Source organism: Ruania suaedae (assembly GCF_021049265.1).
In the GTDB taxonomy this organism is placed as follows: domain Bacteria; phylum Actinomycetota; class Actinomycetes; order Actinomycetales; family Beutenbergiaceae; genus Ruania; species Ruania suaedae.
On the sequence record NZ_CP088018.1, the window covers coordinates 1,988,429 to 2,046,099 of the forward strand.

Annotated in this window: 49 protein-coding genes and 2 tRNA genes (2 of these 51 running past the window's edge); 12 read left to right on the forward strand and 39 right to left on the reverse strand. The window is 72.1% G+C overall.

Features of this window, described 5'->3' with window-relative positions; genetic code table 11:
* From LQF12_RS09215 to LQF12_RS09230, 4 genes are all read left to right on the forward strand, one after another.
* Positions 1 to 273 carry the 3' end of an ACP S-malonyltransferase gene (locus tag LQF12_RS09215; RefSeq protein ID WP_231052646.1) on the forward strand. 690 nt of this gene lie to the left of the window's left edge, so only the last 273 of its 963 coding nucleotides appear in the window; its start codon lies beyond the left edge, outside the window; the stop codon is at positions 271 to 273.
* Positions 273 to 1,331, forward strand: a complete 1,059-nt coding sequence (locus LQF12_RS09220) for a beta-ketoacyl-ACP synthase III (RefSeq protein WP_231052647.1) — start codon at positions 273 to 275, stop codon at positions 1,329 to 1,331. The genes LQF12_RS09215 and LQF12_RS09220 overlap by 1 nt, the downstream gene beginning before the upstream one ends.
* Positions 1,332 to 1,443: 112 nt before the next feature.
* Complete coding sequence (locus tag LQF12_RS09225) at positions 1,444 to 1,692, forward strand: acyl carrier protein (RefSeq protein WP_231052648.1); 249 nt, start codon at positions 1,444 to 1,446, stop codon at positions 1,690 to 1,692.
* A gap of 87 nt (positions 1,693 to 1,779) precedes the next feature.
* Positions 1,780 to 3,024 carry a beta-ketoacyl-[acyl-carrier-protein] synthase family protein gene (locus tag LQF12_RS09230; protein WP_231052649.1) on the forward strand — a complete coding sequence of 415 codons (1,245 nt, stop codon included), beginning with the start codon at positions 1,780 to 1,782 and terminating at the stop codon, positions 3,022 to 3,024.
* 69 nt (positions 3,025 to 3,093) lie between these two features.
* Here LQF12_RS09230 and LQF12_RS09235 read toward each other — a convergent pair whose 3' ends face one another.
* The 9 genes from LQF12_RS09235 to LQF12_RS09275 form a co-directional block, all read right to left on the reverse strand.
* Entirely contained in the window at positions 3,094 to 3,594 is a 501-nt protein-coding gene (locus tag LQF12_RS09235; protein ID WP_231052650.1) for a DUF3145 domain-containing protein, read from the reverse strand.
* 142 nt (positions 3,595 to 3,736) lie between these two features.
* Positions 3,737 to 4,222, reverse strand: a complete 486-nt coding sequence (gene def / locus LQF12_RS09240; protein WP_231052651.1) for a peptide deformylase — start codon at positions 4,220 to 4,222, stop codon at positions 3,737 to 3,739.
* Between the two features lie 43 nt (positions 4,223 to 4,265).
* Entirely contained in the window at positions 4,266 to 5,684 is a 1,419-nt protein-coding gene (locus LQF12_RS09245) for a signal peptidase I (protein WP_231055572.1), read from the reverse strand.
* On the reverse strand, positions 5,684 to 6,358 hold the full coding sequence (locus LQF12_RS09250; protein ID WP_231052652.1) for a SipW-dependent-type signal peptide-containing protein: 675 nt from the start codon (positions 6,356 to 6,358) through the stop codon (positions 5,684 to 5,686). The genes LQF12_RS09245 and LQF12_RS09250 overlap by 1 nt, the downstream gene beginning before the upstream one ends.
* Positions 6,355 to 7,032, reverse strand: a complete 678-nt coding sequence (locus LQF12_RS09255) for an LPXTG cell wall anchor domain-containing protein (protein ID WP_231052653.1) — start codon at positions 7,030 to 7,032, stop codon at positions 6,355 to 6,357. Before LQF12_RS09255 ends, LQF12_RS09250 begins: the two co-directional genes overlap by 4 nt.
* Complete coding sequence (locus LQF12_RS09260; RefSeq protein WP_231052654.1) at positions 7,029 to 7,649, reverse strand: signal peptidase I; 621 nt, start codon at positions 7,647 to 7,649, stop codon at positions 7,029 to 7,031. The genes LQF12_RS09255 and LQF12_RS09260 overlap by 4 nt, the downstream gene beginning before the upstream one ends.
* Positions 7,650 to 7,659: 10 nt before the next feature.
* Positions 7,660 to 8,187 carry an alternate-type signal peptide domain-containing protein gene (locus LQF12_RS09265; protein WP_231052655.1) on the reverse strand — a complete coding sequence of 176 codons (528 nt, stop codon included), beginning with the start codon at positions 8,185 to 8,187 and terminating at the stop codon, positions 7,660 to 7,662.
* 170 nt (positions 8,188 to 8,357) lie between these two features.
* Positions 8,358 to 9,662: a hypothetical protein gene (locus LQF12_RS09270; protein ID WP_231052656.1), complete on the reverse strand. Its 1,305-nt coding sequence runs from the start codon at positions 9,660 to 9,662 to the stop codon at positions 8,358 to 8,360.
* Positions 9,663 to 9,755: 93 nt separating this feature from the next.
* Positions 9,756 to 11,288, reverse strand: a complete 1,533-nt coding sequence (locus LQF12_RS09275) for an alpha-N-arabinofuranosidase (RefSeq protein WP_231052657.1) — start codon at positions 11,286 to 11,288, stop codon at positions 9,756 to 9,758.
* Positions 11,289 to 11,470: 182 nt separating this feature from the next.
* Here LQF12_RS09275 and LQF12_RS09280 point away from each other — a divergent pair, with 182 nt between their 5' ends.
* Positions 11,471 to 12,502, forward strand: coding sequence for a 6-phosphofructokinase (locus tag LQF12_RS09280; RefSeq protein WP_231052658.1), 1,032 nt, complete (start codon positions 11,471 to 11,473; stop codon positions 12,500 to 12,502).
* A gap of 54 nt (positions 12,503 to 12,556) precedes the next feature.
* Here the strand turns inward: LQF12_RS09280 and LQF12_RS09285 are convergent.
* Together LQF12_RS09285 and LQF12_RS09290 are read right to left on the reverse strand one after the other, a co-directional pair.
* Positions 12,557 to 12,629, reverse strand: a tRNA-Asn gene (locus tag LQF12_RS09285).
* Between the two features lie 55 nt (positions 12,630 to 12,684).
* On the reverse strand, positions 12,685 to 13,185 hold the full coding sequence (locus tag LQF12_RS09290) for a hypothetical protein (RefSeq protein ID WP_231052659.1): 501 nt from the start codon (positions 13,183 to 13,185) through the stop codon (positions 12,685 to 12,687).
* Between the two features lie 46 nt (positions 13,186 to 13,231).
* Here LQF12_RS09290 and LQF12_RS09295 point away from each other — a divergent pair.
* A tRNA-Ile gene (locus LQF12_RS09295) sits at positions 13,232 to 13,305 on the forward strand.
* On the opposite strand, the gene LQF12_RS09300 is transcribed toward LQF12_RS09295, so the two are convergent.
* The 7 genes from LQF12_RS09300 to LQF12_RS09330 are packed head-to-tail and all read right to left on the reverse strand — an operon-like array spanning position 13,287 to position 22,653.
* A complete protein-coding gene (locus LQF12_RS09300) occupies positions 13,287 to 14,510 on the reverse strand; it encodes a glycosyltransferase (protein WP_231052660.1) in 1,224 nt (407 codons plus the stop codon). The two genes, LQF12_RS09295 and LQF12_RS09300, sit on opposite strands and share 19 nt — an antisense overlap.
* 58 nt (positions 14,511 to 14,568) lie before the next feature.
* On the reverse strand, positions 14,569 to 15,477 hold the full coding sequence (locus LQF12_RS09305) for a DUF4352 domain-containing protein (protein WP_231052661.1): 909 nt from the start codon (positions 15,475 to 15,477) through the stop codon (positions 14,569 to 14,571).
* Between the two features lie 54 nt (positions 15,478 to 15,531).
* A complete protein-coding gene (gene dnaG / locus LQF12_RS09310) occupies positions 15,532 to 17,499 on the reverse strand; it encodes a DNA primase (RefSeq protein WP_231052662.1) in 1,968 nt (655 codons plus the stop codon).
* A 40-nt stretch (positions 17,500 to 17,539) separates the two neighbouring features.
* On the reverse strand, positions 17,540 to 18,829 hold the full coding sequence (locus LQF12_RS09315) for a deoxyguanosinetriphosphate triphosphohydrolase (protein WP_231052663.1): 1,290 nt from the start codon (positions 18,827 to 18,829) through the stop codon (positions 17,540 to 17,542).
* 32 nt (positions 18,830 to 18,861) lie between these two features.
* Positions 18,862 to 20,049 carry a tRNA dihydrouridine synthase DusB gene (dusB, locus tag LQF12_RS09320; RefSeq protein WP_290370676.1) on the reverse strand — a complete coding sequence of 396 codons (1,188 nt, stop codon included), beginning with the start codon at positions 20,047 to 20,049 and terminating at the stop codon, positions 18,862 to 18,864.
* A 12-nt stretch (positions 20,050 to 20,061) separates the two neighbouring features.
* Complete coding sequence (locus tag LQF12_RS09325) at positions 20,062 to 21,240, reverse strand: YibE/F family protein (protein ID WP_231052664.1); 1,179 nt, start codon at positions 21,238 to 21,240, stop codon at positions 20,062 to 20,064.
* A 24-nt stretch (positions 21,241 to 21,264) separates the two neighbouring features.
* Positions 21,265 to 22,653, reverse strand: coding sequence for a glycine--tRNA ligase (locus LQF12_RS09330; RefSeq protein WP_231052665.1), 1,389 nt, complete (start codon positions 22,651 to 22,653; stop codon positions 21,265 to 21,267).
* A gap of 186 nt (positions 22,654 to 22,839) precedes the next feature.
* On the opposite strand from LQF12_RS09330, the gene LQF12_RS09335 reads away from it, so the two are divergent.
* From LQF12_RS09335 to LQF12_RS09350, 4 genes are read left to right on the forward strand one after another with little or no spacing between them, the layout of a single operon-like run.
* Positions 22,840 to 23,622: a metal ABC transporter ATP-binding protein gene (locus LQF12_RS09335; RefSeq protein WP_435531178.1), complete on the forward strand. Its 783-nt coding sequence runs from the start codon at positions 22,840 to 22,842 to the stop codon at positions 23,620 to 23,622.
* Entirely contained in the window at positions 23,622 to 24,527 is a 906-nt protein-coding gene (locus tag LQF12_RS09340) for a metal ABC transporter permease (protein WP_231052666.1), read from the forward strand. The genes LQF12_RS09335 and LQF12_RS09340 overlap by 1 nt, the downstream gene beginning before the upstream one ends.
* 13 nt (positions 24,528 to 24,540) lie before the next feature.
* Positions 24,541 to 24,939 carry a Fur family transcriptional regulator gene (locus LQF12_RS09345; RefSeq protein WP_231052667.1) on the forward strand — a complete coding sequence of 133 codons (399 nt, stop codon included), beginning with the start codon at positions 24,541 to 24,543 and terminating at the stop codon, positions 24,937 to 24,939.
* A gap of 35 nt (positions 24,940 to 24,974) precedes the next feature.
* Positions 24,975 to 25,517, forward strand: coding sequence for a DedA family protein (locus LQF12_RS09350; protein ID WP_231052668.1), 543 nt, complete (start codon positions 24,975 to 24,977; stop codon positions 25,515 to 25,517).
* 10 nt (positions 25,518 to 25,527) lie between these two features.
* On the opposite strand, the gene LQF12_RS09355 is transcribed toward LQF12_RS09350, so the two are convergent.
* Both LQF12_RS09355 and recO read right to left on the reverse strand, forming a co-directional pair.
* Positions 25,528 to 26,319, reverse strand: a complete 792-nt coding sequence (locus tag LQF12_RS09355) for an isoprenyl transferase (protein ID WP_231052669.1) — start codon at positions 26,317 to 26,319, stop codon at positions 25,528 to 25,530.
* Positions 26,319 to 27,050 carry a DNA repair protein RecO gene (gene recO / locus LQF12_RS09360; RefSeq protein ID WP_231052670.1) on the reverse strand — a complete coding sequence of 244 codons (732 nt, stop codon included), beginning with the start codon at positions 27,048 to 27,050 and terminating at the stop codon, positions 26,319 to 26,321. The genes LQF12_RS09355 and recO overlap by 1 nt, the downstream gene beginning before the upstream one ends.
* 212 nt (positions 27,051 to 27,262) lie before the next feature.
* Here recO and LQF12_RS09365 point away from each other — a divergent pair, with 212 nt between their 5' ends.
* A complete protein-coding gene (locus LQF12_RS09365; RefSeq protein ID WP_231052671.1) occupies positions 27,263 to 28,672 on the forward strand; it encodes an HNH endonuclease signature motif containing protein in 1,410 nt (469 codons plus the stop codon).
* Here LQF12_RS09365 and leuA read toward each other — a convergent pair.
* The 18 genes from leuA to hrcA form a co-directional block, all read right to left on the reverse strand.
* Positions 28,664 to 30,391 carry a 2-isopropylmalate synthase gene (leuA, locus tag LQF12_RS09370; protein ID WP_231052672.1) on the reverse strand — a complete coding sequence of 576 codons (1,728 nt, stop codon included), beginning with the start codon at positions 30,389 to 30,391 and terminating at the stop codon, positions 28,664 to 28,666. The two genes, LQF12_RS09365 and leuA, sit on opposite strands and share 9 nt — an antisense overlap.
* Before the next feature lie 159 nt (positions 30,392 to 30,550).
* Positions 30,551 to 32,209 carry an FHA domain-containing protein gene (locus LQF12_RS09375; protein ID WP_231052673.1) on the reverse strand — a complete coding sequence of 553 codons (1,659 nt, stop codon included), beginning with the start codon at positions 32,207 to 32,209 and terminating at the stop codon, positions 30,551 to 30,553.
* A 10-nt stretch (positions 32,210 to 32,219) separates the two neighbouring features.
* Complete coding sequence (locus tag LQF12_RS09380) at positions 32,220 to 33,536, reverse strand: nickel-dependent putative hexonate epimerase (RefSeq protein ID WP_231052674.1); 1,317 nt, start codon at positions 33,534 to 33,536, stop codon at positions 32,220 to 32,222.
* A gap of 97 nt (positions 33,537 to 33,633) precedes the next feature.
* Positions 33,634 to 35,922: a transglutaminase domain-containing protein gene (locus tag LQF12_RS09385; RefSeq protein WP_231052675.1), complete on the reverse strand. Its 2,289-nt coding sequence runs from the start codon at positions 35,920 to 35,922 to the stop codon at positions 33,634 to 33,636.
* Positions 35,919 to 37,190: a DUF58 domain-containing protein gene (locus LQF12_RS09390; protein WP_231052676.1), complete on the reverse strand. Its 1,272-nt coding sequence runs from the start codon at positions 37,188 to 37,190 to the stop codon at positions 35,919 to 35,921. Before LQF12_RS09390 ends, LQF12_RS09385 begins: the two co-directional genes overlap by 4 nt.
* A complete protein-coding gene (locus LQF12_RS09395; RefSeq protein ID WP_231052677.1) occupies positions 37,187 to 38,188 on the reverse strand; it encodes an AAA family ATPase in 1,002 nt (333 codons plus the stop codon). Before LQF12_RS09395 ends, LQF12_RS09390 begins: the two co-directional genes overlap by 4 nt.
* Positions 38,189 to 38,213: 25 nt before the next feature.
* Complete coding sequence (locus tag LQF12_RS09400; RefSeq protein WP_231052678.1) at positions 38,214 to 44,252, reverse strand: Ig-like domain-containing protein; 6,039 nt, start codon at positions 44,250 to 44,252, stop codon at positions 38,214 to 38,216.
* A gap of 164 nt (positions 44,253 to 44,416) precedes the next feature.
* On the reverse strand, positions 44,417 to 45,154 hold the full coding sequence (locus LQF12_RS09405; RefSeq protein WP_231052679.1) for an FHA domain-containing protein: 738 nt from the start codon (positions 45,152 to 45,154) through the stop codon (positions 44,417 to 44,419).
* A 19-nt stretch (positions 45,155 to 45,173) separates the two neighbouring features.
* Positions 45,174 to 46,670, reverse strand: a complete 1,497-nt coding sequence (locus LQF12_RS09410) for a serine/threonine-protein kinase (RefSeq protein ID WP_231052680.1) — start codon at positions 46,668 to 46,670, stop codon at positions 45,174 to 45,176.
* Positions 46,667 to 48,040: an FHA domain-containing protein gene (locus LQF12_RS09415; RefSeq protein ID WP_231052681.1), complete on the reverse strand. Its 1,374-nt coding sequence runs from the start codon at positions 48,038 to 48,040 to the stop codon at positions 46,667 to 46,669. The genes LQF12_RS09410 and LQF12_RS09415 overlap by 4 nt, the downstream gene beginning before the upstream one ends.
* On the reverse strand, positions 48,037 to 48,840 hold the full coding sequence (locus LQF12_RS09420) for a PP2C family protein-serine/threonine phosphatase (RefSeq protein WP_231052682.1): 804 nt from the start codon (positions 48,838 to 48,840) through the stop codon (positions 48,037 to 48,039). Before LQF12_RS09420 ends, LQF12_RS09415 begins: the two co-directional genes overlap by 4 nt.
* Before the next feature lie 122 nt (positions 48,841 to 48,962).
* Positions 48,963 to 50,462 (reverse strand): alpha/beta hydrolase family protein, encoded by a 1,500-nt coding sequence (locus tag LQF12_RS09425; RefSeq protein WP_231052683.1) that lies wholly within the window; start codon positions 50,460 to 50,462, stop codon positions 48,963 to 48,965.
* A gap of 80 nt (positions 50,463 to 50,542) precedes the next feature.
* The gene (gene era / locus LQF12_RS09430; protein ID WP_231052684.1) at positions 50,543 to 51,487 is read right to left on the reverse strand and encodes a GTPase Era; all 945 of its coding nucleotides are present in this window, start codon (positions 51,485 to 51,487) and stop codon (positions 50,543 to 50,545) included.
* Complete coding sequence (ybeY, locus tag LQF12_RS09435) at positions 51,480 to 51,947, reverse strand: rRNA maturation RNase YbeY (RefSeq protein WP_231052685.1); 468 nt, start codon at positions 51,945 to 51,947, stop codon at positions 51,480 to 51,482. The genes era and ybeY overlap by 8 nt, the downstream gene beginning before the upstream one ends.
* Positions 51,944 to 53,014, reverse strand: a complete 1,071-nt coding sequence (locus LQF12_RS09440; protein WP_231052686.1) for a PhoH family protein — start codon at positions 53,012 to 53,014, stop codon at positions 51,944 to 51,946. Before LQF12_RS09440 ends, ybeY begins: the two co-directional genes overlap by 4 nt.
* A gap of 109 nt (positions 53,015 to 53,123) precedes the next feature.
* Positions 53,124 to 53,888 carry a 16S rRNA (uracil(1498)-N(3))-methyltransferase gene (locus LQF12_RS09445; protein ID WP_231052687.1) on the reverse strand — a complete coding sequence of 255 codons (765 nt, stop codon included), beginning with the start codon at positions 53,886 to 53,888 and terminating at the stop codon, positions 53,124 to 53,126.
* Positions 53,885 to 55,006 (reverse strand): molecular chaperone DnaJ, encoded by a 1,122-nt coding sequence (dnaJ, locus tag LQF12_RS09450; RefSeq protein ID WP_231052688.1) that lies wholly within the window; start codon positions 55,004 to 55,006, stop codon positions 53,885 to 53,887. Before dnaJ ends, LQF12_RS09445 begins: the two co-directional genes overlap by 4 nt.
* A 30-nt stretch (positions 55,007 to 55,036) precedes the next feature.
* Complete coding sequence (gene hrcA, locus LQF12_RS09455; RefSeq protein WP_231052689.1) at positions 55,037 to 56,095, reverse strand: heat-inducible transcriptional repressor HrcA; 1,059 nt, start codon at positions 56,093 to 56,095, stop codon at positions 55,037 to 55,039.
* Positions 56,096 to 56,231: 136 nt separating this feature from the next.
* Between hrcA and LQF12_RS09460 the strand changes: the two genes are divergently transcribed.
* Positions 56,232 to 57,083 carry a DUF3097 domain-containing protein gene (locus LQF12_RS09460; RefSeq protein WP_231055575.1) on the forward strand — a complete coding sequence of 284 codons (852 nt, stop codon included), beginning with the start codon at positions 56,232 to 56,234 and terminating at the stop codon, positions 57,081 to 57,083.
* 81 nt (positions 57,084 to 57,164) lie between these two features.
* Here the strand turns inward: LQF12_RS09460 and LQF12_RS09465 are convergent, their stop codons facing one another.
* Positions 57,165 to 57,671 carry the 3' portion of a hypothetical protein gene (locus LQF12_RS09465; protein WP_231052690.1) on the reverse strand. It continues 483 nt past the right edge of the window, so the window shows 507 of its 990 coding nt (coding positions 484-990); the start codon falls outside the window, past its right edge — the gene reads right to left on this strand; it ends in the stop codon at positions 57,165 to 57,167.

Consider the following 57,671-nt stretch of genomic DNA (forward strand, 5'->3'; position numbering starts at 1 on the left):
AGCAATGCCGGCGGCGAGGCCATCGGTTCCGGCGCCCAGGCGCTCGAGGCGATGGTCGCCCAGATCTCCTCCCCGGTGCGCTGGGACCTGTGCCAGGAGGCGATGCTGACGGCGCAGGTGAGCGCCGCCGTCGAGCTTGCACCCGCCGGCGTGCTGACGGGCCTGGCACGGCGCAGCATGCGCGGGGTCGAGACCGTCGCGCTGAAGTCCCCGGACGACCTCGCATCCGCGGTCGACCTCGTCCTGCGCACCCGTTCCCCGAGGGAGTCCTGATGTCCAAGCCCACGCTCGCCCTGCGTCCCCCCGTGGCCGGCAGCCGGCTGTTGTCCGTCGGCGGGCTGCGCGGGGAGAACCTCGTGCCCAACGACGACATCGTCGGCCCGATCAACTCCTCCGACGAATGGATCCGCCAGCGCACCGGGATCAGCACCCGCGCACGCGCCGACCGGACCACCTCGGTCAAGGACCTGGCCGTGGGTGCGGCCCAGGACGCGCTGGCCAAGGCGTCACTGACCGGCGCCGACCTGGGCGCGGTGCTCGTCTCCACCGTCACCCACTTCGAGCAGACCCCCTCCCTCGCCGCGCTGGTGGCCGACGCCATCGGGGCCACTCCGGCCGCGGCCTACGACATCTCCGCGGCGTGCGCCGGCTATTGCTACGGCATCGCCCAGGCCGATGCGATGGTTCGCTCCGGCACCGCTGAGCACGTGCTGGTGATCGGCGTCGAGAAGATGAGTGACTTCATCGACCCGACCGACCGGTCGATCTCCTTCCTGCTCGGCGACGGGGCCGGCGCCGCCGTGGTCGGGCCCTCGGACACCCCCGGGATCGCTCCCACCGTCTGGGGCAGCGACGGCGGCCAGGCCGGAGCGATCTACCAGACCCACTCCTGGCTGGACTACCGCCGGGCCGAGCTCGGCGAACCGGTACCCACCGACACCCCCGAGCTGGCCGAGGAGGTCAGCCAGATCACCTCCCCCACGCTGCGCCAGCAGGGGCCGACGGTGTTCAAGTGGGTCATCTCCTCGATGCCGGACATCGCCCGCCGCGCCGTCGAGGCTGCCGGCCTGCAGCTGCACGACATCGATGTGTTCATCCCGCACCAGGCGAACATGCGCATCACCGACCAGCTGCTGAAGCTGATCGACTTCCGCGAGGACGTCGTGGTCGGCCGCGACATCGCCGACACCGGTAACACCTCGGCCGCCTCGATCCCGCTGGCCACCGAACGGCTGCTGCGCGAGGGGCAGGCACGCAGCGGCGACATCGCCCTGCAGATCGGCTTCGGCGCGGGGCTGGTCTACGCCGCGCAGGTCGTGGTCCTGCCCTGACGGCGGGCCGGAGCGAACCGGACCCCAGAACCCCCGCGCGCCGGTTGGCGGTGCGGGCCACCCGTCGGGAACACTGGACCCGATTGTCGACCCCCACGAGAACGGAGCACCCATGGCGCACAGCAACGAGGAAATCCTCGCCGGTCTGGCAGAGATCGTGAACGAGGAGACCGGACTGGCCACGGACGCGGTCCAGCCCGAGAAGTCCTTCACCGACGACCTCGACATCGACTCGCTGTCGATGATGACGATCGTCACCCTCGCCGAGGAGAAGTTCGAGGTCCGGATCCCCGACGAAGAGGTCAAGAACCTCACCACCGTGGGCGACGCCGTCTCGTTCATCGCCCAGGCCCAGGCCTGAGCCGACCCACGGCCCACCCGGGCGCGGCACCGGCCGGTGCCGCGCCCGGGGCACCACCCTCACCCCAATCCCTGACGGAGATCAGCCATGACCGACCAGCCGAACGTCGTCGTCACCGGCCTCGGGACGACCAACCCCCTCGGTGGTGACGTCTCGAGCACGTGGGCCGGAGCCCTCGCCGGCCGGTCCGGAGTGCGCACCCTCCCGCACGACTGGGTCGCCGAGTTCGACCTGCCCGTCACCTTCGCCGGGCAGCTCGCCGTGCCCCCCGAGGACGTGCTCCCGCGCCCCCAGATGCGCCGGATGGACCCCAGCGCCCAGTTCGCGATGATCGCCGCCCGCGAGGCCTGGGCCGACGCAGGCACCCCCGAGCTCGACGGTGAGCGCATCGGTGCGGTCATCGCCTCCGGGATCGGCGGCGTCACCACCCTCGTCAATGCCTGGGACACCATCCGGGACAAGGGTGCGCGCCGCGTGCTGCCGCTGACGGTGCCGATGCTCATGCCCAACTCCCCCGCCGCCTACGTCTCCATCGAGATCGGCGCCAAGGCGGGCTCGCACACGCCGGTCTCCGCCTGCGCCTCCGGCGCCGAGGCCATCGCCTACGGGCTGGAGATGATCCGCACCGGTCGCGCCGACGTCGTCGTGGCCGGCGGCACCGAGGCGGCCACCCACCCGCTGCCGATCGCCTCGTTCGCGAAGATGCAGGCGCTCTCGACCCGCAACGACGACCCGGCCGGCGCCTCCCGTCCCTATGACGTGGACCGGGACGGCTTCGTCCTCGGTGAGGGGGCCGCCGTCGTGGTGCTGGAGAGCGAGGAGCACGCCCGGGCCCGCGGCGCACGCATCTACGCCCGGGTGGCCGGTGCCGGCATGAGCGCCGACGCCTACGACGTCGCCCCTCCCGACCCCTCCGGTGCCGGGCAGTCGCGCGCCCTGCGGCTGGCCCTCGAGAACGCCGGGATCACCGCCGCGGACCTGGTCCACATCAACGCCCACGCCACGTCGACTCCGGCCGGCGACGGCGTCGAGGCTGCGGCCATCCGCGCCAGCCTCGGTGAGCACGCCGACCACGTCGCGGTCTCGGCCACCAAGTCGATGACGGGGCACCTGCTCGGCGGCGCTGGGGCACTGGAGTCGCTGCTGACGATCCTGGCCGTGCGTGACCACCAGGCTCCCCCGACGATCAACGTCGCGAACCCGGAGCCGGGCCTGCCGATCGACCTGGTGCGCGACACCCCGCGCGACCTGCCGGCCGGGCAGATCGCGGCGCTGAACAACGCCTTCGGTTTCGGTGGTCACAACGTCGCGCTGGTCATCACCAGCGCCTGAACCACCCACGACGGCGGCCGGTCACCGAGGTGACCGGCCGCCGTCGTTCGTGTGTGTCAGTGGGCCGGCTCAGCCCACTCGGTGCAGCCAGCGGACCGGCACCCCGGCGCCGGCGTAGCGGAACGGCTCCAGCTCGTCGTCCCAGGCCTGCCCGAGGGCCAGCTCCAGCTCACGCGCCATCCGGACCGGATCGCTCGCATGCTCCATCGCGGCCCGCACGCGATCCTCGGGCACGACGTTGTTCCCGTAGGCGTCCACCTGGGAGTGGAAGATCCCGAGCTCGGGTGTGTGGCTCCAGCGGCCGCCGTCGACGCCCCGGCTGGGCTCCTCGGTGACCTCGTAGCGCAGATGGGTCCATCCGCGCAGCGCCGAGGCCAGGCGAGCACCGCTACCGGCCGGGCCCATCCACGACGCCTCCGCGCGGTACATCCCGGGTGCCGCCGGTTGAGCGGTCCAGTCGAAGGACATCCGGGCCTCGATGACCGAGCCTGCTGCCCACTCGACATGCGGGCAGAGCGCGCGCGGCGCTGAGTGCACGAAAAACACACCGCGGGTGATCACACCAGACATGTCGTTTCCCTCCTGTGTTCGGTCGAGATGCGTCTTCCCCAACGTCCTCGGCCGTGCACAGTCACGAGACGACTCGCGGCTACCTGCCCCATCATGCCCTATCGGAGCCGGTTCGCGCATCCCTCGGCGCGCGGGAACGGGTTCAGAACCGGTCCCGGACCACCCATAGGGCCTCCTTGCGCACGGCCGGCTCCAGCCGGGACAGGTACAGCCGCCCGTCCAGGTGGTCGCACTCGTGCTGCAGGCAGCGTGCCATCAGGCCCTCACCCTCCACGACGACGGACCCGCCATCGAGGTCGGTGCCCTCGACCCGGGCATAGCGCCCGCGCCGGGTCGGGTAGAACAGGCCGGGCACCGACAGGCATCCCTCGTCCCCCTCCTGCGCGTCCTCGGAGACCTCCACCAGCCGGGGGTTGAGCACATAGCCGAGATCGCCCTCGATGTTCCAGGCGAAGGCGCGCATGCTCACCCCGATCTGGTTCGCGGCCAGCCCCGCTCGCCCGTCGTGGTCGACGGTCTCGAGCAGGTCCGAGACCAGCGAGCGGACGCGGCCGTCGATGGCGGTGATCTCGTCGCAGGGTGTGCGCAGGACAGGGTCTCCGACCACGCGGATGTCACGGAAGGCCATGGTCACGATCCTGCCACGGGCGGCGCTCCGCCATGACCGCAGGCTAGCTCGGCCTGACCGAGTAGGTGATCGTCCTGACGATGGTGTAGTCCAGGTTGTCCTTCGCCTGGATCGTGAGCGTGTAGTCCATCGTGCTCAGGAACTGGTTGGCGTAGGGGCTGGTGGTGGCGGGCACCGACCACTGTCCGGTGGAGGCGTTGAACGTCGTGTCCCGATAGTTGCAGGAGCTGACCCAGCTGCTGCCACTCCAGCACTGTGTGCCCAGAAAGCCGGTGCGGCGCAGGATGTACTGGACCGGCGAGACGACGGTGCCGTTGCTGTCGGTGGCCGTGCCGCACGCGGCCTGGTTCGGACCGCACCGCGCCGCGACGTTGGCACGCGTCACCGCCCCGGTGTTGGAGGCCCCGTCCAGCGGTTCGGTGAAGGTGATGGTGGGGGGACTGGGCGCCTCACCGCAGGTGAGCACGTTCGCCTGCGAGCGCGAGAACGGGGTGTAGAGGTACACGGCGGATTCCCAGGTGGTGCCGGCCACCCGGGCGAAGACCCGCAGGTAGTAGGTGGTGCCCGCGGTCAGTGCCGGCGAGAACTCGCCCGGGGACACCGTGACCGTGCGATTGGCGCCCGATCCCGTCATCTGCTTGGCCGAGGAGACGGGCTCGCCCCCCGAGGCGGCGGTGTAGGCCCGTACCCAGTAGGTGTAACGGGGATCGGACGCGGGGGTGGTCACCGTCATCGACGGCGACGGCGAGGAGGAGCAGGTCCCGCCCGTCGGCTGGCCGACCCGGTGGGTCATGAACCCCGAGGTGTTGACGGTACCGGTGTCGCTGAAGGCGGCCGCGGTCGGCTCGGCCGGCTGCAGCGCGACCAGGGCGGGCAACGCCACCACCAGCAGACTCGCCACCACCCGGCCGGTACGACCGGCACTGTCGGCACTGTCGGAGCGGTCCTCGGCATCCGGGGTCTCGCCGGATCCGGCTCGAGGCCGCCCGCGGGAGCTGCGCACGGAGGTCCACACCCCGAACACGACGCCGGCCGCGAGGACGCCGGCACCGAACACCACGAACGGGTTCGCCAGCGACGACAGGACGCTGCCCACCCCGGGCACCGAGAAGATCAGGCGATCGGCCTCGGTCACCGGGTACGGCTCGGCGTCGGGAGCGCCGTTGGCGTCGCCCTGCAGCGTCAGCAGCGCCTCACCTGCGCTCTCCTCGACGGCCACGATCCGGTGCGTGACCCTGGTGCCCTCGGCCGACTCGACACTGACGACGTCGCCGACCGCGAGGTCGGCCGCCGGCACCGTGCGGGCCACGCCGAGAGAGCCGGCGGGGATCTCCGGAGACATGGAGCCGGAGGTGAAGACGAGCGGAACCAGACTCAGAGTTGCGACGAGCACGGCGGCGACCAGGCTCAGTGCCCCGAGCACCGCGCCCATCCACAGCAGCGCGTCGGCGATCCTGCGCATCACGGAGCCTGCACCTGCACCGCGCTCAGCCCGATCTGCAGCGTGGTCAACTGGGCCTGCAGCGCGTTGGGCGAATCGGTGTGGAGCAGGATCCGCGCGCAATAGACGCGCACCTCGCCGGGTTCGAGCACCTGGTCGGTGGGATGGATGTCGGCCGTGCTCGTGGTGCTGACGGCCTGGTTGCTCACTGCGGTCCCGGAGCACGTGCCGGAACGGTTGAACATCTCCTCGCTCCCGGTCTCGGTCGGCGTGCTGTCGGGGTGGATCTGCACCCGCAGGCCGCTGCCGGATGCCACGAGGTCGTTGTTCGTCGTCGTGATGGTGGCGTTGTAGGCGAACGGGACGGTGCCCGCGTTGCGCACGGCGAACGGGCGGGCGATGCTCTCGCCGGGCGTGAGGTCGGCGATGGTCAGCTCGGAGTACCGGTACTGCCCACCCTGGCCCGCCAGGTTGGTGCTGTTGTCTGCGGTGGTCCCCACCGTGAGGTCGAGAGTGCCCGATTCGATGGGGCCGGTCTCGATCGTCGCCGTGTCGGTGTAGTAGGCCATCGTCCCCACGCCTGCGGGGAAGGCGAACAGGCCCAGGCACAGCACCAGGCGGATGTGCACCGAACGCACCCGACGGCGGCGCACCCGTGGCCGCCCGTCGGAGGCTGTGCTGGAAGGCTGGCTCATCGGGTGACTCCGTCCAGGAGGTCGTCGTCGGAGGACCGCCGGGTGATCAGGAAGGTGCCGGCCGCACCCAGGGCGAGGCCCACGAGCAGGAGCTCGGGCCCGAGGGTGCTGCCGGTGTCGGGCAGGGACGGGCCGCCGCCGGGATCACCGGGGCTGCCGGCACCGTCGTCGCCCGTGCCGGCATCGGTGGGCACATCACCGACCAGGGTGACGCGCAGCACCACGGGCATCAGGCGATTCTGCGTGTCGTTGCCGGAGGCGGGGTCGAAGGCGGCCCGCACATCGACCGGGACGGCCCGATCGACCGCCACGCCGTCCAGCGTGACCTGCCCAGGATTCGCACCGACATCCAAGGGCCTCCACGCGCCGCCGTCGAGGCGCACGCTGAGGGAGACGTCGGCGGCAAGCACGGGATCGCCGCTGGGGCTCAGGGCCGCAACTGTCATGGCCGCCGCGGACGGACCCTCGTTGCGTACGTGGAAGGTGTGGGTCTCCTCATCGCCCGGCACCCAACGTCGATCGGCGTCGAACAGCGGGAGGCTCAGTTCGGGCCCCCAGGTGCGGCCGTCGTTGCTGAGGCCGATCTCGTCGGCAGCGGAGGCGGCGGAGGGCCAGAGCAGGGCGAACAGCACGGCAGGCACCACGACGGCGAGGCGTCGTCGTCGGGTTGTCATGTGTCCGGACCTCCTTGGTCTCGGCTGCTTCGGCGTTCGAGGGCTGCCAGGCGGAACTTCCACACCGCGTAGACGAGCAGGGCTGCTGCCGCCGCGCTGGTCACGACCTCCCTGGTGGGGCCGGAGACCCACGTGGTGACGTGGCCCAGGTGCGGCACCGCGTACCAGAGGCGGCCCCGGATCTGGACCTCGCGGACCGGTTCGGCATCGGCCACGTTGTTCGTGTCCCCCTGCGTCCGCAGCACCCGTTCCCCGGATCCACCCAGGCTCGAGCCGACGGAGACGACGCGGTGGGTGACCACCGCGGCCTCTCCTGACGCGAGCTGGTAGGTGATGACGTCACCGACCGCGATCTCCTCGATCGCGACGGGCTTGACCACCACGAGCGTCCCGGGTGGGTAGCTCGGCTGCATCGAGCCGGTGAGCACGGCGTAGGGGGTCCCGCCGGCCACGCGAGGGAGCAGGACGCCGGCGATCAGCACCAGGACCAGCACCATCAGGACCGCCCACACCAGCGCGCGCCACGCGAGACGCAGCGCGGACCGGTGTGGGCGCCCGGCGGTGGCGGACGAGCGGCGATGCCGCTGGCCCTGCACCGGGACTGACGACGCCCTCACCCGGCTGCGATCAGGGCGCCTCGTCGACGTTCGTCTGGACCGCCACGAGGCCGAGCGAATCGAGGTCGACGATGCCGTCCTGCCCGTCGTTGTTCGGCTCGTCGCCGTAGGGGTAATCCACGGTGACCTGGGCGGTCAGGGTGTACGTTCCGGCCCCTTCGACCTCGGAGATGACAGCACCGGTATCGTCGAGCAGCTCGACCTCCGCGGTCAGCTCGTCGGCGAGAGCGTTCTCACCCTCCGGCGGCAGCGTCAGCGGGTCGATGGTCAAGGTGGCGCCGATGTTGTCACCCTCGAGCACGAGCGTGGCCACGCAGTCGTTGGTCACGGTGTCACCGGGGACGATGAGGTCCGCCGGGGTCTCGTCGGTGTAGACGAAGCCCTCGCAGTCGGCTGCGGTGAGCGCGATCGAACCCGCCTCGATGGGCCCGGCGTCGACCTCGTCCTCGGCGGTCCAGTAGGCGAGCGTGCCGGCGCCGCCGAGCAGCAGCGTCGCTGCGGCTCCCACGGCCAGGGCGCCCTTGGTGGAGTTCTTCACGTGTCTTCTCCCTAGGTTCGTGCCGGCCGAGTCCCGACCAGTGCTCAGGGGACCCGAGCCCCCTGAGCACCCATTATTCGGGCATAAACTGTACACCTGTCAAGCCCGTGGACAGGACGGGGTACTCCATGTGGCTCGTTCGGTGCCGGTGCCCGTTCGGCGCCTCCCGGTCAGTAGTCGGCCAGGTCCCAGGCATAGGTGGGTACGGACCCGGTGAAGTCCAGCCACGGCTCCCACAGGATGCCGCCCGGTTCACGCGGAGCGTCCATGAGTGCCCAGCCCGTGTAGGTCTCCCCGGGCTGCATCTCCGAGGGCGCGGTCTGGGACTGGTCCAGGCAGAACAAGCCGTCGATACCGCTCACATCGGCGATCTTGTTGCCGCTCGTGTCGAGCAGACCGGTCTCGAACCCGACGAAGCTCCAGGTGCCCTCGGAGTAGTCGGCGAGCTCGGGGAGGGTCGTGAACTCGAACTGCATGGCCACGTACTCGCCCTCGGGGTCGGAGCACATCATGGAGCCGGCCTCCGGTTCCCAGTTCCGCTCGACCTCCAGCAGTCGCACCTCCACGATCGGGGTGCCGTCGCTGACCACCAGCGCGGGCTCGGACGGAGCCAGGAGCTCCACGTCGCCCTCGATCGTCGGCGTGTCGCCGCCGTCGTCCGTCGGTTCCTCGGTCGGGGCGTCGGTGGTGGGATCGTCGGTCGGAGCGTCGGTGGTGGGATCGTCCGTGGGTTCCTCGGTCGGTTCGGAGGTCGTGGTCGGGGACACCGGCGTAGCGGTGTCCTCGTCGTCACCGAAGATGAGGCTCAGGGCGAGCGCGATGCCGCCGACCACCACGATGACGCCGACGATCACGGCACCGATGACGAGGCCCGTCCGGTTCTTGCGTGGCTCACCCGGGCCCGAGCCGGACGCACCGGCCCAGCCCGGTCCCCCAGGCCCACCCGGCCCTCCCGGATACCCGGGCTGGTCGCCGCCTCCCCAGGTGCCACCGCTACCGGGCGGCGGCGCGCTCGCGTACGACCCCGCATAGCTCCCGGGGCCCTGCGGCGGGTGGTGTCCCGCCGCAGCGTCCTGACCGGGTGCGAACGGTCCGGGCGCTGCCCCGGGGAACTGCTGCGACTGCTGGGGCGGCGGGAACTGCTGCGTCGGCTGGGACTGCGGGAACTGGGCCGGCGGGAACTGCTCCGTCGGCTGGGCCTGCTCCGTCGGCTGGGACTGCTCGGGCTGCTGGGGCGGCTCAGGCTGGAACTGCTCGGTCGGATGCTGGGTCCCAGGCCCGGGCTCGGGTGCTACCTCACCCTCGGGCTGCGCCCGGTCTCCGCCCTGGGGCGCGGCCGCGGCGTCGTCGGGGAGCCAGAACTCCCAGCCGTGCGGGGCCGGGGGCCAGGTCGGGTCGGGCTGCCACCCCTGGGGTGGTTCCCATCCCGCCGGTGGCGTCGGCCACCCGGGCGGCGGGTTGAATCGGTATCCCATCACAACTCCCTGCTCAGAACCCTCGGACAGCGCTCATCGTAGAGAAGTTGCGACCCGGCCGCGCCCCCCGCCCATGGACAGCACTACCCGCCTTCAGTCCACGTCCACGCTGAGGGTCACGAACGAGTGCGCCGGCAGCTCCACCCGCAGACCGTCGCCGGACCTGGTGACGCCCTCGTGCGCGCGCGGTGCCACGGTGTCCGGGGCCTGCGGGGTGTTGTGCCCGGCGAGCTCGGGAGCGGTGAGCGCGCGAGCCCGGACGGATCCGACCTGGCAGCCGCGCAGGTCGAGGTCCACCACGGCCGGCTCACCGGCGTCCAGGTTCGACAACGAGACCAGCACCGTGCCGTCCTTCCTGCTGGCCGAGAGCGAGACGGTCGCCAGCGAGGTCTCCCCCACCTCACGCTCGGGCAGCCCGCCCGGCACGTCCACCCGCAGGCTGGCCGCGTCCTGGTGACCGGAGTTCATCTCGAACACGTGGTAGGTCGGGGTGAGCACGAGTGCACCGGAGTCGGGATCGGTGAGGATCATCGCCTGCAGCACGTTGACCGTCTGGGCGATGTTCGCCATCACCAGCCGGTCGGCGTGGCGGTGGAAGATGTCGAAGTGAGTGCTCGCCACGAGCGCGTCCCGCATCGTGTTCTGCTGGTACAGGAAGCCCGGGTTGGTGCCCGGCTCGACGTTCCACCAGGTGCCCCACTCGTCCAGCACCAGGCCGACCTTCTTGTCCGGGTCGTAGTTGTCCATCACCGTGGAGTGGCGCCGCAGCAGATCGTCGGCGAAGGCGGCCTTGGCCATCGTGGCGTAGTAGTCGTCCTCGGTGAACTCCAGGGCACTACCCTTGTCGTGCCAGGGGCCCACCACCGAGTAGTAGTGAACCGAGATCGCCTGGTAGATCCCCCGCGGGTCCCTGCCGCACCCGCCGAGCTCGTTGAGCGCCTTCATGAGCGTCTCGGTCCACACGTAGTCATCGGAGTTGGCGCCCGCCGCGATCCGGTAGAGCCGGTTGTCGCCGTGGTCGCGGCAGTATGTGGCGTAGCGGCGGGCCTCCTCGGCGTAGTGCTGGGCCGACATGTTGCCCCCGCACCCCCAGGCCTCGTTCCCGATGCCCCAGAACGGCACCGTCCACGGCTCCTCGCGCCCGTTCTGCTTACGCAGACGCACCATCGGCGAGTCACCGTCCCGGGTGAGGTACTCGACCCAGTCGGCCATCTCCCGCACCGTGCCGGAGCCGACGTTGCCGTTGATGTAGGGCTCGGCTCCCAGCATCTCGCACAGGTCCATGAACTCGTGGGTGCCGAAGTGGTTGTTCTCCTCCACATTGCCCCAGTGCGTGTTGACCATCGCGGGACGCTCGTCCTTGGGCCCGATCCCGTCCATCCAGTGGTACTCATCGGCGAAGCAACCACCCGGCCAGCGCAGGTTCGGGATCTTCAGCGCCCGCAGCGCCTCCACGACATCGCGCCGGATCCCGCGCTCGTTCGGGATCTCACTGTCCTCACCGACGTAGAAGCCGCCGTAGATGCAACGGCCCAGGTGCTCGGCGAAGTGGCCGTAGACGTGCCGGTTGATCACCGGTCCCGGGACGTCGGCGTTGATGATGGCCCGGGTGGCGGGTGCGCTCATGAGGAGGACTCCAGTGTCTGTCGGGACGACGCGTCGTTGTAACGTTAATCAGCCTAGTGCGCGGCTCCCCCGATCGCCAGAGGCCCTCGCGCGCGCCGCGCCATCTGCCCGACATGTCACCGACACCGCGGCGTCACCGCACTCCCCCTACGCTGGGCAGGACATCCAGCCGGGAGGTGGACATGAAGATCGGCATCCTGACCAGCGGCGGCGACTGTCCGGGGCTGAACGCGGTCATCCGAGGCGCCGTGCTGCATGGGGTGAAGAGCCATCAGGACACCTTCGTAGGGTTCCGGCACGGGTGGCGGGGCGTCCTCACCAACGACGCGATCACCCTGGACCGCACCGATGTGCGAGGGCTTGCCGGTGACGGCGGCACGATCCTGGGGTCCTCGCGCACCAACCCGATGGACGGCCCCGACGCCGGGGTCGCCACCGTGGCGGCCACGCTGCAGCGCCGTGAGCTCGACGCCCTGGTGGTGGTCGGCGGCGAGGGCAGCCTGGCGGGTGCCAAGCGGCTCGCCGAGGAAGGGCTGCCGATCGTCGGCGTTCCCAAGACCATCGACAACGACCTGCAGGGCACCGACTACACGTTCGGGTTCGACACCGCGGTCTCCATCGCGACCGACGCGATGGACCGGCTGCGCACCACCGGCGAGTCCCACCACCGCTGCATGGTCGCCGAGGTGATGGGCCGGCACGTGGGCTGGATCGCGCTGCACTCCGGCGTCGCTGTCGGAGCTCACGCCGTGCTCATCCCCGAGCAGAGCGTGGGGATGCCGGAGGTGTGCGCGTGGGTGCAGGACGTGCACGACCGTGGCCGTTCGCCCCTGGTCGTGGTCGCCGAGGGGTTCATCCCGGCCGAGCGTGAGGACGTGCTGGCCGAGAACGGTACCGATGCCGCCGGCCGGCCCCGGCTGGGAGGCGTCGGCGCACTGGTGACCTCCGAGATCGAGCGACGGACCGGGATCGAGACCCGCAACACGATCCTCGGCCACGTCCAGCGCGGCGGGAACCCCACCGGCTTCGACCGCGTGCTCGCCACCCGGTTCGGGATGGCTGCCGTGGACCTGGTCCATGACGGCGCGTGGGGGCAGATGGTCTCGATCCGCGGCACCGAGATCGAGCGGGTCGACCTCACCGAGGCGCTGGCGGGCCTGAAGACGGTGCCGCAGCACCGGTGGGACGAGGCGCGGGCGCTCTTCGGCCGGTGACGCCCGGACAGCGAAACGGCCCCGGACCGCAATGGTCCGGGGCCGTGCTCGGTGCTCCCTCAGTTGGACTCGAACCAACAACCGTCCGATTAACAGTCGGATGCTCTGCCAATTGAGCTATGAGGGATCGCGCAGACAATACTAACGCACCGGCGCGGGTGCTCCGACCGCTCGCAGCGCCCTCAGTCGAGGCCGACGGCGGCCCGGACCCGTTCCTCCAGCGCCGCCGCTCGCTCCTGCACGTCCGCCGGCGGGCGCCGCACCCCAGAGATCGTCACCTGCGAGAAGAGGGAGCCGTCGGCGTTGCGGCGCACCGCCCCGCGCAGGTGCCCGCCACCGGGCAGTGAGACCGTCTCGAGGACGACCAGGGAGTGGTCCACCCGCTCCTTGATCGTGTAGGCGAGCTCACGCACGCCCGTCCCTTCACCGACGTCGAGCGAGGTCGCCGGCGCACCGTCCACCCAGGTCACGATGATCGTGCCGGCCTCGCTGTCCCATCCGGCCGCGTCCACCTCCGACCACGGGCGGTCGACCTCGACACCCTCCTCGCCCCACGTGAGCAGGCCGACGGTCGTCACCACCACGCCGCCACCGCCGGCCAGGTCGGTCGATCCCAGCACCCGCGCACCGGCCTCCAGGCGCGAACGGACGGCGTCGGGCAGCTCGCTACGGCGTCTCCTCATAGCCCCGACCGTAACCCCTGCAGGCACCCATTAGGCTTGCTGCGCCGCCCCAGTAGCTCAGCCGGTCAGAGCAGCGGACTCATAATCCGTCGGTCGTGGGTTCAAGCCCCACCTGGGGCACCGCTGCGCGCGAGCAGGCGCTCGTACACCGCGAGCGTTCCCTCGGCCATCCTGGCCCAGGTGTGCCGCTCGGCGTGGGCGCGCCCGGCCCGCCCCATGCGTGCGCGGGCGGCCGGCTCCGCCAGCAGGCTCGCGACGGCGCCGGCCCAGACGCGGGGTTCGCGGGAGGTCAGCACGGTGCCGGTCTCGCCGTCGAGGACGGCTTCCACCAGGCCGCCGGAGGCGGCGGCCACCACCGGGACGCCGCTCGCGGCGGCCTCCAGCGCGGTGAGGCCGTAGGTCTCGGAGTGCGAGGGGGCGAGCACGAGGAGCGCACCAGCCATGAGGGCAGCGAGATCGTCACGCTCCTGCGGCTGCAGGAATCGCACCCGGTCCTGCAGACCGCGCGCGGCCACCAGCCGGTGCAATTCCTGGACGTACTCCTCCTCCCCTGCCGTCGCACCGCCGCAGATCACCAGGTCCGGTGCGGTGGCCGGCTCCAGCCCCGCCAGCGTCTCGATCGCCAGGTCCACCCCCTTGAGCGGTTCCAGCCGGGCGGCGACGAGCAGGTAGTCCCGCCCACGGCGGTCGCGCTCGACGGCGCGCGGCGGCGGGCCGGTGTGCGGGCGGAACCGCATCGTGTCCACACCGGGCGGGACCACGTGCACGCGGTCGGGCGCGGCACCCAGGCGCTCGACGATGGTGCGGGCCTCGGCGGTGCTGACGGCGAGCAGGGCGTCCGCCCGCCCGGCCAGGTCCGCCTCCGCCGGCAGCCGGCCCGGGGATTCGGGGCGCTCGCCCTCACCCAGCTCAGTGTGGGCGGGCGCGGCGATCGAGTGGAACGACTGCACGAGCGGCACCTGCCAGCGCTCGACCGCCGGCCCGGCGGCCAATCCCGAATACCAGTGGTGGGCGTGCACGAGGTCGTAACGCGGGCCGGCGAGCAGCTGCCGGCCGAACTCGGTGACCAGGGCCTCGTGCTCGCGCTTGGGCAGCACCCGGGGCGGGCCCGCCGTGATCGAGCGCAGCCGCACTCCCCCGTCGAGCTCGACCACGTCCGGCACGTCGGGATCGGCGCGGCGGGTGAGTATCTCGACGTCGCACCCGCTGGCATGCAGCTGCGCGGTCAATTCGCGGATGACGACGTTCATGCCACCGACGTCACCGGAACCCGGCCGTGCGCCCGGGGAGGTGTGCAGGCTGAGCATCGCGATCCGTGGAGACACCCGGGAAGCCTACTGAATTCCTCGGCTGCGCCCGGCCGCCGGCCGGGACCGGCCGGGGTCAGTTCGCGGCGTAGTACGCCACCTGGGTCGCATCGTCCGGCACGCCGATCGCGAACACGCCGTCCATCGCGTCACCGGTGGGCACCTCGAAGATGTAGGTGCCCGAGACCTGCTCCCCCGGCTCCACCGGATCGAGGAAGTAGGCGTCGTCGGGCGCGACCGCCCGCGAACCGTTGTACTGCTCGCGATCGGCGCCGAAGTAGGCCATCTGCAGCTCGTCGTAGACCTCCAGGGTCTCCTGGCTGTTGTTGGTCACCGTGGCGTAGACGTAGACGTACTGGGTGCCGGCAGGCGGCTCGTCACTGCCGTCGGCGACGATCTGATCGGTCTCGTCCCACTCCGGATCGTGCACGGAGACCGTCCAGTCCCCCACGGTCGCCTCGGTGCCCAGCTCCAGCACGTCCGCCGGGGTGGTGGGCTCGGGGTCGGCCGTCGGCTCCGGGGTGGTCGGCTCCACCGAGGTGGGCGCCGGGGCCGGCTCGGTCGTCGGATCGTCGCTGCCGCCGAGCACCTGCGTGACGCCGAAGGCTAGGGCGGCGAGGACAGCGAGGCCCACGAGCACGGCCACGACGACGATAACGGCCTTGTTCGACTTCTGCGGCGGCGGCCCGCCCGGACCGCCGTAGCCGGGCTGCCCATAGGGCCCGCCCGGCCCACCGGCCCCGCCGTATCCCGGCTGGGGTCCGTAGCCAGGCTGCGGCCCGTAGCCCGGAGTGGGCACAGCGGGCACGTGGCCGGGCCCGCTCGGCTGAGGGGGCTGCCCGGGCCCTGGTTGCTGCGGCTGCTGCGGGCCATACCCGCCATACCCGCCGGTCTGCGCCGGCGGCTGACCGAACGGCTCGCCCGCTCCGGGCCTCTGGCCCCCGGCGGGCTGGCCGTAGGGACCGGGCGGGTTCTGGTCGCTCATGTCGCCAGGCTATCGCTCCGCCGCACCGCCACGCACCCAGCTGCCCGCCCGCCGCTAGCCGGCGTCCTGCAGCCCCCGGCGCCGCTCCTCCACGGCGAGCAGCTCGGCGAAGGCCTCGGCATAGGCGGGATCGTTGGGGTCCATGCGCTGCAGGCGACCCTTGGCGTCGGCGATCTGCCGGGTCAGGCCCATCCGGAGCAGCGCCACCAGGACCCCCCGCGCGTAGTGACCCAGGGAATCCGGCCGGTCCTCGGGAAGCGGTGCCACGGCGAGCTCGGTCACGAGCGTCGCCACCGGCCCGCCGGCCGCCTCCCGGACCTCCTCGGCCCACAGCGCCGCGGCCCGGTCGCTGCCCTGGGCGCCCGCCCCGCCCGCGAGCAACCCGCCGGCGAGCTCGCCGAACCGGCGGGTGCCCCCGACGGACCGGATCGCATCGTGCACCGCACGGTGGGCCGGGGCCACGAAGGTGTCGGCGCCGAGGTCGTCGAAGCCGGCCTCCAGCGCATGCTGCGGCAGCTGGATCACCACCTCGAGCACCTGCCGCTCGAGTCTGGCCACCGGGTCGGAACGGTCGACGGCGGGGCGGGCTGCGCCGTCGGGGGCCTGCCCACGCCCGCCTGCGGCCGGGCGGGAGGGCCCCCCGCCCTGGGCGGGTGCCCGGCCGGCCTGCTGCACGGCCTGGCGCACGGTCCCCTCGTCGAGCCCGAGCCACCCCGCGAGCTCGCGGATGTAGCCGGCGCGCAGCACCCGGTCGCGGATCCGCGCGACCACGGGCGCTCCGATCCGCAGCCCGGTCGAGCGCCCCTCCACCGTCTCCAGGTCGACCTGCCGCAGCACCGACCGGATCGCGAACTCGAACAGCGGTTCGCGTGCCGAGACCAGCTCCCGCACGGCCTCGTCGCCTCGGTGCTGACGCAGCTCGCACGGGTCGACGCCGCTGGGCTCGACCGCGACGAAGGTCTGGGTGGCGAACTGCTGATCCTGGTCGAAGGCACGCAGGGCCGCCTTCTGCCCCGCCTCGTCGCCGTCGAAGGTGAAGACGACCTCGCCGCCCAGGGCAGCCCCGGAGGAGAGCATCAGGCCCGCCGTCGGGCCCGCGGTGTCCCCCAGCATCCGCCGTACGACCTTGATGTGCTCGGTCCCGAAGGACGTGCCGCAGGTGGCCACCGCGGTGGGCACGCCGGCCAGGTGCATCGCCATGACGTCGGTGTAGCCCTCGACCACGACGACCTGCTTGCGCTTGCCGATCTCGCGTTTGGCCAGGTCGATGCCGTAGAGCACCTGGGACTTCTTGTAGATCGACGTCTCGGGGGTGTTGAGGTACTTCGGGCCCTGGTCGTCCTCGTACAGCTTGCGTGCCCCGAAGCCGACGACGTCCCCGGCCAGGTCCCGGATCGGCCACACCAGCCGCCCCCGGAACCGGTCGTAGCTGCCGCGATTGCCCTGGGAGAGCAGCCCCGAGGCCGTCAGCTCCGGCTCGGTGAAGTGCTTGCCCCGCAGGTGCCGGGCCAGGTTGTCCCACCCCCGGGGGGCGTACCCGACACCGAAGTGCTCCGCCGCGGCACGGTCGAACCCACGCTCGGCGAGGAACTCCCGGCCGGTCTTGCCCTCCTCGGTCAGCAACTGGGCGGCGAAGTACTCCGCCGCCACCCGGTGGGCCTCGATGAGCCGCTGACGGCGCCCGGGCTCCTCCCGCGGCCGGCGGGGGCCGCCGTCGTCCTCATAGCGCAGCTGAATACCCGCGCGGCCGGCCAGGTGCTCCACCGCGTCGGTGAAGGGCAGGTGGTCAATCTTCTGCACGAACGAGATGACGTCCCCGCCCTCGTCGCACCCGAAGCAGTGCCACAGCCCGAGCTGGGGCCGCACGTGGAAGGAGGGCGTGCGCTCGTCGTGGAACGGGCACAGGCCCTTCATCGAGCCCACCCCGGCGCTGCGGAGCGTCACGTGCTGGCCGACGACGTCCTCGATCGTCGCACGCTCGCGCACGGCCGCGATGTCCTCGCGGCGGATCAGCCCAGCCATGGGCCGAGTGTAGGTGCTCCGCAGCGTTCTTCCGGCGCGCTCACAGCAGGGTGCCGACCTGCGGACCGCACATCCGCGCGTGCCACTCCAGCGCGGAGAGGTCGGTGAGCGAGGCCACCTGGTCCACCACCACCCGCAGCCGGATGTCGTCGTCGTCAGCGTCGGCGAAGTCCTCCGCGAACATCTCCGCCAGCGCGATCTCGGCCCGGTCGTAGAGCACGGCGACCAGGTCGGTCAGGATCAGCCGCTGGCGCTGGTAGAGGGTGTCCTCCTCCCGCGGGGCCATCACGTAGGTCGCCGCGATGCCCTTGAGGATGCTGATCTCGGCGAGCACCGCGTCCGGGACCACGAGGTCGGCGTCGTAGCGCACCAGCGGCCCGTCCCCGAACCGAGCCCGGGTGGCGCGCCCGGCGGCGTCGCAGAACCGGCCGATGAGCTGGCTGGTCATGTCCTTCAGGCGGGCCTGACCGCGGCGGGTGCCGTCGTAGCGGGTGACCCAGTAGTCCAGTCCGGAGAGGGTGTCGATGGCGGCGTCCAGCTCCGCGTCACCGACCGCCGGGTCGTACCACTGGCGCACCTGGGTCAGGACGCGGTCGCGCTCGCTCTCCTGGGTCAGGGTGCTCAGGTCCACCCGACCGGAGAAGACGGCATCCTCCACGTCGTGCACGGAGTAGGAGACGTCGTCGGCCAGGTCCATGACCTGGGCTTCGATGCAGCGCGCCAGCGGCGGCGCACCCTGGCGCAACCAGTCGAAGACGGGCTGGTCGTCGTCGTAGACCCCGAACTTGCGGGTGGTGCCCCCGTCCGGGCGGACGGGCCCCTGACCCGCGGCCCACGGATACTTGGTGGCGGCGTCCAGGCTGGCGCGGGTGAGATTGAGGCCCACGCCCGCGCCGTCGGGGGTGAAGGTCTTCGGCTCCAGCCGGGTCAGCAACCGCAAGGTCTGGGCGTTGCCCTCGAAGCCGCCGATCGCGGCGGCCACCTGGTCGAGGGCTGTCTCGCCGTTGTGCCCGAACGGCGGGTGCCCGAGGTCGTGGGCGAGGCAGGCGGTGTCGACCACGTCGGGGTCGCATCCCAGCGACTTGCCGAGCTCGCGACCCACCTGGGCCACCTCGAGGGAGTGCGTCAGACGGGTCCGGGCGAAATCGTCCGTCCCCGGGCCCAGCACCTGGGTCTTGGCCCCGAGCCGGCGCAGCGCCGAGGAGTGCACGATGCGTGCGCGGTCGCGCTCGAACGGGGTGCGGTGCGCCGATTTCGGTGGCTCGGCGTACCACCGTTCGACGTCACCCGGCCCGTACTCCCCGGGTGCGGCAGTGTTCTCGTGGCGCACGCGCTCCACCCTAGCCAGTCTGGCAGCCGCCCTCAGCCGCCGGAGACCGAGGACTCGGCCTGGGCGATCATCTCCCGCAGCGCGTCGTCCATGTCCCGGCTCCGCAGCCAGCCCTCGGGCACGTGCGGGGTCTTCGGCGTGCCCGCCCGCCCGCGCGGGCCCTCGGCTCCGGCGCCCGGGTAGGGCTGATCCAGATCGAGCGCCGCCAACCGCTCGTCCAGCTCGGCCAGGGTGCTGACCAGCCCGAGCGCGGCGCGCGCCTCACCCCCGACCACGTAGCCCTTGAGGTACCACGCCATGTGCTTGCGCAGCTCGCGCAGCGCCTTGAGCTCGTCCCCGAAGTGCTCGACCATCAGCTCGGCGTGGCGACGCAGCACGGCGGCCACCTCGGCCAGCCCTGGCCGCACCCGCACCGGCGAGCCCGAGAAGGCCGCCACCAGGTCGGTGAACAACCACGGCCGGCCCTGGCAGCCCCGCCCGACGACGACCCCGTCGCACCCGGTCTGCTCCACCATGGCCAGAGCGTCCTCGGCCGACCAGATGTCCCCGTTGCCGAGCACCGGGATGTCGGTGACCGTCTCCTTCAGCCGGGCGATCGCCTCCCAGTGCGCGGTCCCGGAGTAGTAGTCCGCGGCCGTGCGGGCGTGCAGCGCCACCGAGGCGGCGCCGGCCTCCTGCGCGCGCAAACCGGCGTCGAGGTAGGTGAGGTGGTCGGTGTCGATACCCATCCGCATCTTCACCGTGACCGGGATGCCGGACCCGTCCGCCTCCTGGCACGCCGCGGTGACGATCGCCGAGAACAGCTCGCTCTTCCAGGGAAGCACCGCTCCCCCGCCCTTGCGGGTGACCTTGGGCACCGGGCAGCCGAAGTTGAGGTCGATGTGGTCGGCGCGCCGCTCGGTGACCAGCATCCGCACGGCGAGGCGCACGGTCGCCGGATCCACGCCGTAGAGCTGGACGCTGTGCACACGCTCACCGGCATCGCGGGAGATGATCCGCATCGACTCCGGGGTGCGCTCGACCAGGGCGCGGGAGGTGACCATCTCCGCGACGTAGAGGCCTGCGGGGGCGGGGCCGGCCGCCGTCGGGAGGTCGGTGGGCAGGCCGGCGGCGCCGGCCTCCCGGCACAGTTGCCGGAAGGGGGCGTTCGTCACGCCCGCCATGGGGGCGAGCACCACGGGGGTCCCGACGGCGATCGGTCCGATCTGCAGCGCACTCACCTGGCCATTGTCTCAGGTGGGCAGCTCGGGCTGGGCGGGGGGCTCGGGCCGGGCCTGACCGGTGCGCACGTGGCGGGAGGGAGCCGTCCGCACCAGGGCGGCGGCGAGCGCCGTGGTCGCCGGGATCGCCAGCACCAGCCCGATCGAGGAGACCAGGGTGCGCACCAGCTCCTCGGCGATCTCGCCGGCCGTCAGAGTGCTGCCCAGGGGCCGGTCGTAGAGCATCACGATCAGCAGGGTGGGCAGGGCGGTGCCGACATAGGCGAACGCCAGGGTGTAGACGGTGGAGGCGATGTGGTCGCGGCCGATGCGCATGGCGCGGCGGAAGATCCGGAGGCGGGACGCCGTCGGGGAGGCCGCATGCAGCTCCCACACGGCTGAGGCCTGGGTGATGGTGACGTCGTTGAGCGCACCGAGGCCGGCGATGACGATGCCGCACAGCAGCAGGTCGCGCAGGCCGACCCCGGGCAGCATCGCGTTCAGCATGATCGAGGTCTCCGAGCCGACCCCGCTGAGCTCGGCGGCCGCCGTGGCCCAGCCGGCGAGCGCCGTGGTCACGGCCAGGCCCGCGAAGGTGCCCAGCAGCGCCGTCGTGGTCCGGATCGATATCCCGTGGGCGAGATAGACGGCCACGAACATCATCGCGCTCGCACCGACGAGCGTGATCAGCAGCGGCGGCCCGCCGGTCATCAGCGCCGGGACGAGGAAGACCACCACGACGGCCATCGACAGCAGCAGCCCGCCGATCGCCATCAGTCCGCGCACCCGGGCCACCGCCAGCACCAGCAGCGAGTAGACGACGGCGAGGATGATCAGCGGGGTGCCGCGGACGAAGTCGACGAAGACGTAGGGGCTGCCCGAGCCCATCGCGCTGGCGGTGAAGAAGACGCGGATCCGGTCCCCTTCATCGATGCCGGCGGCGAAGATCTCCGGTGCCACCTGCACCGGCACCACGTCGTCGCTGCCGTCGTGCAGCTCGGCCCGGATCTCCTCCCCGGCATCGCCGGTGACCTCCACCACGGTGGCGTCGGCGAAGTTGGGCCCGTCGACGGGGTTGGGCTGGGAGCCCACCGGGGTGTCGCCGCTGGGCCACAGCAGCACCAGCCCGGCCAGCGTGGCCACCAGCAGCGGCAACGTGATCGCGAGCAGGATCCGCCGCGCCCGCCGCGCCTCCTGGTGGTCCAGGGGCACCGGACCGTGATGGTGGCCCACGCCTCAGGCTCCGACGAGCCTCGCCGCCAGGTAGGACTCCACCTGGTCGAGGGAGACGCGCTCCTGGCTCATCGTGTCGCGCTCACGGACGGTGACGGCCTGGTCGTCGGCGGTGTCGAAGTCGACGGTGATGCACAGCGGGGTGCCGATCTCGTCGTGGCGACGGTACCGGCGCCCGATCGCACCGGCGTCGTCGAAGTCGATGTTCCAGTGCTTGCGCAGCTGCGCGGCCAGGTCGCGGGCCGTCGGGGAGAGCTGCTCGTTGCGCGAGAGCGGCAGCACCGCGGCCTTGACCGGCGCCAGCCGGTGGTCCAGGCGCAGCACGGTGCGCTTGTCCACCCCGCCCTTGGCGTTGGGCGCTTCGTCCTCGGTGTAGGCCTCCACCAGGAACGCCATCAGCGACCGGGTCAGCCCCGCCGCCGGTTCGATCACGTAGGGCGTGTAGCGCTCGTTCGTGGACGGGTCGAGGTAGCTGAGGTCCTTGCCGGAGTGCTCGCTGTGCGTGGACAGGTCGAAGTCGGTGCGGTTGGCGATCCCCTCGAGCTCACCCCACTCGCTGCCGGTGAAGCCGAAGCGGTACTCGATGTCGACCGTGCGCTTGGAGTAGTGCGAGAGCTTCTCCGCCGGGTGCTCGAAGTGGCGCAGGTTGGCGGGATCCACGCCCAGATCGGTGTACCACTGCGTGCGCGCGTCGATCCAGTACTGGTGCCATTCCTCGTCGCTGCCAGGCTGGACGAAGAACTCCATCTCCATCTGCTCGAACTCACGGGTGCGGAAGATGAAGTTGCCGGGCGTGATCTCATTCCGGAAGGACTTCCCGATCTGCCCGATGCCGAAGGGCACCTTCATCCGCGAGGTGCGCTGGACGTTGTCGAAGTTGACGAAGATGCCCTGCGCGGTCTCCGGGCGGAGGTAGTGCAGGCCGGACTCGTCCTCGGTGACGCCCAGGTAGGTCTTGAGCAGCCCGTTGAACATCTTCGGCTCGGTCCACTGCCCGCGGGTGCCGCAGCTGGCGCAGGCGATCTCGTCCAACCCGCCCTGGGGGGCACGCCCCTTCTTCTCCTCGAACTCCTCCAGCAGGTGGTCCTCGCGGTAGCGCTTGTGGCAGCTCAGGCACTCCACCAGCGGGTCCACGAACGCCTGGATGTGGCCCGAGGCCTGCCACACCTTCGAGGGCAGGATCACCGAGGAGTCCAGGCCGACGATGTCGTCGCGGCTGGAGACCATCGCCCGCCACCACTGGCGCTTGATGTTCTCCTTCAGCTCCACGCCGAGTGGCCCGTAGTCCCAGGCCGACCGCGTCCCGCCGTAGATCTCCCCCGAGGGGAAGACGAAGCCCCGGCGCTTGGCGAGGTTGACGACGGCATCGAGACGGGACGGCTCCTTGGCCACGGTTTCACTCCTGGGTCGGGGGACCTCACGCCGCGAGGGTGCCGGGCGTGACTCCCCGACAGGCTACCGGGCCCGGCCCCGGCCCCGCTGACCCCCGCCGGCCGCGCCGGGTACCGCCACTGTGGCGCTCGCCACGGAGCTTTGACACCCTCCCCTGCACAGAGTGAGAATCGTTTGCATGAATCGGTGCCAGGAGTGAGCACGCCGGTGATCGAGGCCGCCGGTCTCGATGTCGACTACGGCCGCGGCCGGGTGCTGCGCGGCGTCGACCTGCAGGTCGACGCCGGGGAGACGGTGGCGCTGCTGGGCGCCAACGGCTCGGGCAAGTCGACGCTGATGCGGGCGCTGCTCGGGATGGCACCGGTCACCGCGGGCAGCGCGGCACTGTTCGGCGCGCCGCTGCGCCGGGCTGCGGCCGTGCCCTGGCACCGCATCGGCTACGTCCCCCAGCACCGGCCCGCCCCCACCGGGCTGCCGGCCACGGCGCTCGAGGTGGTGCTCACGGGGCTGTTGCAACGCCGTCGGCTGTGGTTGCCGCGCGGGGCGCGCGGGCAGGCGCTGAAGGCGCTGGACGCCGTCGGACTGGCCGACCGGGGTGACCGTGCCATGCACGAGCTCTCCGGCGGACAGCAGCAACGCGTGAGCATCGCCCGCGCCCTGGTGCGCCGGCCCGACCTGCTCGTCCTGGACGAGCCGGTCGCCGGGGTGGACACCCCCACCCAACAGGCCTTCGCGCGCGTCCTGGAGGGCCTGCACGACGGCGGGACGACCGTGGTGGTGGTCCTGCACGAGATCGGTGAGCTGCGGGGACTGCTGCAGCGCGCGGTGGTGCTGCGCCACGGCCGCGTGGTGCACGACGGCGACCTGCCCGAGCCCGCCCCGGCACACGCCGGCCCCGGGCACGAGCACGTCCACCCCGACCACGGCGAGCCACCGGCCGACTCGAGCCTGCAACGGAGCCTGCCGTGATGGACTGGTTCACCCAGATCGCCGACGCCCTCACCAGCCCGCTGCTGCAGCGTGCGCTGATCGCCGCGCTGATCGTCGGCGCCACGGCACCGGTGGTGGGCACCTACCTCGTGCAGCGCCGGCTGTCCCTGCTGGGCGACGGTGTCGGGCACGTGGCCCTGACCGGGGTGGCCATGGGCTGGCTGGTGGGCAGCTGGACCCACGCCCAGCCGAACGACGCCTATGCGGTGATCGGCGCAGTGATCGCCGCCATCATCGGCGCTGTGCTGATCGAGATCGTGTCCGCCCGCGGCCGCACCAGCGGTGACGTGGCGCTGGCCCTGCTCTTCTACGGCGGGATCGCCGGCGGAGTGGTCATCATCAGCCTCGCGGGCGGGACGAACGCCAACCTGATGGCCTACCTGTTCGGCTCCCTCTCGACCGTCTCCACCGGTGACCTGGTGACCACGGCGGTGATGTCGGGGCTGATCCTGCTGGTCGGCATCGGGCTGCGGACCGCCCTCTTCGCCGTCAGCCACGATCAGGAGTTCGCACGCTCCTCCGGGCTGCCGGTGCGGCTGCTGACGATCCTGATCGCCGTGGTCGCGGCCTTGACGGTCACCGCCTCCATGCGCGTGGTCGGACTCCTGCTCGTCAGTGCGCTGATGATCGTGCCGGTGGCGATCGCGCAACAGCTGACGTCCTCCTTCCGGCGGACCATGACCGCCGCGATGGTGATCGGCGCCGTGGTCTGCGTGGGCGGGCTGCTGATCACCTTCACCGAGCCGCTGGCCCCGGGCGCGACGATCGTCGTGCTCGCGGTGACCGTCTACGCTGGGGTGGCCACGATCCGCGCGGTCGTCCGGCCGCGCCGGGAGCGTGGCGTCGATCCGCACCCGGACATGGCGGATGACGTCCACGTCTGACAGGAGGAGCCCGATGCAGCGCATGACACGCCAGCGTGCGGCGGTGAGCGATCTGCTCGCGGGCACCGACGACTTCCGCAGCGCCCAGCAGCTGCACGAGATGCTCCGCGACCGCGGCGAGGGCATCGGCCTGGCCACGGTCTACCGCACCGTGCAGGTGATGGCCGAGAACGGCGACCTCGACGTCCTGCGCAACGGTGACGGCGAGGCGCTCTACCGCCAGTGCGCCTCCCGCGGGCACCACCACCACCTGGTGTGCCGCCGCTGCGGCGCCACGGTCGAGCTCGACGCCGCCAGCGTGGAGCGGTGGGCGGCGACGGTGGGCGCCGAGCACGGGTTCAGCGCCGTCGAGCACACGGCCGAGCTGTTCGGCCTGTGCGCTCAGTGCACCGCCGTCCGGGAGGGCGCGTGAGCGCCTCGCGTCCGCCCCTGCGGCGGTGAGCGCGCGTGCCTGAGTTCCTCACGGGCCTGCCGTTCGTGCTCGTGCTGGCCACGCTCTCGGCCGGCGCCTGGCTGCGCGGCCAGCTGCTGTACTGGATCGGCCGGGTTCCCACCGACCAGGCGCTGCGCCGCACCCGACCCGATCAGGGCTGGCGCCGGCGCGCGCACGACTGGCTGGCCGGGGGTGGCGCCGACGCCGGGATCGTCGCGATCCGGCGCTGGGGGCTGGTGGCCGTGCCGCTGTGCTACGTCACGGTGGGGTTCCAATCCATGGTGCAGGCCGCCGCCGGGATCCTGCGGATCACCTGGTGGAAGTACGCGCTGGCACAGATCCCGGGCGCGCTGGCCTGGGGCACGATCTACTCCACCATCGGGTTCGCGGTGTGGGAGGCGGCGCTGGCCGCCGCGGCCGGCTCGCCGGTGGGGATTGCGGTGATCGCGGTACTGGTGGTGCTGGCCGCCGTCGGGGTGGTGGTGCTGCGCCGTCGTGCGCGTGGCGTGCGCACGTCCCGGGCCGCGGAGCTGAGCGGCGTCGACGGCCGGGACTGAGGCCTCGGCGTCAGCCCCCGGCCGGAGCCTCCGGGGCGTCGATCGCACCGCCGTAGCGGCGGTCACGGCTGGCATAGGTGCGCGCCGCCTCCCACAGGTCCCGCCGGTCGCATGCGGGCCACGGCTTGTCGATGAAGACCATCTCGGCGTAGGCCGACTGCCACAGCAGGAAGTTGGACGTGCGTTGCTCACCCGAGGTACGCATCAGCAGGTCCACGTCGGGCATGTCCGGCTCGTCGAGGAAGCGGGCGATGGTCCGCTCGGTGATCCGGTCCGGGTGCAGCCGCCCGGCCGCGACCTCGTGACCGATCGCGCGCGCCGCATCGGCGATCTCGGCCCGGCCGCCGTAGTTGACGCACATCGTCAGCGTGCAGGTGCTGTTGCCGGCGGTGAGACGTTCGGCCTCCTCCAGCTCGGAGATCACCGAACGCCACAGCCGTGGGCGCCGGCCGGCCCAGCGCACCCGGACGCCCCAGTCGTTCATCTGGTCCCGGCGCCGGCGCAGCACGTCCCGGTTGAAGCCCATCAGGAAGCGCACCTCCGAGGGTGAGCGCTTCCAGTTCTCGGTGGAGAAGGCGTAGGCGCTGATGTGCGTGATGCCCATCTCGATCGCCCCGGCCACGACGTCGAGCAGCACCGCCTCACCGGCGGCGTGCCCCTCGTTGCGGGTCAGGCCACGCGCGTTGGCCCAGCGGCCGTTGCCGTCCATCACGATCGCCACGTGCCGGGGGACGAGCTGGTCCGGAAGCTGCGGCGGGCGGGCTCCGGAGGGGTGCGGGGGCGGCGGCTGGGACGGCCGCATCAGGCGCGCTCCACGTGCCGCAGGGAGCGCAGCTGCCGCTCCAGGTGCCACTGGGTGTAGACGGCGACCAGCCCCGAGGCCTCGCGCCGGTGCTTGTCCTCGCTCGCCTCGGCGCCGGCCCACTCCCCCGCGAGCAGCGCACCGAGCAGCGCGACCGTCTCCGGCGCGGGGGCGGCAGCCCCGGGTGGGCGACAACCGGTGCAGACCGCTCCACCGACGGGCGCCGAGAACGCGCGGTGCGGGCCCGGGGCACTGCAGCGCGCACACTCGTCGAAGGACGGCGCCCAGCCCGCGACGGCGAGCGCGCGCAGCAGGTAGGAGTCCAGCACCAGCGTGGCTGGGTGGCGCCGTTCCGCGAGGGCGCGCAGCGCCCCCGCCAGCAACAGGTACTGCTGGGTGGCCGGCTCGCCAGGGACCTCGGTCAGCCGTTCCGCCGTCTCGGCCATGGCCGTGGCCGTGGTGTACAGCCCGTAGTCGGCCCACAGCGCGCGCCCGTGCGGGGCGAGGGTGTCCACCTGGGTGATGACATCGAGAGTGCGCCCGGCGTAGAGCTGGACGTCGACCACGGCGAACGGCTCGAGCCGGGCCCCGAACTTCGAGGAGGTCCGCCGCACCCCCTTGGCGACGGCGCGCACCTGACCGTGGTTGCGGGTGAGCAGCGTGACGATCCGATCGGCCTCACCCAGCTTGTGGGTGCGCAGCACGATCGCCTCGTCCCGATACAGCTTCACGCTGCCATTGTCCCCCACCAGGGCCCCGACGGCGCACTCCCGCGCCGGGCCGCACACCGCCCGTCATCCAGGCTCTGACCAGCGCCGATGTCGACTCGTCCACAACCCCTCAACCGTGGTTTTTCGTTGCAATACCGGGGAAAGGTCTTGACTCCATCGAACTGGTGTTCTACGCTGGAGGAACGATCAGCGGACGGGCACCGGGGGTGAGCATGAGCGTCATCGACCACACGGCGAGGGCTACCGGCGGCGCCCGGATGGCGAGGACACCCGAGGGGAACGCTCCCCGGGTGGAGGAGCTCGTCGAGACCATCGGTACACAGCTCGACCAGCTGCTCGCCCTCGACCTGCACCAGGTCGACTCCGCCCGGCTGCCCGGGCTCGTCACCCGCCTGGAGGGGGCGCACCGCCGCTTGGAGGCCGTCACCACCTCCGTCATGACCGCCGTCGAGGCCGACGGCGTCTGGGCGGTGCACGGGCACCGCTCGCCGGCGGCCTGGTGGGCCCAGACGACGGGTCGCCGCAAGGCGCCCACGGCCGCCAGACTGCGCACGGCCCAGCGGGTCCTGCGGCACCTGCCCCTGACCGCCGGCGCCGCCGCGGCAGGTGAGATCAGCCCGGACCACGTCAGCCTGCTGGCGCGGGAGACGACGAAGAGCCCGGTCCTGATCGAGCACCTGAGCGATCCCGCCACGGGCGAGGCGTTCCTGGTGCAGCAGGCCAGGCTCCTGCCTCCGGATGCGTTCTCGCGGGTGCTTGCTGCCTGGACCATCCGTGCCGACCCCGAGGGTGCCGACCGGAACTGGCGCGAGGAGAGCGCCGCCGAGCACGTGCACCTGTCCCCCACCCTGGACGGCTACCGGCTGGACGGGTGGCTGACGACCGAGAACGGCCAGGGTCTGGCCTGCGCGCTCGAGGCGATCATCGGCACTCCCGCCGAGGAGGACGAACGATCGCGGTCGCAGCATCGTGCGAACGCCATGGTGGCGATGGCCCGCCACGCGCTCGACTCGGGCGCGTTCCGGCCCCACGCGCGGGTGCGACCCACGCTGCTGGTGCACGTTCCCGCCGAGACGCTCCACCGCCTGGTCCAGACCCCGCCCGCCGTGCCCCACGACGCCGGCACGATCGAGGCGAGGCTCCCCATCGAGGCCCTGCGCGGCGCCGAGCCGGCAACGCTGCAGGACGGCACGCCCATCGGATTCGCCCAGCTGGCCACACTGACGTGCGACGGCGAGTTCACCGGGGTCGTGTTCGGCCCGGAGGGCCAGCCGCTGGACGTCGGGCGCGGCCGGCGGCTGCACACCCCCGCCCAGACCCGCGGGATCTGGGCCCGCGACCGGCACTGCCAGTACCCGGGGTGCGAGGCGCCGCCGGGGTGGGGCGAGATCCACCACAGCCGATGGTGGTCACGCGGTGGCCGCACCGACGTCGAGCACGGGATCCTGCTGTGCTGGTATCACCACGCCTACGTGCACCAACGCGACATCGCCATCACCCGCCACGCCGGCCACTGGCACTTCACCCGCCCGGGCGGGCACGCCGTGATCTCTCCCGGCGTGCCCGACTGCGAGCTCGCGGCGCCCGACTGCGAGTTCGCGCGGGCCGGGCCCTCAGCGTAGGGCGCGGTTGACCGCGGAGACGATGGCCTTGAGCGAGGCCGTGGTGATCGAGGGGTCGATACCGACGCCCCAGATCACCTGGTCGGCCACCTCGCACTCCACGTAGGCGACCGCTGAGGCGTCCCCGCCCTCGGAGAGCGCGTGCTCGGCATAGTCGAGCACCGAGACCTGAACACCGAGCGTGCCCAGCGCTGCCGTGAAGGCCGCGACCGGTCCGTTCCCGCGGGCCTCGACGCTGCGCTCCTGACCACCGTCATCGACGGTGACGGTCAGGACGTCGTCGCTACCGTCACCGGCCGAGGTGATCTGCGTCGAGCGCAGCGTGAACCGGCCCCAGGGCGTCAGGCCGCCGTGCTCACCAGCGGGCAGGTACTCGTCGGAGAAGATCTCCCACAGCCGCTGAGCGCTCATCTCGCCGCCGAAGGAGTCGGTGTGCTTCTGCACGCTCTGCGAGAACTCGATCTGCAGGCGCCGGGGCAGGTCCAGGTTGCGGGTGCTCTGCAGCAGGTAGGCGACCCCGCCCTTACCGGACTGGGAGTTGACGCGGATGACGGCCTCGTAGTTGCGGCCGACGTCCTCGGGGTCCACGGGCAGATACGGCACGTCCCAGGCGATCGCGGTGTCGTCCCCGGCGGCGGCCACCCGCTCGTTGCGGACGGTGAAGCCCTTCTTGATCGCGTCCTGGTGGGAGCCGGAGAAGGCGGTGTAGACCAGGTCACCGCCGTAGGGATGGCGTGGGTGGACGTCCATCTGCGTGCAGTACTCCACCGCCCGGCGGATCCCGTCGATGTCGGAGAAGTCGATGCCCGGGTCCACGCCCTGGCTGTACAGGTTCATCCCCAGCGTGACCAGGTCGACGTTGCCGGTGCGCTCGCCCTGACCGAACAGGCAGCCCTCGATCCGGTCCGCACCGGCCATGACCGCCAGCTCGGCGGCGGCAACGGCAGTGCCCCGGTCGTTGTGCGGGTGCACGGACAGGGCCACGTGCTCGCGGCGGCTCAGGTGGCGGCTCATCCACTCGATCTGGTCGGCGTAGACGTTCGGCGTCGCGCGCTCGACCGTGGCCGGCAGGTTGAGGATGATCTCCCGGCCCTGCTCGGGTGCCCAGACGTCCATCACGGCCTCGCAGACCTCCAGCGCGAAGTCCAGCTCGGTGTCGATGAAGATCTCCGGGGAGTACTCATAGCCCAGCTCGGTGTCCGGCCCGAGGATCTTCTCGCCGTAGTCGATCACATGCTGCGTGCCGGCGGTGGCCAGCTCCTTGGTGGCGGCGCGGTCGTTGCGGAAGACGATCTCGCGGAAGACCGGGGCGGTCGCGTTGTACATGTGGACCGTGGCCCGGTGCGCGCCCTCGAGGGACTGCACGGTGCGCTCGATCAACTCGCGCCGCGCCTGCGTCAGCACCGAGATGGTGACGTCCTCGGGGATCGCCTCGTCGGTGATGATGCTGCGGACGAAGTCGAAGTCGGTCTGCGAGGCGGACGGGAACCCGACCTCGATCTCCTTGTAGCCCATCGCCACCAGCAGGTCGAACATGCGGCGCTTGCGGGCGGCGTCCATCGGCTCGATCAACGCCTGGTTCCCGTCGCGCAGGTCGGTCGAGAGCCACCGGGGCGGAGCCGTGATCGTCCTGGTCGGCCAGGTCCGGTCCGGCAGCTCGACACCGACGAAGGGCTGGTACTTGCCCACCGGCATGCCGTGAGTGGTGCGCTGTGTCATCGAAAGATCATCCTCATCGCTGTGATTGATGGTGCTGTGGTTCGGGTGAGGCCGGGCACCACTGCACTCCGCGACGAGGATCCGGCCTAGTGGGCCTCGGCGCGGCAGCGAAGGAGGAGGCTGACGTCGATGCGCATGATCGGCACCGTACCACGCACCTCACCCGTCGCTGGTCTGGGTGCGGGCGCTGGGCGAACGGTCCTCGCGCGCATGCAGCACCGAGGATCCGATCCGCACGGACTCACCCGGCGCCACCGGCGTCTCCTCCCACGGGACCAGGGCGCGCTCGTCCCCGGCCGCGGACAGGAGCGTGGTGCCATTGGTCGAGGACCGGTCGATCACCCAGGCCCGCGGGCCCACGATCCTGATGCCGAGGTGCGTCTTGGAGACGGCCCCGTCGTCCAGCGTGACCAGGGCGGCGACGTCCTCCTGGGCGCGGGCGGCGGGCGAGCGCCCCACGAGGCTCAGTCCCTCGCTGCCCACCACCCGGCCGTCATCGGTGTGGAAGCGGATCCGGCCGGGCGTGCCCCGCGCGCCGGCCAGGCGGGTGTCCTCGTTGTCGAGCTCCTCCGGTGGCGGCGCCACGTCCAGCGGCGGGGCAGCGCCCGGACGTGCCGTGGTCTCCCAGGGCGCCCCGGCCGGTGCCGCCGGCTCACCGGCCATCGGCGCACCGGGCAGTGGCCCTGACGCGACGGGGGCCGCCTGCTCCGACGCCGGGTGGGAGTGCTCATCGGGGTGCTCGGTCCAGGTCCGGGTGTGCGGGTCGGGTTCGCCCGCCGCCGGCGGCGCCCACTGCCCGGCACTCGGCCCGCCGGGCGCCGTCCCGCGCTGCGGCGGGCCCAGCACGGTGGCCTCGTGGGCAGCGTCGGCTGGATCCATGGGGTCCGTGAGGCCGGCTGGTGTCCGAGGCTGTTCCGGCGCCGGCCGGCCGTGCGGCTCCGGCGGGGCCGGGACGGCCTCGTCGGGCGGCGGTGCCACTGGCCCGTCCCACGAGGCCCGTTCGCTGGGCGAGGCGCCGGGCTGCGCGTACGGGCTCCGGCCCGCGGCCGGAGCGCCGGCATGTGCGACGTCGGGCGGCCTCGGGGGCACGCCGGGGACCCCGGCCGGACCCAGCCCACCCTGTCCGCCCAGCCCACCCTGTCCGCTCTGGCCGGTCTGACCGCTCTGCCCGGTGGCGCCGGCCTGCGCCGGCGCCCCGGACCCCTCGGCGCGCACGGCGCGGCCCGCCAGCACGCCACCGAGCAGCACCAGCACCGTGGCCAGCGCACCGACCACCAGTAGGCCCCCGCGCGCGAGGGTCGCATCGCCCGCGGCGCCCGCTCCCCCGTCGCTGAGCAGCGGGACGTCCTCGATCACCTCGAGCACCACCAGCACCGCACCGGCGGTCACCGCGAGGGCCAGCACGAACCGGACCACGAAGGCGGCTGTCCAGACCTGGGCCACGCCCGGTCCGCCGTCCTGGGGGCGCAACCTCGACCAGGCCCGGATCGCCGAGACCAGGGCCCAGCCCGTGAGGGCGACGTAGGCGCACCCCACCAGCCCCGCCAGGGCGAGTACCCCGCCACCGGCCGTCATGGCCAGGCCGGCTGCGCCGTCGGCCGTCCCGCCCCGGCCGGCCAGCAGCAGACCCGCCGCCGTGACGACCACGGCGAGCACCCCCACCAGCGTCCGGCGCCAGCCGCCGTAGCTGCGGGTGAGACGGCCCAGTGCCTCGGACCGGGTCCGCCGCAGCGTCCAGGTATCGGGCCAGCGCGGACGGTCGGCCGGTGGGTCCATGAACCCGGCGGCGTCGGCGTTCAGCGGGAAGAGCCCAGGCACCGTTGGCCTCCTAGGGATGCAGTTCGTGGGTGGCGCGTGCGGCGAGCCGGTCAGCCGTGGACCACAGCCCGGCCGAGGGCGTGGAGATGAAGAACACGCGTTCGCCGTCGGCCAGGGTGTTCCACCCGTCCCGCATCACCTCCGGATCGTAGCGGCGCAGCGCCTCGTCCAGGTCGAGATAGCCGTAGCCGACCGACTCGACCTCCTCCTGCGTGAGGCCGCCGGGGGCGTAGGTGATCCTGAAGCGCCCCTCCGCGCTGCCGTGCACGAGGTGGGCGGTCGCGTGCGGGATCTCCTGCATATCGGCCTCGGTGGCGTACTTCTCCAGCACCTCGGCCTTGCTGAGATAGCCGTACTTGCGGATGAGCGCATCCACCTCCGGCTGCTCGCCGAAACGCGTCACACCGGGGGCGATGATCAGCAGCTCGCCGCCGTCGGCCATCGCCATCCGGGTGCGGTAGACCGCCTTGTTCGCCACCCAGGTGGCGTGGAACTCGTCCGCCTGCATGACGGCGACCACCTTGTGGATCGGCTCGTCGAAGGTGGTGATGTTCTGGGCCGTGCTGGCGCGGGCGGCGGCGTAGTAGGTCTCGAGGTCGTCACCGACGAAGACACCCGTGTGCACGAGGTGGCCGGCGTCGTCGTAGTCCATGACCACCTGCAGGTACACGTCCGGCAGATGCCCGAGGAACTCCTCCTCCGCCCAGTTGAAGCACGCCCGCACCGGCGTGAGCAGGTTCCCGAGGTTGTTCTCGATCCCGTACACCGCCGAGGCCATGTGCGCGGCCCCGAGGGTCCGCTTGCCGCCGAGGCCGATGAAGTAGTTCTTGTTGTGGTTGGCGAAGCCGAGCACCTCGTGCGGGACGACGTGGCCGATGTGGATGATCAGGTCCCACTCCTCGGTCACCGTCATGGTGTTGAGGTCGATCGGCATCTCCCAGTCCACGACGCCGCCGGTCTTCTCGGCGACCACCTCGGCCGGGACGGTGCCCACGTGCGTGACCCCGCCCTTCCAGTCGTGGGCGTGGATGCGCTCGTGCGGGATGGACCCGAACATCCACCGGTTCACCTCCTCGGTGTGCGGCACGTGCTGGCCGAGGGTGGGGATCACGTGCACCTCCACGCCCTGGGCATCCAGGCCGCGGTAGAGGTGCTCGGTCATCCAGCCCACGCCGGCGTGGGCACGGGTGATGTCCGGCGGGAGCAGCAGTACCCGCCGGTACGTGCCGATCCCGAGCCGCTGTGCCGCCTCGGTCACGAGCCGGTCGCACAGCCGCTCGATCGTGGGCCGGTCGATCGAGGAGTCCTCATGCTGGAACCACACCATGGGCCACAGGCTAGCCCGTGAACACCGGCGGGCCGGCGGCGATGCCGTCTGTTGCCGTGGCGTGATGTGCTGCGCTGTGCGGGCTCCCGGGTGCCGGCTATCCCCGACGGCGCAGTGACCGGGCCGAGAAGGCCGACCGCAGGCGTGCCTTCCACCCCGCGCCGCGACGCACCCGCTGGACGGTGTGGGTGACCTGGCCCCAGTAGTGCTGGACGTGCTCCTCCGGCGGGTCGACCGGCGCGAAGACCGCCTCGTCGGCGCGGTCGGCGAGCAGCAGCACACCGGACTCCGGGAACTGCCCGGACAGCGCCTGCGCGGACTCGCGCCTCGTGCGGCCGGGGGCCTGCACGACACCCAGGTCGAGCACCCGGTCCTGCAGCTCGTCCCAGCCGCCGGCGACCCGCTGGTGCGGGGTGCCCTTGCGCCGGCGCCGACGGCGGCGCAACCCCTTCAGGGCGGCGAGCAGCAGCAACGGGATGCCGAGCAGCAGGACCGGCACGGTGGAGGCGCCGACCACCCAGACCCACGGGTTGGGCACGCTCGACTTGGTGATGCCCTCGGAGTCGACGTCGGCGTCGTCGCGGTCCTGCGGGGGAACGTCGGGGCGGTCCTGCGGCGGCGGAGGCGGCTGCAGCACCTGTGGTTGCGGCTTGTCGACCGGGTCGGGCTCCTCCACCTGCGGGATCTGGTCCTCGGGGGGTGTGGGGTAGAAGGGAAGCCAGCCCACGCCGTCGAAGGGCACCTCCACCCAGGCGATCACGTCGTCGCCGGTGAGGGTCACGGTGCCCGCCTCCTCGACGTCGAAGCCGACCACCACCCGCGCCGGGTAGCCGAGCGAGCGCACCATCAGCGCCATCGCGGCGGCGTACTGCTCCTCGTCGCCGACGAGCTCCTCCGCCTCGAGCATCTGCGCCAGGCGGGCTGCCCCGTGGCCGGGCCGTGAGGGCACCTCACCCTCCAGCCCGTGCGAGAAGAATCCGCCGTTGCGCAGCGCCGCGGCCACGGCCTCCACCTGGGCATAGGGCGAGTCCGCGCCGTCGGAGTAGCGCCCGGCGAGGCTGCCGATGAGGTCGGGGACCCCGCGCGGCTCGGGCAGCTGCATCGGGGTGATGCGCAGCTCGGTGACCTCGGCCGGCTCCTGCTGGGCCGCCGGGTCGGCGACCACCTCGAAGGTGTCGCCCGCGCCGAGGCCCGCGGCGACCAGGCCGGTGTCGGTGGCGGTGTTGTAGTAGAAGCTGTCGGTGAGGTCCTCGCTTCCGGCGCCGGTGAAGGAGACGTCGGCGCTCCCGCCGGCATTGAGGACCCACACGTCCTGGTACTCGCCGACGCCGACGTCCAGCGTGTAGGCCTCGGGCGGGATCTCCACCTCGATCCGGTCCCCGATGCGGCGGAAGACCCCCGTGCCCGGGGTCGCGGCCCCGGTGACGTTCCAGACCGTGCCGTCGTAGGTGTCGAGCGCGGCCAGCCGCAGCTGTGCGCCGCCCTCGGGCAGCCCGGTGACGGTGAACAGCTCCTCCGAGCTCAGGTCATCGGCGTAGGTGCGAAAGCCCGCCAGCGGGCTGGGCAGGTCCTGCGGGTCCGGCGGCGGCTCGACGTAGTCGCGCAGCACCACCCGCGGGTTGTCCGGCACGGCGGCCAGCGAGGCGCCGGTGCCACCGAGCGCCGCGACGGCCAGGACGATCACGATCGCCAGCACCCGGTGCAGCTCGAGGCGCCCCGAGCGCCACGCCAGCCACGTCAGCGCCCCGACGGCGGCCACGACGCCGATCACGCCGGCGAGGACGGGCACGTGCGTACCGAACAGGATGGCGGCCGCCAGCACCAGGGCCGGCACGAGCAGGGTCAGCCATGGCCACCGCACCCGCAGCGAGAGGGTGACCGCGATCAGCGAACCGAGGAAGGCCAGCAGATACGGCAGCAGCAGCACCGCCCCGTAGCTGCCCAGCGGCGGGGTGACGGTCAGCACCTGCTTCCAGACGGTCACGATGCCCACGCCCATCAGCTGCCAGGTGGTGGGGGTGGGCAGGAAGCCGAGCAGCGCCGACCCGGGCGCGGCGAGTGCGCCGCAGGCGAAGAAGACCACGACGGCGACCGAGGTCACCGTCAGGATGCCGTGCCGGAAGATGGCACCGGCCACCGCCACCGCGGTGCCGAGCAGCAGGCCGGCGACGGCCGTCACCCAGAAGCCGGAGGTGAGGTAGACCGCGTCCAGCGGCAGCAGCGCCAGCAGGATCAGCACCACCGGGACGGCGATGTTCACCGCGCGCGAGGGGCTGGGCCAGGCGCGCAGCCGGCGGGAGATGCTGCCCGGGGCGGCGGTGCGTTGCTGCGGGCGGGCCGGCGTAGCAGTGCGCCGGCTGCGGCGGCCCTCGCTCGGGGCGCTCATCCGCGCAACCTCCGGAAGCCGCGCGGCAGGTCCTCCAGCTGCCCGAGCTCGAGCACCGTGACCGCGCCGAGCCGGTGCGCGGAGATCTCCGCGCCGGTCCGGCACTGCACTGCCAGCGCCCGCACGCCCACGGGAAGCACCGAGCCCGCGGCCCGGATCTGGTCCGGGCTCACCGCCGACCCGCACACCAGTACCGCCACCGTGGCGCCGGCGACCTCGCGGGTGACCAGGCGCCCCAGGTCCGACAGGCGCCCGGGCCGGCGGACCGTCTCCACCCGGGTGAGGGTGTCGAGCAGATCGCGTGCGCTGGTGTGGCCGATCGCGCCGAGCTGGGTCATCGAGCTGAGCTCGGACTCCGACCGGATGGTGTGCAGACCCAGGGACCCGACGACGCTCACCGCGAGCTCGAACTCGTCGGCGTCGGCGTAGTCGTGGCTGTGCACCGACAGCGCCGTGACCAGGTGGGTGCGCCGGGACTCCTCGAACTGGCGCACCATGAGCGTGCCGACCCGCGCCGAGGAGCGCCAGTGCACGTAGCGGCGGTCGTCCCCGGGCACGTACTCGCGCAGGGCGTGGAACTGCAGGTCCGAGCTGGTGATCTCGCGGGAGGCGTGGCCGTCCAGGTCGTGCAGCGCACCGGCCGACGCCGGGCCGAGCGGCACCGTCCGCGGGTGTACGTACAGCTCCTCCGGCTCGGTCCACTGGACCGAGCGCTTGATCAGGCCGAACGGGTCCCCGCGTACCGAGCGCACGGGGCCCACCACCAGCACCGCCCGCCGCTCGGTGGGGATGGCGAAGAGCTCGTCGTGCTCGCCCCCGGCCCGGAGCGCGGGCAGCGCGAAGCGGGCCAGGTTCGGTCCGACGGGTAGTTCCAGGCGGGCTGGCATGACGGGCGAGGACCCGGTGTTGCGCACCTCGATCCCGCCCATGGCGCGCTGCCCGGCGACCACGCGCCCCTCCCGGAGCCGCAGCGTGATGGCGTAGGGGTGGCGCCCGATCGCGAACACGGCGCACCCGAGGAAGGTGGCCACGAGGGCGGCGCCGAGCACCACCAGCTCCAGCCAGCCGAGCACCGCTCCCCCGGCCCAGGTCGCGGCGCCGAGCAGCAGGCAGATCCAGGCGGGGAGGGTGACCCAGGTGAGGATCGAGCTGGTGCGCCGCATGGAGCCCCGCAGGCTCTCCACCGCGCGGGTGATCGACCGGGTGCTCCAGCCGCGCCGGGCGCTCGGGGCCGCAGGACGGCTCCGGTCCGTGGCGGGCGAGGTCATGACGCTCCGGCTGCCCCTCGCTGGGTGGGCGGGGAGATCTCGGACACGATCCTGGCCACGATGGCGCCCGGGTCGGCACCTTCGAACTCGGCCTCGGCGTCGAGGATGATGCGGTGGGCGAGCACCGGCTCGGCGAGGGTCTTGATGTCATCGGGGATGACGTAGTGCCGCCCGTGAGCGGCCGCCCACACCTTGGAGCAGCGCACCAGGGCCAGGCCGCCGCGTACCGACGAGCCCAGGGCCACCTCCGGCGCATGCCGGGTGGCCTCGACCACGGCGGTCACGTAGGCCAGGATCGCCGGGTCCACGTGCACGGCAGAGGCCAGGTTCGCCATCTCGGTCACCGCCGCTGCCGCGATCACCGGGCTCAGGGCGCTCGCCCGGTCCCGGACGGCGGAGCCCGCGAGGATGCGGATCGTCGCGTCGGTGTCGGGGTAGCCGAGGGAGGTGCGCATGAGGAACCGGTCGAGCTGGGCCTCGGGGAGCTTGTACGTGCCGGCCTGCTCGACCGGGTTCTGGGTGGCGATCACCACGAACGGCTGCGGCACGCTGTGCGGCTCACCGTCCACGGTGACGCGCCCCTCCTCCATGACCTCCAGCAGGGCGGACTGGGTCTTCGGCGAGGCGCGGTTGATCTCGTCGGCGAGGACCACCGAGGCGAAGATCGGGCCCTGGTGGAAGGCGAACTGCTTGGTGTTCTGGTCGTAGATCGTCACGCCGGTGACGTCGGAGGGCAGCAGGTCCGGGGTGAACTGGATCCGGCTGTGGCTCGCCTGCACGGTGGCGGCGAGGGCCCGGGCCAGGGAGGTCTTCCCGGTGCCCGGGTAGTCCTCCAGCAGCATGTGCCCCCCGGAGAGGAGGCACGTGAACGTCAGCCGCACCACATGGGACTTGCCCAGCACGGCGGCCGAGACGTTGGCGACCAGGCGCTCGAACGTGTCCGAGAACCAGGCGGCCTGGTCGGCCGTCATGGGGCTGGCGGTGGCTGTGGCGGTCATTGTTGCCTTTCGAACGTGAGAGCGGTCACCAAGTCATCGAATCCTGGAGCGTGCCGCTGGGCCCCCGGATCACCACGCGGACTGTTTCGCCCGGGCGACCGCGATACGACGTCGCCTGGTACCGCCCGTCGCCGCTCAGGTTCGCGGTGTAGTTGCGCCACACCCCGCTGCCTGCGGCGGACGCGTAGAACTCGATCTGGTAGTTGCCACCGTCGAGGTTGTCGTAGTCGAACGCGAGGAAGGCACAGGAGGAATGGGTGCACCCGTCCTGTCCGACGGCACTGCTACCGGCACGCATCGTGACGGATGCGGACGGCGGCGGAGGTGGAGGCGTCGGGTCCGGCTCCGCGCGCTGGTTACGTGTCGCGCTCCCACTGGGCTGGCCGTGCTCGTTGCGCACCTGAACCTCGATGCGGTGCATCTCCTCCCAATTGCCACCGACGCTCGCCCGGTCGTTGCGGCTGCCCCACGAGGACCAGCCACCGCCATCGATGCGGTACCGGCTGGAAGCGATGGCGGCGCCATTGTTGTTCGCACTCGTGGTCCAGGTGAACGTGACGCGCTGCCCGTCCGCCGACGAGCTGAGTGAGATCGCTCCGGCGCCCGGCGGGCCGTACGTACTGAAGTTGCTCGAGGAATCGCTCCACGCGCCGCAGTAGGTATTACACGCACGAATCCGGATCTGGTAGTTCTGCCCGTCGCTCGGCACGGTGAACACGCCGTTGCTCGGCACCGCTTGCGCTGAGCCACCGCTCAGGGAGTACTCGTACCGGCTGATCTCCTGGCCGTTGTTGCTCGGCGCCGAGTAGCTCATCTCGGCCGTGTTGTCGGTGCCGGTCGGTCGCGCGCTCACGCCGGTGGTCTTGCCCGGTGCGCCGAAGGAACGCACGCTCTCCGACTGCGGCGAGACCTCCGAGCTGCCGGACCGGTTCGTGGCCACCAGCGTGAAGTGGTAATCGTGCGCGTTCTCCACCCGCACCTCGCGGGAGGTCTCGTTCGCACCCGGGGTGAACGTCTGGGCCAGCGCACCGTCCTGGTACATCCGCAGCTCGTAGGCGGAGATCGGATCACCGTTGGCATCCGGTGCGCGCCACGAGACCTGCAGGCGGCCACCGGCGGAGTCGTCGATCCGCGAGGCGCTCGGTGCCTGCGGCCGCAGCGGCGGACCGGAGGGGTGCTCGGCCACCGACCACTCGCTCCACAGGCCCGGCTCGGGGGCATCGTTGAGCGCACGCACCCGGAAGGTGTAGTTCTGGCCGTTCGTCAGCCCTGTCCAGACCATCTCGGTGCCGGTCACGGACTGCTGACCCGCGCCGCCGGAGGGAGAGATCTGCACGTCGTAGGAGGAGATCGGCGTGCCCTCGTTCGCCGGCTCCGACCAGTCCAGGCTGAGCTCGCCGTCGCCGAACTCGACCGTCGGCGCGCCGGGCGCCTCCGGTCGCACATCCGGGGTTGCCTCGGCGGAGGCGGCGCTCTCGGGCGAGTCACCGACCGCATTGGTGGCCAGCACGGTGAACGTGTACGTGGTCCCGTTGGTGAGGCCGGTGATGGTGCAGGTGGTGGTCGCGCACGCCTGCGAACCGCCGCCGTGGCTGACGGTGTAGCCGGTGATCGGGGCACCGTTGTCCTGCGGAGCCGTCCAGCTCAGCGTCACCTCGCGGTTGGCGACCTCCTCGACCAGCGGGATGCTCGGCGCTTCGGGGACCCCCAGCACGGCGGCGGTGATCTGCCCCTCCACGGCGCGGCTCGCCTCCCCCGTCACGTCCACCACCGTGTACGTCACGCTCAGGCGGCCCACGAAGTCCGCTCCCGGGGTGACCACCACCTGCTCGCCGCTGATCTCGGCATTGCCTTGCCCGCTGGTCACCACGGCGCCGAGGATCTCGCGCGGCTCACCCGGGAACGGGTTGGAGTCGTTGGCGAGGACGTCCGCAGTCACCGAGTCACCCTGGAAGACCTCCCCGAGGTCGTCCGGGTTGGTCGAGATCAGCGGCCGGTTGCTCGCCGTCGCCTCCAGCACGATGGTCGCCTGCACCGGGTCGGACTCGCCGTCGGTGACCTCGATCGTCAGATCCTGAGAGGACCCCGCCGGGGTGTCCTCATCGGCGGAGACGGTGAGGATGTAACCGTCCAGCGCGGCCTGGAAACCGGGAGCCTCCTCGGCGATCCGGTACTGCAGGTCCGTGGAGACACCATCGGGGTCCTCCGCGAGTCGTGCGATGTCCAGGTTGACGGCCTCCCCGCCCTGCTCCGCGGCGAGGGAGCCGTCCCGCATCCGGGGCGGCTGGTTCTCGGTGGAGACCACCATGATGTCGAGCGTGACCACGGAGGTGAGGATGTCGTCGTCGTTGATGTCGAGGGCGTCGGTCACCTCGAATGTGAGGGTCGCCGGCCCGGCGTAGGTGCCCTCGGAGGTGTACTGGACCGTATCGCCGTCCACCACCGGGCTGGAGCCGTCGGAGTTGGTCGCCCGCACCGAGCTGGTGTCGGCGAGCTGGACCGGCTGGCCGGAGAAGGCCACCACGTAGTCGTTGATCTCGATCGTCTCGGTGACCCCGGACTCGACCTCGATGACTCCCGTGTCCGGGCGCAGCACCGGCCCGGTGTCCTCGGTCCCGGGCACCTCGATGAACGCATAGGAGACCAGGTCGTCGCTGTCGGTGATCCGGTAGGTCACCACCTGCCGGGTCGGGGTGAGGGTGATCTGCACGCCCTTGCCGTCCGGGGAGGTGGCACTCTCCTGCCCGTCCGGGATGTCGACCGTCAGGGCCTCGACGCTGCCGTCCGGGTCGGAGTCGTTCTCGAGCACGTCGACCGTAATGACCTCACGGTCGAGGATGGCGGCAGGAGGGACCACGTCATCGACGGCGACCGGCGGCTGCAGCGGGCTGTCGGGGTCGACCGTGACCGTCAGCAGGCCGCTGGCCGTCCCGCCGTGCAGGTCGCTGACGTGATAGGTGATCAGGTGGTCGCCGGTCGACTCCGGCGAGATCAGTGCGACCTTGCCGTCGCGGACCTCCGGGTCGGTCCCGGGGTGCTCGGAGAAGGCCGGATCGTCGAAGGCGAGCTGGTCGCCGTCGGGATCGGTGTCGTTGGCGAGGACGTCCACCGAGATCGGACGCCCCGGGGGCACGGTGATCTCGTCGTCGACGACCACCGGCGGGCGGTTGACGCTCGGGGGCGGGATCACCCCGACCGTCACCTCGGCCGAGGCGATCGCACCGAGCCGGTCGCGCACCGAATAGGTGAACTCGTCCGTGCCGGCGGAGTCGGTGAAGGCCTGGTAGTCGATGTAGGTGGCGCCCACCTCGACCACGCGGCCCAGCGCCGGCGGGCTGTCGACGCCCAGCAGCTGCACCGAGTCGCCGTCCGGATCGATGCCGTAGGTCTCGATCGGGATCCGGATCCGCTCCCCGGAGAACGCCCTGGTCTCCACGTCCCGCGGCTCCGGGGCGCCGTTGGCACCGTCGGCGCGGGCCTGGACGTAGATCCGGATGGTGGCCGAATCCTCCCGGCCGTACTCATCGACGATCCGGTAGACCGCCGTCAGGGTGCCCGCCTCGTCCGGTGCCTGGAAGCGCACCACGTCCCCGGCGGTGAACATCACGCCACCGGCAGGCTCCTCGGCGATGGTGGGATCGAGGCTGAAGTCGAAGCCGTTCGGGTGGGAATCGTTGCTGAGCACGGGGATGGTGACGTGGTCACCGGCCCGCACGCGCACCTCGTCCGGGACGGCGATCGGGGCGCGGGTGCCCGTCTCCGCATCCAGCGGCAGCACCAGCACCTCGCCCTCCCCGGTCCGGGTGCCGTTGGAGACGGTGTAGTCGATCGTCACCGGCGTCTGCAGGGTGCGGTCGGAGGTGATCCGCAGCACCCGGTGCTCCAGGATGGACACCCGCAGGCCGTAGCCCTCGGGCACGTCGATCTGCTGCACCGCCAGCACGCCGCCGGCCGGGTCCTCGTCGTTGGCGAGCACGTCCACCAGCACGGTGCCGTCCGGGGGCAGGTAGGCGGTGTCGGTGGCGGCAACCGGGTCCAGGTTCTCCGGGGCGCGCACCGAGACGCGCACCAGTCCGGTGGCGGAGAGGCCGTCGTCATCGGCCACCACGTAGACGACGTAGTAGTCCCCCGGTGAGGACGCGGTGAAGCTGAAGGTGTTGGAACTGGTGCTCTGGCGGATCTCGGCGCCGTCGGCGCTCTGCACGTTCGCGAGCCGCAGCGGGCGGTCGTTGGGATCGAGATCGTTCGCGATCGGGTCGATCTCGATGGTCTCGTCCACGAAGGCGGTCGCGTAGTCGAAGACGGCCGTCGGCGGCTGGGCCGCGGCAGGAAGGATCTCGACGTCGATCAGCACCTCGGCCGTCGCGGCGCCGTCGCTGACCTCCAGGCGCACCTGGCGCTGACCGGTGGGCACGCCCGGGTCCACGATCGAGATGAGGCCGTTCGGATCGGACTGGACCTGCAGCCCGGCGTCCTCCAGGGTGCGGGTCACGTAGACCGCATCGCCGTCGGGGTCGAGGACGTCGTTGAGGACGTTGACCTCCGCCGACTGGCCCGAGGCGATCTCGGCGGTGATCTCGGTGAGCTGCTCGGGCGGGCTGTTCTGGCCCTCCGGGATCACCTCCAGATCCACGGTCGCGGTGTCGGTGCCCCCGCGGCCGTCATCGGCCACGTACTGGAAGCTGGTGATCCCGCTGGCACCGGGGGCGACGCGCACCTGCAGCGCCCGGCCGCCGAGCACCGTCTCCAGCTGCCCGAAGGACTCCGGGATCTGCCCCTCCGGTGCCGCGGTGAGCAGGTCGCCGTCGGCATCGGAGTCGTTGTGCAGCACCGGCAGCACGGCGATGCGGCCAGCGCGCACACCGAAGGAGTCCGGGACCGCGACCGGAGGGCGGTTCTCCGCCTCCCGGTCCAGCTCGACCTCGCGCTGCTCGAGATCCTGGGACTCCTCCTCCTCGGTCTCGTCCTCCTCCGTGGGCGGGATGGAGGTCTCCCAGTTGTCGACCAGGACGAGGGCGTCCTCGACCATCCAGGAGTTCCCGGTGGCCAGCTCATTGAGCACCACATAGGAGCGGTTGACCCGGAACACCAGCTCACCGCCGGTGGCCGAGGGCACCTCCAACGATTCCGCGGCCTGATCGCCGCACTGGCGCAGGTACCCCGCGGGCAGGGCGGCCCACGCGCTGTGCACGCAGCCGGCCACCTGCACCGGCTGCGCCGGCTGGCCCGCCGAGGGCGAGCGCGTCACCCGCGGCTCGCTGCCGTCCAGCGGCACGGTGATCAGCGCGTCGCTGGTGGCGATCGCCACCACGTTCCCGCCCCGGCTGGGGGCCTGCAGCCGCGCCGAGGCTCCGTCCACCTCGAGCCCGGTGAGATCGACCGGGTCCTGGTCCGGGCGCACCAGGGTCAGGTCCTCGGTCTCGGCGTCGAAGGCCAGGGCCACCGGCTCGGAGCCGACGACGCTCAGCTGGGTGGCGGCGCCGTCGAAGACGGAGGGATCGAGCTCGGTGGTGACCGGATCGGTGCGCTGACCCGGGCCGAACGTCAGCAGCTGCCCGGTGTCGGTGTCCAGCCCGTAGGCGGTGCCGTCGTCGGCGATCGCCTGTGCGGCATCCTCGCCGAGCACCGCCTGCGGCTCCTCGGTGGACTCGGTGAGCACGTCGAGCCCGTCCAGACCGAGCACCCGCCACTCGCCGGTCTCCTCCACCAGCACGCCCACGGTGTTGTCACCGAGCTGGACGTCGGAGCCGGTGGGCAGCGGCACGGCGCTGCCGCGGACGGCGACCGAGACGGGGTCCACCCGCTGCAGGGTCTGCCCAGCACGGTCACGGATGAAGACGACGTCCTCGCGCTGGAGCAGGTCGACGTCCTGGCTGAGCGCGGCGAGCGCCGCGTCGATCTCGCCGACGGGGAAGTTCAGCCTGCCGACCAGGATGGACTCGTTGTTGGAGACCCAGACGCCGCCGTCGTTGAGGTCGACATCCGCGGTCGCCACACCCTCGTAGTTCAGGCTCAGCGCGACGACGGTGCCGAGCACCAGCGAGAGGACGGTCGCACTGGCCACCGTGCGCCTCTTCGGGCGCGTCGCTGCCCTCCACCTCACGTGGCTGCCTGCCCCTCGCTCGTGATGACGCCGATCGTCATGTCCCTGCCAGCGGTCAGTCTAGAGTGCACCGCCGCCGTGCCGGTCCCGGTGGGACGGAGAGAACTCCCCATCGCCGCTGCCGCTCACTGAACGGCGGCCTCGCCGTCGGCTCGCTCGGCCCGTTCGGCTGCTGCACTCTCGGCATTGGCCTCCAGCAGCTCCAGGTCCGCCGCCACCACCAGGCGCGAGGCCACGGCGTGCTCGACCAGGCGGGCCCGGCGGTTCACCGCGAGCTGCCCGGGGGCCCCGCGCAGGCCGCGCACGCCGAACCGGGCCAGCTTCTCGCAGACGTTGTCGAGCTTGCGGTTGAACCGGGTGATGGCCCAGCCCAGCCGGGCGGCGGCCTGCGCCGACGTCGGGATCGAGGCGGTCGAGCCGCGTCCGCGCAGCACCGGCTCGGCCAGGGAGATGATGAGCAGCTTCTGGGAGTCGGTGAGGGTGACCGGGCCGATGGTGGTCTCGCCCACCTGCGTCGACCCCGGCGAGGTCGCCTCGAAGCTGGGCGAGTCGCCGACGATGCCGAGCTCGTAGGTGGTCGGGCCGGCGGTGAAGAGCACCGAGGTGTGCGCGAACACCAGCGGCAGCCTCGCGCCCGGTGCCAGCCATGCCTGCATGTTGCCGTCGGAGTCGGCAACGGTGGCCGAGATCCGGCTGCCGACGTTCTCCAGCCACCACAGGTCGTCATGGCGGGAGATCGTCAGGAAGCGCCGGTGCAGATAGGGGTTGTCGTCGATCTCCAGATCGCCCTCGCGCCCGATCTGGAACGTCTGCCCCTCGCTGACGTCGAACCACTCACCGCAGAACTCCACCTGGACGTTCATCGTTCGAGGATCCTCCCGCTCACGCACATTCCTCCGGATTGTCCGCCGCGGGCGAGACCGCCCTCGTCTCCGCGTCGATGCTGCTCACCGTCACGCACACCCGCTCGGCGTCGTCGGTGAGGGTGACCTCAGTAGCGCCCCCGACGGTACGGTACTCCCCTTCCAGCGAGCCCTCGGTCACCTCGTAGGCGAACTCGAGGTCACGTTCGTGCTCCGGAACGGCCCAGCTGACCTGGACCTGCTCGCCCTCGCGGACGAGGGACACGGCCTCGGGAGCCGGGGGCTCCTGCGCAACCGTCACCGTGGGCGGCACATAGGTGGGGCCGGAGGGGTCGTCCGGTCCGGGATCGTCGGCGTTGAGGGCTCCGTAGGTGACGACGGTGACGGCGCCGGCCACCACGAGCGCGGCCACCCCCGCCACGAGGGCGGTCCGGGCGCCCCGGCGGGTGGGGGCCTCCTCCCCCGGGTGCTCACCGGCCGGCTCCGGGTCCGCGAAGCCCGGCGGGCTCGCCTGGGCGGAGGTGACACCGCGCAGCCGGGTGGCGGCGTCGTCCCGGAGGCCGGCCGGCACCGAGCTGATCGAGCGCACGCGGGTGCGGTCGCCGTCGTCGGGTGCCGAGGGCGCCTCCATCCAGGAGGTGTCGGGGACGTCCAGGGAGGTCGGCGTCAGGTGCAGCTCCTGCTCGATCTGGTGGATCGCGCGGGCGAGCTCGGCGGCGCTGCCGAACCGGCGGGCCGGTTCTTTCGCCATCCCCCGCGCCAGCACGGCCTCCAGGGACGGGGGGACGTCGTCACGGCCGATCGGGGGCACCGGGTCCCGCTCGATGCGGGTGATCAGGTCCAGCGCCGTGTTCGGGCGGCCCGGCAGCTCGAACGGCGACCGCCCCGCCAGCAGGGTGTAGATGGTGGCCGCGAGGGCGTACACGTCCGCCGCGACGCCGCGCGGGGCGTCCTCGGCGAAGAACTCCGGCGCCGCCCACGGGATGGACATCCCCGCCTGCTCGCCGTCGGCGGCCGCGGGCGTGCCGGTGGCCACCGAGATCCCGAAGTCGGTCAGGGCCGGCCAGCCGTAGGCCGTGGTCAGCACGTTCGCCGGCTTGATGTCACGGTGCAGGATGCCGGCCCGGTGCGCGGTCTCCACCGCACCGGCGAGCCGGACGGCGATACGCAGGCACTCGGCCACCCCGAGCCGCTCGTTGCGGTATCGCACCGAGAGGTTGGGCCGAGGGCAGTACTCCATCACCAGATAGGGTCGCCCGTCGGCCGTGGTGTCGGCGTGGAAGATCGTCACGATCGAGGGGTGCGTGGACAGCTGGGCCATGAGGTTGGCCTCGGCCGTGAACTGCTCGCGGCCCTCGGGGGTGACGGCGCTGGCCAGCAGTGCCTTGACGGCCACCTCCCGGCGGGGCATGAGCTGGCGATAGAGGAAGACGTCGGCGAAACCCCCGCTGCCCAGCAGCCGTTCGTAGCTGTAGCCGGGGATGGCCGGGGGTTCGGAGGGTGGGCGTCTGGTCACGGCGGCGGCGCCGGGGCCTCGATGGTGCCCGTGACCCCGTCGCCGAGGTCGATCCGCGTGTCCGCCCGGACCGGGACGGCCTCGCCGGCGTGCAGGCGGCGCGGCGCGCTGCCCGGCAGGACGACGATCGTGCCGTTGGTCGAGTTCAGATCGGTGACGAGCAGGTGGTCACCCTCGCGGCGCAGCTCGACGTGGGTGCGCGAGATGTCCTGCTGCGGGCTGGGCACGGTCACCAGCCGGGGCTCGACGCCGGCGGCGAAGCGCTTGGACTCGGGGGCGCGGCCGATCAGCACGGGCCGATCGAGGGCCACCCGCAGGCCGGTGGAGAGCAGCAGCACCTCGACGGCCTCCGTGACGGCCTCCGTGGCCGGCTGGGTCGGCGGCGCCTGCCCGGCCTCCCCCGGGGCGGCCGCCGCGGCGCCACGCATCGCGGCCACCTCCGAGACCAGCATGGTCGATCCGTCGTGGTCGCCCTCCCAGGCGCCCGCCGGTCCCGCGCTCTGCCGCCCGCTCTGCTGGGCCGGGGGCGCATCGACGGCGGCATCCGGACCGGGATCGCGGCGGCGCGGTACCCGGATGGTGTGCTCATCGATGTCCTGCTCAGCCGGCACCTCGTCCGGGGCGGCGAACGAGGCCGGCGGAGCGGAGGGCTGGGAGGAGCGGACCGACCACGGCAACGAGTCGATGATGCTCGGGCCTGCCGGGGGTTCGGCGCCCGGGTGCATCGTCGCCTCGGAGGCGAGCACCGACCGCAGTGCCGACTCCGACGCCGCGTCGGGTGCCGAGGCAGGCTCGGGCTCGGGCTCGGGCTCGGGCTCCGGTGCCGGCTCGGCCTCGGGCTCGGGTGCTGACTCCGGCACGGACTCGGGCTCCTGCTCCGGTACGGACGCCGGCTCGGCTACGGGCTCGAGGCCTGCTCCGGCGGGCGGCGCTGCCGCCGCACACACCACCTCGGCCTGAACCACCCCGGCCACCAGCGGGATGCCGTCGGGGCCGGGAGCCGCGAGGCCGTCGCCCGAGGCGACCGTGACCACCTCACCCGAGGGCAGCGGAACCACTGCCTCCCGCCAGGTGCTCATGCCCTCGGCGCGCAGCACCTGCTCGCCCACGGTGACCACCGCGCCGCCACGCACCAGCACCCGCAGCCCGGTGTCGGTGCGCTGCGCCAGGGCGAAGTCCGCCAACCCGGTGATGCCGCCGCCGGCGAGGGCCTCCAGCCACTCCCCGATCGGGGCGCCGGCCGCCATCGCCTCCCACAGCACCAACACGTCCTCGACGGCGTAGCCGGGGTGCAGCAGCGCCGTTCCCGAGGGCGTCACCACGGCCGTCCACGCCCCCGTCCGGTACCGCGACCACTGTTCGCCGGTCATCGCCATGTGCTCACGTCCCTCCCGCCGGTGACACGTCCTCCACGAGGCACCGTATCGGCCACGTCATCGCCCGTGGACTCCACGCGTGGAGCGGTGGCACTCACGTCCGCGCCCGGGCCGTCGACCACGATCACCGAGACGTTGTCCCGCGCTCCCCCGTGCACGGCCGCCGCCAGTAGCCGGTCGGCGGCGTCCCGCGGCGAGGCCACCTCGCGCAGCACGGCACCGATCTGCTCCTCGTCGAGTTCGTCGGTGAGACCGTCGCTGCATATCAGCAGGCGATCGGAACCGGCGTGCAACCGCCAGAAGTCCACCTCGGCGTCCTGCCCGGTGTCCACGGCACGGGTGATGACGTTGCGCTGGGGATGGCGGCGCGCCGCTGCCCGGTCCAGCGCCCCCGACTCCACCAGCTCCTGGACCACCGAGTGATCCACGCTCACCTGCGTCAGCTCACCCTCGCTGAGCCGGTAGATACGCGAGTCCCCCACGTTGAGCACCAGCCAGAACGGCTCCGACTCGTGCACCGTGAGCACCGCGCCGGCCACCGTGCTGCCCGCCGTGATGGGCGAGCCGTCGGCGTCGCGCTCGTCCCGCAGGGCGTCCCGGATCGTGCGTTGCGCGGCATGGACGGCCTCCAGCACCTGCTCGGGCCGCACCTCCCGGTCGGGGTCGCACTCGCCGGCCAGCCGGTCGAATGCGGCGATGACGGCGCGTGAGGCGAGCTCACCGTGGATGTGCCCGCCCATGCCGTCGGCCACCACGAACACCGGCGGGTGGGCGAGGACCGCGTCCTCGTTCACCGCGCGCCGACCACCCGTGTCGGTCCTGACACCCCACGCGATCTGCACCCGAACGCCTCATCCCTGTCCCACCCGGGCGGAGGGCCCGGGCCGTGGAGTCGATCCTAGAGGTTCACCGGCGCTCAGAAGACGGTGGGGAAGACCCCCCAGTACGCCGAGATCAGCAACAGCAGCGCCGCACCGAGGTGGGCGGCCCACCAGATCAGCACCTGCCCGGGGGCGAACCGGCGCCCGCCCAGCGTGCGCCACGCGTTCACCGCTGCGTCCACCGACCGCACCCCGACGGCGACCGCGAGGATCCCGAGCGCGTGCAGCGCCACCCAGCCTCCGTTGACCACCAGATCCGCACTGCGGTAGTTCAGCGCCAGGTCCGCCACGTAGGCCACATAGGCGCAGAACACCACCAGCACCGCGAGCGCACCCAGTCCGGTCGCGGCGGTGTAGCGGGCCAGCGGCGGCGGCAGCGGCCGGCGGCTGCGCCGTCGGACCCGCGCCGAGACCAGCCCGAACGCCCACACCACCGGCCCGATCGCGAGCAGCACCAGGGCCGCGAACAGCGACCACACCAGCATGTCCCCGTCCGCATACCAGCGTGGATGGTCGACCGGAGCCGCCCGGAACTGCTGCTCGGGCTGGGCCCCGGCCACCTGGGGTGCGGCGTCCGCCGTCGCCGGCAGACCGGCCGTCCACCGGGCGAGCACATCCACGAAGCCCTCGGCCAGCTCGCCCTCGATGCGCAGCCCATGGTTCGCGCCCGCGAAGTAGCGGACCGTGAGGTCGTCGTTGCCGACCGCCTCGATCGCGTCACCCACGACCAGCGGCCCCTGCACGATCGGCATCGAGGGGTCGTCGGTGCCGTAGACCATGAGCACCGGCTGGTGCAGCTGGCGCAACCACGGTTCGGCGTCGAAGTCGGCGTACTCGAAGCCGCCGCCGGGCGGCTGGGCACCCACCCCCCGGGGGATCGCGCGCAGCAACGCCTCCGGCACGCCGACGTTGCGCAGGTACTGGTCGGCGGCGAACGCCACCTGGGCCCGGGGCGGTACCACGGGCGCGGAGACCAGCACCACGAAGCCCACGCGCGGCTCGATCACGGCCGCGATCGGGGCGATCCACGCCCCCTCGCTCTCGCCGTACAGGCCCACCCGTCCGGGATCGACGCCCGGGCGGTCACGCAGGTAGCGCCAGGAAACCAGATAGTCCTGGGCCATCGCCGGGTAGTTACGGCTGGCGGTGGTGTAGGTGTCCAGGCGTTTGGCCGGCACCAGCACGTACACCCCGGCACTGGCCAGCGCGCGGGCGCGCTCGGTGAAGTTCGTGTGCGAGCCGGTGCCGGCCCCGTGCAGGAAGACCATGCCGGGGCGTCCCTCGGCAGCGCCCACCGGCGAGGTGAGCGTCGCCTGCACGTGCGCGCCGTCGAGCTCGAGGTCGACGACCTCCTGGGCCACCTCGTAGGTGCCGACGGGGTCGGTCGTGGCCTCGGAGCCGATCGCGACGTCCGAGGTCTCGGTGACGATGACCTCGTCCATCGGCTGCGGGGTCCACCGTGGCCCGGCGAGCGAGCCGAGCAGCCCGAAAGCGATGACGAGGGCGAGCACCACCATCAGGTTCCGGTACTTCACCGTGACACCCTAGCCATGCCCTCGCCCTCCCACCGGCGCGGCGACACGGCGATGCGCGCGCGAGAGCACAACCCGCACCCTCAGAAGCCCAGGCGCTGCAGCTTCTTCGGGTCCCGCTGCCAGTCCTTGGCCACCTTGACGTGCAGGTCCAGGTACACCGAAGCGCCCAGCAGCGCCTCGATGCCGGTGCGTGCCCGGGTGCCGACCTCACGCAGCCGTGCCCCCTTGGTCCCGATGATGATGCCCTTCTGGGAGTCGCGCTCGACGAAGAGGTTCACCCGCACGTCGAGGAAGGGCCGGCCGTCGGACCGGGTGTGCTCACGCTCGACGATCTCCTCCACGACGACGGCCAGCGAGTGCGGCAGCTCCTCGCGCACACCCTCCAGGGCCGCCTCGCGGACGAGCTCGGCGACCATCACCTGCTCGGGCTCGTCCGTCAGCTCCCCATCCGGGTAGAGCGGAGGTGAGACCGGCATGTGCGAGCGCAGCACGCCGATCAGCTCGCTCATCTGGTAGCCGGTCCGCGCGGCCACCGGGATCACGTCGGCCCACTCCCCCAGCTCCGAGACCGCGAGCAGGTGCTCGGCCAGACGGCCCTTCGGGACCAGGTCGGACTTGGTCACCACGGCGATCACCGGGCTCCGGGTCTCGGCCAGCTTGGCGGCAATGAAACGGTCGCCGGGGCCTACCTTCTGGTCGGCTGGAAGGCAGAAGGCGACGGCGTCGACCTCGGCGAGGGTGCCCGTCACGAGCTCGTTCAGCCGCTCCCCGAGGAGCGTGCGGGGGCGGTGCAGTCCCGGCGTGTCGACCAGGATCAGTTGCACGTCCTCGCGGTGGATGATGCCGCGGATCGCGTGCCGGGTGGTCTGCGGCCGGCCCGAGGTGATGGCGACCTTCTGGCCGACCAGCGCGTTCGTCAGGGTCGACTTCCCGGCGTTCGGCCGGCCCACGACGCACACGAAGCCGGCGCGGTGGTCGGGCGGGACCCCGTCGGGCATCGGCAGGACAGGTTCGTGCTCAGTCATCGTCACCCTCACGTCGCGCGGCCAGGAAGGTGAGCAGCAACTGGCGCTGCAGACCGAACATCTCCTTCTCCTCCTCGGGCTCGGCGTGGTCGAACCCGAGCAGGTGGAGGATGCCGTGCGTGGTCAGCAGCAGCATCTCCTCCTCCGCCGAGTGACCGGCCGCAGCCGCCTGGACCCTCGCCACCTCCGGGCAGACGACGATCGAGCCCAGCATGCCCTCGCTCGGTTCACCTTCCACACCGGGGCGTAGCTCGTCCATCGGGAAGGAGAGCACGTCGGTGGGACCGTCCTCGTCCATCCACTGCACGTGCAGCTCGCTCATCACCTGCGTGTCGACGAACCGGATCTCCAGCTCGGCCTGCGGGTGCACGTGCATCGCGTCCAGGACGTGACGCGCGAGTGCCGCGAACTCGGTCTCGTCGAGCCGGTCCCCGGACTCGTTGGTGATCTCGGTGCTCATTGCCGCCCCTGGTGACCGCGGCGGGAGTGCTCCGGGCGAGCCGTGCCGCCACCGCGTCCGGGGTGGCCCGGGCGGGTCTCGAACCGGGAGTAGGCGTCGATGATGTCGGCCACCAGCCGGTGACGGACGACGTCGGCACTGGTGAGGCGGCAGAACGTGACGTCGTCGATCTCGGTGAGGATGTCCTGGACCACCCGCAGCCCCGACTCCGCCCCGCCCGGCAGGTCGACCTGGGTCACGTCACCGGTGACGACGATCCGCGAGCCGAAGCCCAGCCGGGTGAGGAACATCTTCATCTGCTCGGCCGAGGTGTTCTGCGCCTCGTCCAGGATGATGAAGGCGTCGTTGAGGGTGCGCCCGCGCATGTAGGCCAGCGGCGCCACCTCGATCGTGCCGGCCGCCATCAGCCGCGGGATCGACTCCGGGTCCACCATGTCGTGCAGTGCGTCGTACAACGGCCGCAGGTAGGGGTCGATCTTGTCGTTGAGGGAGCCGGGCAGGAAGCCGAGCCGCTCCCCCGCCTCGACCGCCGGACGGGTCAGCACGATCCGGTTGACCTGCTTGGCCTGCAGCGCCTGCACGGCCTTGGCCATCGCGAGATAGGTCTTGCCGGTACCGGCCGGGCCGATGCCGAACACCAGGGTGTTGCGGTCGATCGCCTCGACGTACTCCTTCTGACCCAGCGTCTTGGGCCGGATCGTGCGCCCTCGGCTGGAGAGGATGTTCATCGTGAGCACCTGCGCCGGCCGTTCCCCGGCGGGGCTGGTCAGGATGGTGATCGCGCGCTCGACGGCGTCGGCCGTCAGCGGCTGCGCGGAGGAGGCGATCTCGCTGAGCTCGTCGACGAGCCGCTCGGCGAGGGCGACGTCGCCGCCTCGTCCCGTGAGCGTCACGACGTTGCCGCGCACGTGCACGTCGACCTTGGGGAACCCGGACTCGATGGCCTTGAGGACCTCGTCGCGCTGACCGAGCAGCGCCACCATCGGCACGTGCTCGGGGATGGTCACCTGGCGCTGGACGGAGTGGTCGCGGCCCTCGGGTCCGGCGGGAGAACTGGTGTCGGTCATGGGCGAGGCCTGGCGGCCCGAGCTTCCCCTCGTGGGTCGGTAGTGGCTACGTGCTGGTCACTGACGATGGTACCCAGCCGCGCGGGCGGGGGCGCAGCGGATATGCCGGTCAGGCCCACCGGCCGAGCCGCTCGGCCAGCGAGGCGAGGGCGACCGGGCCCGCTGTCGAGGTCCGCAGCACGTGTGGGCCCAGCCGGACGCTCTGTGCGCCGGCGGACACGAGTGCCGCGACCTCCGCCTCGGTCAGGCCGCCCTCGGGGCCGACGACGACCAGCACCTGCGCGGCCGCCGGGGTCACCTCGGCCCGGGCGATCGCCACCTCGGCCTCCTCGTGCAGCACCAGGACGCCGTCACCGGCCGCCACTCGCTGGGCGACGTGCTCGGTGAGCGCGCCACCCACCAGCAGCTCGCGCACCTGCGGGACCCGGGCGCGGCGCGCCTGTTTCGCCGCGGCCACGGCCACCTGCTCCCAGCGGGCGCGGCCCTTGCGTGCCTTCTCCCCGCGCCACTGGGAGATCGAGCGCTCGGCCTGCCACGGCTGGACGACGTCGACTCCGACCTCGGTGGCCGCCTCGACGGCCAGTTCGTCGCGTCCACCCTTGGCGAGCGCCTGCACGAGCACCAGAGCCGGCCGCGGCTCACTCTCGGTGGAGATCTCCTCGGCGAGGGCCCTCAGGCCGGCGTCCGGCCCGGTGGTGACCTCGCTCACCGTGGCCCGCACCCTGCGTCCGGCGCCGTCGACGACGTCGATCGCCTCCCCGGCGCGGATGCGCCGCACCGTGGCGGCGTGCCGGCCCTCGGCACCGGAGACCGTCACGGTCTCGCCCACGAGCACGCCGTCGAGGTCCCCGACCACGAAGACCGGCCGGCTCACCGCCCGTGCAGCTTCTCGCGCAGCCGGGAGAAGACACCGCTGCCGGCGGGCGCGAGGCGGGCCTCCGGGCGCTCCTCCCCGCGCAGTCCGGCGAGATCACGCAACAGCCGTTCCTGGGACTCGTCGAGCTTCGTGGGCACCGTGACCTGCACGTGCACGTGCAGATCACCGCGGCCGCCGCCGTTGAGGTGCCCGATGCCGAGCCCCTTGAGGGTGACGATCTCGTCCGGCTGGGTGCCGGGCCGGATGTCCAGCTCACGGACGCCGTCGAGGGTCTCCAGCTCGAGCAGCGTGCCCAGGGCGGCCGCCGTCATCGGCAGCTCGGTGGTGCAGTGCAGGTCGTCGCCGCGCCGGGTGAAGACTGGGTGACGCTTCTCGCGGACCTCCACGTACAGGTCACCGGGCGGGCCGCCGGCCGGGCCGACCTCGCCCTGGCCGGTGAGCTTGATCCGGGTGCCGTCGTCGACCCCGGCGGGGACGTTGACCCGCACGCTCCGGCGGGTGCGCACGCGCCCCTCGCCGGCGCACTCGCTGCACGGGTCGGTGATGATCGTGCCGAAGCCGGAACAGTTCGCGCAGGCCGAGGTGGTCATCACCTGGCCGAGGAAGGAGCGGGCCATCCGCTGCACCGAGCCGCGGCCGTGGCAGACCTCACAGGTGCTCGGGCTGGTGCCGGGCCGGCAGCAGGATCCCTGGCAGGTGGTGCAGATGACGGCGGTCTCGACCTCGATGTCCTTGCTGACGCCGAAGGCGGCCTCGGACAGCTCCAGGGAGATCCGCAGCAGCGCATCCTGCCCGCGACGGGTACGCGAGGCCGGTCCCCGGCCACCACCGCCACCACCGGCCGCGGCCTGGAAGAACGTCTCGAAGATGTCGGAGAACCCGAAGCCGGCACCGCCGGCCCCCGCACCACCGGGCTGCTGGCCCATGTCGTACATCTGGCGCTTCTCGGGGTTGGAGAGCACCTCGTGGGCGGCGGCGATCTCCTTGAACCGGTCCGCGTTCTCGACGCCGGCGACATCCGGGTGGTGCTGCCGGGCCAGCTTGCGATAGGCGCGCTTGATCTCCTCGGTACTGGCGTCGCGGGAGACTCCGAGGGTCGCGTAGTAATCGGTCACGTGTTGCCTTCTGTGTCGCAGGTGTGGGAGTCAGCCGCCGAGGAAGCGGGAGAGATAGCGCGCGACGGCCCGGACGGCGGCCATCGTGGTGGGGTAGTCCATGCGCGTCGGGCCGAGGATGCCGAGCTGCCCGATGGATGCTGCGCCCTCGCCACCGTAACCGCTGGCGACGATGGATGCTTCCTGCAGGTTCTCATGGTGGGTCTCGCGACCGATCCGCACGGCCAGCGGGTGGTCCGCGCCCCGGCCGCCCATCCCCTGCTCGGCGTCGTCAGCGGCCATCTCGCTCAGCAGCCGCAGCAGCACTACGTGCTCCTCCAGCGCCTCCAGCACCGGCCCGATGGTGCGGGTGAAGTCGACGTCGGCACGGGCCAGGTGCGCGGTGCCGGCCATCACGATCCGCTCCTCGACGTCCTGGGAGAGGGTGTCGGTGATGGTGGCGAGCACGGCCGTGACCAGGGCCCGGTCGGCAGGCCGGAAGGCCTGCTCCACATCGGTCAGCACCGAGCGCAGCCGGGCCGCGTTCCGGCCCGCGACCTCGGCGTTCAGCCGTGCCCGCAGCTCGGCGACCATCGTCTCGTCCAGGTCCTCGGTGGCCTCGACCCGGCGCTGCTCCACGCGCCCGTTGGCCGTGATGATCACCACCAGCAGGCTCCGCTCGCCGGTGGGGATCAGCTCCACGTGCCGCAGGGCCGAACGGCGCAGGGAGGGGTACTGCACGACGGCGACCTGCTGGGTGAGGTGGGCGAGCAGCCGCACCGTGCGCTCGAGCACGTCGTCGAGATCGACGGCGCCCTCCATCAGCTCGGCGATGGCGCGGCGCTCGACCGTGGACAGCGGTTTGATCACCGAGATCTGATCAACGAAGAGCCGGTAGCCCTTGTCGGTGGGGATGCGCCCGGCGGAGGTGTGCGGCTGGGCGATGTACCCGTGTTCCTCCAGCGCCGCCATGTCGTTGCGGATGGTGGCCGGGGAGACGTCCAGGTTGTGACGGTCCACCAGGTTGCGTGAGCCGACCGGTTCACGGCTGCGCACGTAGTCCTGCACGATGGCCTGCAGCACCTGCAGCTGGCGCTCCGAGCTGGACATCCTCACCTCCCTGGCGATCAGCACTCGATGACGGTGAGTGCCAATTCTACGCGGTGCGCGGGCGGGCGGCGGCGTCGCTACCCGACCCGCGTGCCGCCGCGGCGGCGGCCCGGTCCGGTCGTAGGCTCGCGGGGTGATGAACGACCGGTACGGCTCCGACGTCCTCAGCAGTGATCCACACGCGCGCACCCGGCCCCGCACGGTCGAGGCAGCCGCCGAGCCCGGCCTGGTGGTCGAGGAGGTCCAGAGCGGCTGGGTGGGCGCCGTGGTCGCCGTGGAGAAGAGCGGCGGTCAGCACGTGGTGGTGCTGGAGGACCGCCGCGGCCGCACGCGCACGTTTCCGCTCGGTGCCGGCTTCTGGGTGGAGGGCAAGCCCGTGCGCCTGGTCCCCCACCGCGCCCAGGCCGCCCCCGCCGGGCCGGCCCGCACAGCGTCCGGGTCCCGGGCGGTCGCCGGTGCGAGGGCACGGGTGGCACGGGGTTCCCGGATCTGGGTCGAGGGCCGCCACGACGCCGAGCTGGTCGAGAAGGTGTGGGGCGAGGACCTGCGGATTGAGGGGGTCGTGGTCGAGATGCTCGACGGCGTCGACAATCTGGCCGATCGCCTCACCGAGTTCGCGCCCGAGCCCGGGCGCCGCGTAGGTGTGCTCGTCGATCACCTGGTGGCGGGCAGCAAGGAGTCGCGCGTGGCCCAGGAGGTGGTGCGCCGCTTCGGGTCGAAGCAGGTGCTGGTGGTGGGTCACCCCTACGTCGACGTCTGGCAGGCGGTGAAGCCGGCGCGGCTGGGCCTGCAGGCGTGGCCGCACGTGCCGCGGGGCACCGACATCAAGGTCGGCACGCTCACCGCGCTGGGCTGGCCGGCCGGTGATCAGGCCGATATCGCGCGGGGCTGGAAGAAGATCCTGGGCACGGTCCGCGACTACCGCGACCTGGAGCCGAGCCTGCTGGGCCGGGTGGAGGAGCTCGTCGACTTCGTCACGGCCCCGTAGACCCCTCGGCGTAGCAGCACGAGAGCCGCCGGCGCACAGCACCGGCGGCTCTCGTGGGTTCAGGCCTCAGTTCGGCAGGCCTCAGTTCGAAGCGGGCACCCGGCCCGCGTTCTTGCTGTACAGCCAGGACACGGCCAGCACCACGACCGGGGCCGAGACCAGCGTGCCGATGCCGCACAGCGCCGCACCGACCGCGTTGGCGACCATGCCCAGCAGCAGCACGATGATCGTCTGCCCCGGGGTGGCCAGTGCCAGCTTCACCGAGGACGTGATCGCCTCGATGACGTTCTGGCCCTTGTCGAGGGCGAAGTACACGGCGTACACGCCGAAGAAGACCACGGCGAGCGGCAGCACAAACGTCCAGGACAGCAGCGAGGAGGCCAGGCCGAGGACGACGGCCACGAGCGCGACCTGCAGGGGGTTCGGGATCGCGAAGAAGTCCCGCACGCTGACGCGCTTGCCGTGGACGGTCTGCAGCGCCGCGTTGGCCACACCGGCGGCCGCGAAGATCCCGACGATGAAGGCGACCAGCACCAGCAGGATCGTGCCGAAGGCACCTGCGGAGGCGAACGCCATTGCCTGGGCCTC

Coding starts and splice junctions, on each gene's coding strand:
- LQF12_RS09220 (WP_231052647.1), top strand. CDS start 273: ATGTCCAAGCCCACGCTCGCCCTGCGTCCCCCCGTGGCCGGCAGCCGG.
- LQF12_RS09225 (WP_231052648.1), top strand. CDS start 1,444: ATGGCGCACAGCAACGAGGAAATCCTCGCCGGTCTGGCAGAGATCGTG.
- LQF12_RS09230 (WP_231052649.1), top strand. CDS start 1,780: ATGACCGACCAGCCGAACGTCGTCGTCACCGGCCTCGGGACGACCAAC.
- LQF12_RS09235 (WP_231052650.1), bottom strand. CDS start 3,594: ATGTCTGGTGTGATCACCCGCGGTGTGTTTTTCGTGCACTCAGCGCCG.
- def (WP_231052651.1), bottom strand. CDS start 4,222: ATGGCCTTCCGTGACATCCGCGTGGTCGGAGACCCTGTCCTGCGCACA.
- LQF12_RS09245 (WP_231055572.1), bottom strand. CDS start 5,684: ATGCGCAGGATCGCCGACGCGCTGCTGTGGATGGGCGCGGTGCTCGGG.
- LQF12_RS09250 (WP_231052652.1), bottom strand. CDS start 6,358: ATGAGCCAGCCTTCCAGCACAGCCTCCGACGGGCGGCCACGGGTGCGC.
- LQF12_RS09255 (WP_231052653.1), bottom strand. CDS start 7,032: ATGACAACCCGACGACGACGCCTCGCCGTCGTGGTGCCTGCCGTGCTG.
- LQF12_RS09270 (WP_231052656.1), bottom strand. CDS start 9,662: ATGGGATACCGATTCAACCCGCCGCCCGGGTGGCCGACGCCACCGGCG.
- LQF12_RS09275 (WP_231052657.1), bottom strand. CDS start 11,288: ATGAGCGCACCCGCCACCCGGGCCATCATCAACGCCGACGTCCCGGGA.
- LQF12_RS09280 (WP_231052658.1), top strand. CDS start 11,471: ATGAAGATCGGCATCCTGACCAGCGGCGGCGACTGTCCGGGGCTGAAC.
- LQF12_RS09290 (WP_231052659.1), bottom strand. CDS start 13,185: ATGAGGAGACGCCGTAGCGAGCTGCCCGACGCCGTCCGTTCGCGCCTG.
- LQF12_RS09305 (WP_231052661.1), bottom strand. CDS start 15,477: ATGAGCGACCAGAACCCGCCCGGTCCCTACGGCCAGCCCGCCGGGGGC.
- dnaG (WP_231052662.1), bottom strand. CDS start 17,499: ATGGCTGGGCTGATCCGCCGCGAGGACATCGCGGCCGTGCGCGAGCGT.
- LQF12_RS09340 (WP_231052666.1), top strand. CDS start 23,622: ATGGACTGGTTCACCCAGATCGCCGACGCCCTCACCAGCCCGCTGCTG.
- LQF12_RS09345 (WP_231052667.1), top strand. CDS start 24,541: ATGCAGCGCATGACACGCCAGCGTGCGGCGGTGAGCGATCTGCTCGCG.
- LQF12_RS09355 (WP_231052669.1), bottom strand. CDS start 26,319: ATGCGGCCGTCCCAGCCGCCGCCCCCGCACCCCTCCGGAGCCCGCCCG.
- LQF12_RS09365 (WP_231052671.1), top strand. CDS start 27,263: ATGAGCGTCATCGACCACACGGCGAGGGCTACCGGCGGCGCCCGGATG.
- leuA (WP_231052672.1), bottom strand. CDS start 30,391: ATGACACAGCGCACCACTCACGGCATGCCGGTGGGCAAGTACCAGCCC.
- LQF12_RS09380 (WP_231052674.1), bottom strand. CDS start 33,536: ATGGTGTGGTTCCAGCATGAGGACTCCTCGATCGACCGGCCCACGATC.
- LQF12_RS09385 (WP_231052675.1), bottom strand. CDS start 35,922: ATGAGCGCCCCGAGCGAGGGCCGCCGCAGCCGGCGCACTGCTACGCCG.
- LQF12_RS09390 (WP_231052676.1), bottom strand. CDS start 37,190: ATGACCTCGCCCGCCACGGACCGGAGCCGTCCTGCGGCCCCGAGCGCC.
- LQF12_RS09395 (WP_231052677.1), bottom strand. CDS start 38,188: ATGACCGCCACAGCCACCGCCAGCCCCATGACGGCCGACCAGGCCGCC.
- LQF12_RS09405 (WP_231052679.1), bottom strand. CDS start 45,154: ATGAACGTCCAGGTGGAGTTCTGCGGTGAGTGGTTCGACGTCAGCGAG.
- LQF12_RS09415 (WP_231052681.1), bottom strand. CDS start 48,040: ATGACCGGCGAACAGTGGTCGCGGTACCGGACGGGGGCGTGGACGGCC.
- era (WP_231052684.1), bottom strand. CDS start 51,487: ATGACTGAGCACGAACCTGTCCTGCCGATGCCCGACGGGGTCCCGCCC.
- ybeY (WP_231052685.1), bottom strand. CDS start 51,947: ATGAGCACCGAGATCACCAACGAGTCCGGGGACCGGCTCGACGAGACC.
- LQF12_RS09440 (WP_231052686.1), bottom strand. CDS start 53,014: ATGACCGACACCAGTTCTCCCGCCGGACCCGAGGGCCGCGACCACTCC.
- hrcA (WP_231052689.1), bottom strand. CDS start 56,095: ATGTCCAGCTCGGAGCGCCAGCTGCAGGTGCTGCAGGCCATCGTGCAG.
- LQF12_RS09460 (WP_231055575.1), top strand. CDS start 56,232: ATGAACGACCGGTACGGCTCCGACGTCCTCAGCAGTGATCCACACGCG.